Genomic DNA, 57671 nt, shown 5'->3' on the forward strand with positions numbered 1-57671 from the left:
TGTGTAGTGGGGCGGTGAACACCGCGCAATCTATGCACGACGTTATCAAGAGTACAAATCTCTTGGGGACGCCACTTACTAAAAGTGTTGTGTTATTAAAAGCTCGTCTGAATCGAGTTTAACTATTCAGTTGTCCTAGTGACACAGAAACTTTCTGTCTAAGCTAAGGCCATTCGCCTCGCAGGCTCGGTCTCATCTTACGCAGAAATAGCAAATCAGTGATTTGCAAACCAATTTCTGCGTCCCCATCGTCTAGAGGCCTAGGACACCGCCCTTTCACGGCGGTAACAGGGGTTCGAATCCCCTTGGGGACGCCACTTACATTAAGTAAGTTAACGTGTTATCAAGATTATCTTTCATAATCTATCTTCAACGAGAAGATTACTTTTTCAAATTAAAACCTCTCATACTCTAATTTATATTCAGAGCATAACTTTTTACATTCCGAATTTTTTAATTCTTACAGATCACTTTTACAGATCATTTTAATACTTTATAGTATTTAGCAACTCATCAGCTAACCATAAGGAAATTAAAATGTTAGCTAAACGTGTTGTACTCATACTAATTTCTTTAGTCATTACTGCTTGCTCAGACTCAAATGAGGGAGTAGCGCTAGGAACGCTTGAGCGTGAGCGTGTGATCCATCCTGCAACGACTAACGAAATACTGATCGATTTACCCGTTTCAGCAGGGCAGTTGGTCGAAAAAGGGCAGGTGATTGCAAAGTTCGATGCCGAGCTACAACAAGCGATTGTTGCCAAAGCACAAGCTCAACTAGCTCAAGCCACTGCATTTCTTGATAAAACCTTGAATGGTGCTCGCCCCGAAGAAGTTGCTGCCGCATCAGCCAAAGTAGCAGCAGCTAATGCTGCATATACGCAAAGCGAAGCTAATTTTCGCCGTGCAAAAACCTTAGTTAAAGATAAACTCGCAAGCCAAGAAACCTTAGACAGTGCAACCGCTGCACGAGATGAGACTTTCGCTAATTTAGAATCAGCAAAGCAGAACTTAAATGAGTTAACAAATGGTTCTCGCGTTGAAGATATTAATAGTGCGAAAGCGCAAGTTCAGGCGGCAGAAGCAGAACTAAAAGTACAGCAAAAATACCTCTCAGATCTGACAATTAAAGCGATGCGTGCTGGCAGGGTCGATAATTTACCGTGGCACGTAGGTGAGCGAGTTACCAAAGGCAGCCCAGTCGTTATAATTCAAGCAAACAGCGCACCATACGCGCGCGTATATATCCCTGAACCATATCGTGCCAAGCTTAATCAGGGCATGACACTTACGGTTCGTGTCGATGGCATAGATAAAGATATTCAGGGTGAACTGACCTGGATTGCCACAGAGCCAGCGTTCACGCCTTTTTATGCCCTTAATCAGGAAGAGCGTGCGCGATTAATGTATCTTGCAGAGGTAACACTACCGACAAGTGAAAATAATTTACCGACAGGCGTACCTGCTCAAGTGATTATGCCATGACTGAATCGGTGATCCATGCCAAAGGTTTAGTAAAACAATTTGGCGATTTAAAAGCGATTGATAACCTTGATCTAGACATCAAACAAGGGCAAATTTATGGCTTTTTGGGCCCTAATGGCTGTGGTAAAACGACCGCAATCCGTATGCTTACGGGGCTATTGAAGCCAACCTCTGGTGATATCAATGTGCTTGGCTTAAGTCTCCCAAAAGATGCTGAAAAGCTCAGAACACAACTTGGTTATATGACGCAAAAGTTTTCACTTTATAGTGACTTGACCGTGCTTGAAAACCTAAAGTTCATGGCGGCACTTTACCCGTTTAAAAAGCAGCAAAAACAGCAAAGAATTGACGAATTACTCCATACCTATGGTCTTGATCAAAGAGTCGATCAAATGGCCGGAAGTATGAGTGGGGGCCAACGGCAGCGCTTAGCATTGGCTGCTGCAGTGATTAATAAACCGAAAATTTTATTTCTTGATGAACCAACATCGGCAGTTGATCCACAAAATCGCCGTGATTTTTGGGAAACACTGTTTGATTTAAGTAATGCCGGTACCACGATATTAGTCACCACTCATTACATGGATGAAGCTGAGCGTTGTCATCGTTTAGCCATTTTAGAATCTGGTATTAAACGCGCGGATGGCTCTCCAAAGCAATTAATGACAGACATGCACGCTCATGTTGTAGAAATCGCAGGGGCGCAAACCAGAGAATTAAAAAAACAACTCGCAACAATCGACCATGTTATCTCGGCAACTCAGCTAGGTGCACAGCTGCGAGTATTAGTAAAAAAAGATGTTCAAGACCCCGTTGAGTTCATAAAACAGCAATCATTCTGCCAGGATACATGGCAAGTAAATAGTGTGCGTCCAAGCCTTGAAGACGTGTTTGTTACCTGCACAGGGCAGGGCAGACAATGAGTATTGTGACTTCATTAAGCCGGATAAAAGCAATTGTAAGCAAAGAATTATTACAATTACGTCGCGATAGAATGACATTTGCGATGGTGGTGATGATCCCCCTTATCCAATTGATTCTATTTGGTTACGCTATTAACACCAACGTTAAAGATATCCCTGTTGCAGTGGTCGATCATAGTCAAACCGCCCTCAGTCGTATTTTAGTACAAACAGTATCGGCGACAAATGTAGTTAAAGTGACGGATTATTACGACAGTATTGAGCAGGCACAAACAGCAATCGCCAGTTCGAAAGTGCGTGCTGTGCTGTTTATACCCCACGATGTGGCAAACCGACTTGCTCAGCACCCAACTGTTGGTTTTGGTTTACCTGACGGCAGTAATGAGTCGTTGGTCAGGCCAATTGCACATTGGTTAGTGGATGGCTCAGATACAATGGTAGCGTCGAGCATAAAATCGCTGCGCAATATGCCGCTTGCAGAGCTTCTCGATAAGCCTGCGAATAGAACTTACCCAACCTTTGAGACGACCTTATTTTATAATCCAGAGCAACGCTCAGCGGTGAATATTGTGCCAGGTTTAGCTGCTGTCATTTTAACCATGACCATGATTATGTTTACCTCTGCTGCCATTGTTAAAGAACAAGAGCGAGGTAATATGGAGCTTTTAATCACCTTACCGTTAAGCTCACTTGAATTAATGATCGGTAAAGTGGTGCCTTATATCTTCATTGGTTTTATTCAGTTATTTATTATATTAGGTATGGGTAAGCTTTTGTTTCATATTCCTTTTGGAGGTGGTTTAGTCGCGTTGCTTGTCGCAACCTTTGCTTTTATATGTGCCAGTTTAGTGCTTTCAACCATCGCTAAAAACCAGCTTCAAGCAATGCAAATGACAATTTTCATTCTGTTACCCTCGATTTTATTGTCGGGCTTTGTATTTCCTTATGAAGGCATGCCAAAGGTGGCCCAGTGGCTTGCTGAGTGCTTACCTGCAACTCACTATTTAAGGTTAATAAGAGGAATAGTGTTAAAAGATGTCAATTTAATAAGTATGAGCAGCGATTTACTTTGGCTAACAGCTTTCACGTTTTTTGGTTTAGCGGTTGCTGCCTTCCGGTTTAAGAAAACCCTTGATTAAACTAGGCAATTTTTAACAATTGTGCTTAACTAAAGATAATTTTATCTTTTGTAAAGTAGATTTCAGCGTGCAGCAAGTAGTTTGGGGATTGTTATTATTTGCAGTATTTAATAGTCATGCAAAAACCATTAATTTAGCTCATACAATGAAGCATGAAAACTTTAGTCAGTTGTTCGGTAAGCTTGCAGAGCAAAGTGGTTTGACAATTCACTCAGTTTTAGTTGATCAAAAAGCGTTAAAAGTGCGCTTGGTGCAAAATGCACATACTTCTAACATGACAGATGTTATTATTGTACCCGCAGATCACCTAGGGCTTAGTGAGTATGCTAACTTTAGTGAGATCCCTACTTCTTTAATCGCTCAAACAACAGATAAACGAACTTTAGATACAGCAAGGGTGTCAGGAAAGCTAATCGGCATTCCTATAATACAAGGTAACCACCTGCTACTTTTTTATAACTCTAAATTTATAAAATCACCTGTTACCGATTGGCAAGATATTGAAAAATTGAAACCTACATTGCCAAGCCACGTAAAATTAATAACGTGGAGTTTCATGGAAATGTATTGGTTTATTCCATTTTTAAGTGCTTTTGAAGGTAATTTGATAGCTGACGGCCAAGCTCAACTTAACACACCTTCTATGCATGATGCGCTACGTTTTGTTTGGGGTTTAAATGCGCGAGACATTGTTGATAGTCAGTGTGACTATGCGTGTTCTCATCAAGCATTTCAGCAACAAAAAGCCGCGTTTATTGTTAACGGAGCATGGGCACTCAACACTTATCAGCAAGCACTTGGTGAAAATCTGTCAATGCAACCTTTGCCTTCTCTCAATGGGCGAGTGATGCAACCTTACTATTCAACCTTTGTTCTTGCCTTTCCAAACGATAGCCTTAATGGCCCAAATAAAGATAATTTACGTAAGTTTGCTAAGTTGGCTCAAGAAGCATCTTTTCAGCGCTTAATCTGGCAGGAAATTAGTGATATACCTGTAAATATGGAGGTGTTAGAGCATCTTAAAAACGAACAAGGGACTGTATTTGGCACTTTAGTTGATGCTTTAAAAGAAACAAAGCCTATGCCCTCAACGGCAACCATGATAATTGTTTGGGAGGTGCTTAATAAAGGTTTTTCACGTTTTGGCAGCGGAGCGTTAACAGCTGAACAAACGGGGCAATTTATGCAAGGCCTTGCTGAACGTTCAATTGCAAATGATGGGGTGCAATGAAAAACCCTCGTTTTAGTCGGGCACTGTTTTTTAGTGTGTTACTACTTGTTATCACCCCATTACTCATACTTGCTGCTTTGATGATAGGGCGTTTCTATTTAAATTCAATCGAGCAAGCAAACACCAGTTTGCAATGGCAAGCAAGAAATAACGCAGCAAGCTTAGAGCAATTATTTTTTAAACTTGAAAAGAATAGCCAGGTACTTAGCAATACAAAGGCAATTGCGGAACTACCTGACAAAGTAGTTTATTCACAGTTTGCACTCATGCAGTTACAGGAATTTGTGAATACTAACCCGCAAATAAGTGCTGCGATTGTGATAGATAATCAAGGCTTTATAGTCGAAGGTTACCCAATAACATCGCTAACACTTAATTATTCACTGACCAAACAAATTTTAGAAAACAGCCAAATTCTAGATAATCAAAACACGATTCAAGTTTTGGATAACGTACACCTTAATGAACTTTTTACTCAACAAGACACAAAGCATAGTGCCTTGTTAGCGATTACTTCAACACTGTTAAATGAGCAAGACTCACTTAGTGAGCCAATTAAAAAAACAGGTGTTTTAGTATCATTTATTCCTTTGTCAGAGGCCGTTAAGTGGCTTGCGAAACATAATGAACAACCTCTTTATCAAACGGGTAAGCAAGTTCAGTTGAAGGTGAAAGAGCAAGTCTTATACAGCCTAGGGGATGCTTTAGATAAAGCTCAATTGTCATCAGAAGCGACTATTAATCGTGTGATATTTGACAATGCCTTGAGCCCTTTACTTTTTAAGATAAATGAAACTGAATCAGCCTATACAACCGCGGTCAAACAAACCGCTGTGATGGCAGCAGGGTTGATTATCACGTTGTTTATAATCTCATTTCTTCTCGTTCGTTGGTTAACTCTGCGGCTGCATAATCCATTAAATCGCATTGCAGCAATAAGTCGGGAGTTTGCGTTAGGGAATTACAAACAAGTTCAAAATAACTTTCACTATCAAGAGTTTAAAGATATTGCAGATTCCCTCAATAGTATGGCCGAAACTATTGATATACAAATTACGTCATTACAATTAGAGAAAATTAGGGCAGAGCACTCAGAGCAAGTTAAAAGTCAGTTTTTGGCAAACATGAGCCATGAAATTAGAACGCCAATGAATGGGATTGTAGGGTTTTTGCAGTTACTAAATAAAAGTGAGTTAAGCCAAGAGCAAACTGACTTTGTTAGGCAAATTAATAATTGCAGTGATGTTTTACTAACCGTTATTAATGACATTCTTGACTTCTCGAAAATTGAAGCCAATAAAATTGAGCTTGAGCAGCGCCAATGTGATTTAGTCGCTCTGTGCAATGATCTTATTTTATTGTTTAAACCTAGTTGTGATGCCAAAGGGATCGTATGTCGGCTTGATATCGATAAACTTGAAATTTTAACCGTTGAGTGTGATGAGATACGTGTTAAACAAGTGCTGATCAACTTACTCTCCAATGCAGTAAAATTCACAAAGCAAGGAGAAATCACCTTATCACTTAATGTGGTTCATCAAAGCAATGAAAAAACAAGGGTTGAATTTGCTGTAAAAGATACCGGTATAGGTATTGCTGAAGATAAAATTAACGCGTTATTTAACCCCTTTGTTCAATCTCAGAGCAATATAACTAGAGAATATGGCGGTACAGGCCTTGGGCTTGCCATAAGCAAAGGTTTAATCGATTTAATGGAAGGGGAAATAAACATTAATAGTGAGCTTGGTAAGGGCACTATTTTTACAATTCAAGTCGATTTTGAAACAGTTTTAGAAGACCTTAATATACAGCAAGCTGAGCAAACGGCTGATAGGTCAAGGAATGATTTTTCTGTGGTAAAAAAACCACTCCTAATTGCAGAAGACAATCCTATTAACCAAATTGTGATTACAAAATATTTAGCACAATTAGGGCTTAAATATGAACTTGCGGATAACGGACAAGTAGCGTGCGAGAAAGCATCAAATAAAGAGTACGCTTTAATCCTAATGGATATTCAAATGCCTGTAATGGATGGTTTAACGGCAAGTAAGATTTTGCTAAATAAAAAGGGTTTTAATACACCTATTATTGCTGTCAGCGCGAACGCAATGAAAGAGGATATAAATAAAAGCATTGCGATGGGGATCAGTGACCATATTGCTAAACCAATTAACTTTGAGGAATTGGAGCTAGCATTAGCAAAATGGCTATTTCAGCAAAATTAACAGCAGAAATAGCCATTACAATTAAAACGCGTTATTGTCTTTTTTCTGAATAAGCTCAATTGCGTAGCCATCAGGGTCTTTAACAAAAGCAATTTCAGTTGTGCCACCTTTTACAGGGCCTGGCTCACGGCTAACATTACCGCCAGCAGCTTTAATGTCGTCGCATGCTTTATAAATGTCATCAAACTCGATAGCAATATGGCCATATGCATTACCTAGATCATAGCTGTCAGTATCCCAGTTATAAGTAAGCTCAAGCACAGTTGTATCTTTTTCGTCACCATAACCGACAAAAGCAAGGGTGTAGCGGTACTCTTCATTGTCTGCACGGCGCAGTTCTTTCATACCTAATACTTGCGTATAAAATTCAATTGATTTGTCTAAATCAGCAACGCGAAGCATTGTGTGTAATAAGCGCATTTTAAGCATCCTCTTTCTTGTCTTTAGATTCGCACAACTCTAATAACGCAGTAAGGCTGCGTATTAAAACTCTCAAAAATGGATTATAAGTTATTTCGATTGCTTGAACAGTAACATTGAGACAAAGCGTAAAGCGTTTGATATGAAAAGGGTGAAGTTATGCAGCAATGAATAGGTATTGCTGCATAATAATGAGGTATTCGCGGTATAAGCGAAAGCTTAGCTTTTCACTTTACCTTTAAGTACATAAATTTCGCCATCAAAGCTTCCTTGAATTGTCAGACCTTGCCCCGCTAATTCTTTAAGGTATTCGATATGTTCATTAGTGATATGCTGCCCTGGGACTAAAAGTGGGATACCGGGAGGGTAAGGCGTTACTAATCCAGCACAAATTCGGTTGTTACTTTTACTAATAGGCACAGATTCACGTTCGCCATAAAACGCATCACTTGGAATACAGGCTAAGTCTATAGCAGGCAGATTCTCTGGTAAGCGAGCGCGTCTCATTGAGGTGGCTAGCTTCACTTTACCGCTATCCAGTTTCTTAAGCGCGTTATAAAGACGAATGATCTTCGAGCGCGTGCCGCCAAGAGTTAGTAAAACTAAGATGGTGCTGTGCGTGTACTTTTCTATTTCAAGGCCTATTTCATCTAACAGGAATTTATGAATATCTTTTAGTGAATAAGGTAACTCACTAATATCAATAAGAATTTTCAGTGGGTCATGACCCATGTTATCGCCACTAAAATGTGGGAATATTTCCATGAAATCTTGCTTATCGAGCACTTTTATATGTTTTAGTGAAGCCATTTGCTGCTTAAATTCTGCAACGTGATTCAGCAGGGCATTCAGTAATTTATAACCTTCCATCTCTAATTGTTTTTGGCATACATCCAGCGAAGCAATGAGTTGATATTTTGGCGAGGTGCTGGCGTAAATACTGTAGATCTCACGGAAAAAATCGGCATCGAAATCAGGGTCGTTAACATGAATATAAGACGCCTGAGAGAACGCAGAAACCACTTTATGTGCCGAATGAGTAACATAATCAGCGCCAGCATTAATAGCAGAGTAGTGACGTAAACTCGGATGGAAAAGCGAATAAGCAAACCACGCTTCGTCGATAAACACTTTAATACCGTGCTGATGTGCAAACTCAACCACTTGTTTTAAATCGCTAAGCAGGCCATCGTAGGTACAGCCAGTTAAAACCAATAATTTAGCATCGGTGTTTTGTTCAATCGCTTGTTTGATGTCGGCCAGTGAAGGGGGCGCGAAAATACCATATTTAGGATTTAAAATACTAGACAAATAGATAGGTAAACTAGCCGACTGCAAAATTCCGTAATGTACTGATTTATGGCAGTTTCGGTCGATGATCACCTTGTCGCCTTTACGCAGTAAAGTTTGCAAAATAATCTTATTTGAAGTGGATGAGCCATTAGTAACAAAGTACGTATGTTTTACTTCAAAAGTCGCCGCCGCTGATTCTTGAGAGCGGCCTATGGTGTTGGTACTGTCTGATAATGAGCCAAGCGAGTCGACAGAAACCGACAGGTCGCCAACAAATACATTACGACCATAAAACTGATAAAAGTCTTTAATATACGGAGAGTTTCTAAAGCTAGCGCCGCCACTGTGACCAGGTGTGTGCCATGAATCGTTCGATTCACCGACATAACGACGGTAAGCGGTCCAAAATGGGGTTTCTGAACGGTCATCAAAGTCATTGATCATATAGCCCAAGATTGCTTCAGGGTCTGAAATGACCTCGTCTTTAAAAAAGAAAGATTCAATTTCTTCTGACTCGTTGACTATCTCCAAGCCTTTCGTATCGTCACCGATTACATAGACAGGCAGCTCAAGGCGTATGCCTTTTAATTGCTCGATAAAGCGGCTATAAGTACGCTCGCCATTGTTCAGTACATCCCAACTAAGTACCACAGCTTGAATATCGCCATCTTCCTCTACACATTTCAACGCTTGCTTGAGCTCACTGCATTCAATAATGTCGATATCTACATCATTACGCTCAAAATTAGGGATTGTTTTTTCTAGGTTCGTTGAAAGCTCTTGCAAGGTGGCAGGATCTTGCTCAATTAACAAGATACGAAGTAAAGGTAACATAGCAACTCTCATAAAAATTTCACATTACTCAACAGCATAACGAAAGGATTGGAGCTTGTGAAATTAATACTTTGATATTTTTGTTCCGATACAGGTTATGCTTTTTTGTTAGGGCATGTTTTACAAAGTGACCCTTTAAAAAAGCGTTATAAGAATCTACAACTATACTTATAGGCTTTTTCTGCGCGTTAGTCGCAGAGACAGTTGAAATTACATGTTCTTGCTGTAAAAGTAATTGCTTAAGTAAAAGATTAATAAAGCACTGAGTGAATAAAGGGCATTTACTCTGCTAAATAGTAGGATGACTTCCTACTTGAAAAAATGCTCATGTAAAGAGTGAGTGTAAAAGCCACTCAGCCATGTACAGATAAAAATAAAGATAAGCCTGCGAGGGAGAATAAAACATGGCGTATGTTGCCAATTTTAAAACCGTAGTCATCTCTATATTGTTTGCGTTTTGTACAAACGCGGTTATTGCAGATGAAATATCAAAATCAAACAACAGTCAGAAGTCGATAGCCAAAGCGACTGAATTCGTTACCCAGCATAAAGGCACCTTTAATGGTACAAAGCTGAAATACAAAGCTGTAGCCGGTGAAACTTATTTATTAAACAAAAACGAAGAGCCTACTGCAGCTATCTTTTCATTTGATTACATTGCCGCAGACGACAACAAGAACAGACCGATTACATTTATTTGGAATGGTGGCCCTGGCTCATCGTCTAATTGGTTACATATGGGCGCATATGGTCCTAAACGAGTCGTTGTACCAAGTGATGCAACGGATCCTCGGTTGGCTCCTTACGAATTAAAAGATGCGTCAGAGACGATTCTTGATGTGACTGATATGGTGTTTGTGGACCCTGTTGGTACAGGTTACTCGCGCGCATTAGGTGACACTGAAAGCAAAGCTTTTTGGGGCTTAAATCAAGATGCAGCCTCTATTGCTGATTTCATTGCCCAGTGGTTAACAAAAGAAAACCGCTGGAATGCGCCAATATTTTTATTGGGAGAGAGCTATGGTACAACTCGAGCAGCAGCGGTTTCTAAAGTACTGATGGATAAACACCTGATTAATGTAAATGGCATTATTTTTGTGTCACAAGCTTTAGACTATCAAGGTTCAAGCCCTTATGTTGATGACAACATCATTTCTTACATTACTTACATACCCACACTTGCTGCAACTGCTTGGTATCATAAAAAAGTAGACACATCTGGAGATTTTGAAGCTTTTATTGATGCGAGCCGACAATTTGCTGTTGATGAATTATTACCAGCCTTATTTAAGGGGAATGCGCTTAGTACCACTGACAGAACGCGAATAGTTGACGGTCTTCACCGTTATACAGGGTTAAGCAAACAATATATTGAGCAGGTTGATTTACGCATTAACGCCTTTAGATTCGCTAAAGAGTTATTACGTGATGAGGGAGTCGCCATCGGCTTTCTTGATGGACGTTATAAGCTTGATGAACGAGACGATTTAACCGCGGCTCCTAAGCAAGATGCGTCAAAAGTGATAGGGCCAGCATATAAAGCGGCACTGATGAAATACATGCGCACAGATTTAAACATACAGTGGAAAAGAAAATACTTAAACCCAGGCGATCCTGAGTTATCAGATAACTGGCGCTGGCGTACTGCTCCTGATGGACAAGGATGGGAGCCAAGATACGTCAATACAGCGCCAGATTTATCTTATGTGCTTCGCAGCAATCCACAAATGAAAGTGATGGTTGCCTCAGGGTATTACGATATTGTCACGCCATTTTTTGATGCAGAATACACCTTGAACAGACACGGTATATACGCTGATAAAATTGACTATCACTATTATCACGGCGGTCACATGATGTATGTTCACGAACCAGCAAGAGTATCGCTGTTAAATGATACGCGAGAGTTTATTAAAAAGCAGGTGAGCCAAAACCCACGATAATGGCTAGGCGCATTGTGCCAAACCCTGTGTTTGGCACAATGTGTAAAATGAGCTTATGGAGTGATCGAAAAGGTTAAGAATGTTACACATATAGCGCCTAAAAACGATTAACCATTGGTGCTCACCGACCATATTTGTTGTCAATGTTTGCCAATATCTGCCATAATTAATGACTGTAAATATATAGGAATTAACTATGGCAACTTTAAATATCTCTATTCCAGATGAAATGCGCTCATGGATTGATGCTCAAGTTGAGTCAGGTCGATTCTCAAATGCAAGTGATTATATCCGCGATTTGATCCGCCATAATCAGAGTGAAAAAGATGCTATTAAAATGGCATTAGTAGAGGGTGAACTAAGTGGTGAGAGTAAGTTGACGGTTTTAGATATTATATCCAAATCTAAAAACAAAACTTAAAGCGAATGGCTAAATATACCCTATCTAATAAATCTCAGCATGACTTGGAGCGTATTTTTCAGTACACCGAAATTGAATTTGGTGTTTCTCAAGCAGAAAACTATTTGCTCGGAATTCATGAAACGCTAATGGCTTTGTCTACTGAGCCGAGCCTTGCTCAAGATGTTAGCGATATCAAGCCCGGATATTCTCGGTATATATTTTGAAAGCACTACATCTTTTTTAAAAAAAGAGCCAACGATATTTTCATTGTGAGAATTCTGCATCATCAAATGAAGGTTCAACTACACCTAACTAGCTAATGCAGGTCCGCAATAATACTTAATTATTCCATTTTCTCTTTAAACTCACACAAGTCTTCAATAATACAGCTGCCACATTTAGGTTTACGAGCTGTACACACATAGCGGCCATGCAGGATTAACCAGTGGTGCACATCGACTTTAAATTCTTTAGGTACCACTTTTTCTAGCTTTTGTTCGACAGCAACTACATCTTTACCCATGGCGAATTTTGTGCGATTTGATACGCGAAAAATATGAGTGTCGACTGCAATTGTCGGCCAGCCAAAGGCCGTATTTAATACGACATTCGCTGTTTTTCTACCCACACCAGGGAGTGCTTCAAGGGCTTCACGGTTTTCGGGCACTTCTGAGTTATGCTTATTAACCAGAATCTCACACATTTTATAAACGTTGTTGGCTTTTGAGTTAAATAAACCAATCGTTTTAATGTAGTCACGTAGGGCTTCAAGGCCTAAATCTAAAATTGCTTGTGGCGTATTTGCAACAGGAAACAGTTTGCGTGTCGCTTTATTAACACCTACATCCGTTGCTTGTGCTGATAAGGTTACAGCAACTAATAACTCAAATGGGCTTGAGTATTCAAGCTCTGTTTCTGGGTGCGGATTTTGCTCACGAAGACGAGATAAGATCTCATAACGTTTTTCTTTATTCATGGTGAGTGTAAAGCACGCAGTGACGGTGCGTGCTCTCCTTTAGGTTAAACTCGTTACCCGGGCACGAGGGCCTTTTTCTATTTCTGGAGTAACTACTTGCTTTGATTTTATTTGGTTATCAATCACATTCTTTGCAGCAATTAACAAACCAAGACCTAAAAAGGCACCTGGGGGTAAAATTGCCAATAAAAATTGATTGTCGAAACTAAACACTTCAATACGCAGTGCTTGTGCCCATGGGCCGAGCAACAAATCAGCACCATCAAAAAGGGTGCCTTGGCCAATTAACTCTCTTATAGCGCCCAGCACAACAAGTACTAGCATAAAGCCTAAGCCCATCATTAAGCCGTCAAAGGCTGAAAGGGGGACTGTATTTTTTGACGCAAATGCTTCAGCGCGACCTATAATTGCGCAGTTGGTCACAATAAGGGGAATAAAAATACCAAGAGATTGATAAAGCCCAAATGTATAGGCATTCATCATCAGCTGCACAATTGTTACAAAGCCTGCGATGATCATTACAAAAACAGGAATACGAATATCTTTAGGTACCCAGTTACGCACAATCGATACAGTTACATTAGAACCAACAAGTACCAATAAAGTTGCTAAACCAAGACCTAAAGCGTTTGTTACTGTAGAAGTCACTGCTAGCAGAGGGCACAAGCCTAATAACTGCACAAGGGCGGGGTTATTAGCCCACATCCCATCTTTAAATAAGGTTTTTACTTGGCTCATTCCTGACCTCCTTGGCAAGCATTAGCTGCTGCAAATAGGTTATCAAATTCAGCTTGTGCAAATAGCACAGCTTCTTTCACTGAGCCGACTACAGCGCGTGGCGTAATCGTTGCTCCGGTGAATTGATCAAACTGGCCGCCATCTTTTTTAACAGCCCAACGATTGTCATCTTCACCTAACACAGTCTGACCTTTGAATAAGGTGATCCAGTCAGATTTTTTTACTTCGACCTTGTCGCCAAGCCCAGGTGTTTCTTCGTGTTTTGTAACACGAACTCCAGCAATTTCACCATTAGCAAAAACGGCTGTTAGCAAGTTAATATCGCCGCTATAACCGCTTGGCGTAACATGGCGCATTACAAGAGCGTATGGTTTATCGCTTTTATAAGCTCGATAAATAATTTGTTCGGGTCTAGGTCCTAAACGCTCATCTGTAATAATGACACAATCTTTATACAGCTGATTATCGTAATGGTGAGCGTCAAGCACTTGCTGTAGTTGCTCGGCGAGCTGCTTCTTTTCTTGGTCACTTATACGCTGGGCCGTTAGGCTATGAGTGAGCGCTACAGCTCCTGTAGTAAGTAGTGCAAAAGCGGTTAAGATACCACCGTTTTTAGTCATTGAGGAAAGGATCATTATTTCACTCCATGGCCGTAAGTGCGTGGCTGTGTATAGTAGTCAATTAATGGTACTGCCATGTTTAGCAGAAGCACACTAAAAGCGACAGCATCAGGGTAACCACCAAATGTGCGAATTAAGTAAACAAGTAGACCAATTAAGGCACCATAAATTAAGCGGCCTTTATTTGTGGTTGATGCTGACACAGGATCGGTCGCGATGAAAAACGCCCCTAGCATTGTGGCACCACTGAATAAGTGAAATACCACGCCAGGCTCTGTCCCAGGTGATGCTATATAGCCAATAGCACTACATATAGTTAAAGCACCCAGAAAGCTTACAGGAATATGCCAATTAATGATTTTAGCTTTTAATAAATAAAGACCACCGATTAAAAAGCCTAGGTTAACCCAGCCCCAACCAAGACCAAACCAGTCATTAAAAAGAGACTTACTCATGCTCTCAGCTACCGTTAGGTGATGGGCTACATCCGTTTTAACGGTATCAAGCGGCGTTGCCATCGTTGTGCCATCAATGGACACGCGAAGTTGATCTACGCTAAATCCAGCGCTAGTAAAACCATTGAAAATAACAGACAGCTGTTGTGAAAAGCTAATAGGCGATGCAAGTAAATTACTCACAGGTAACCAACTGGTCATTTGCACCGGAAACGATACAAGCAGTAATACATAAGCGGCCATTGCTGGGTTAAATAGGTTGAAGCCAAGTCCACCGTATAGTTGTTTAACAATAACAATAGCAAACAAACAACCTATAACAATAATCCACCAAGGTGCTAAAGGCGGAATGCTCAATGCTAGCAATACTGCAGTTAGCCATGCACTGCCATCGCTGAGAGTTGGCCACACCTTTCGCTTACGTAGCAATAAAACTGCCGCTTCACATACACTAACCGTGATTAAAGCGAGTGTAAGCTGAATTAAAACCGCGGTGCCAAAAAAGTAAACTTGGGCAATTAAGCCAGGAATACACGCAGCAATCACGGTGATCATTAATCGGTTTAATGATTTATGGCTATGATTATGCGGCGAACTCGCCATGGTTAGTTTCATGACTTATCGTTTCCTTCTTGTTGTAACTTTTTCGCTTTAGCTCTTGCAATGGCACGAGCGACCGCTGCTTTTTTCTTATCTTCGCTAGACTCAGGTTCATCAAATTCCGGCTTGGCATCAGCCTCATCATTTGAATCATTTATTTGCTCTGAAGAATCATCACTCTGCACTTGCTCTTTAGCGGCTTTTTTCGCTTTGGCACGTGCGATAGCTGCAGCAACGGCGGCTTTTTTCTTGTCTTCGTTAGATTCAGGAGCGTCAGCTTGTGGCTGGGCATCAATCTCAGCACTTGGATCATTAGTTTGCTCTGAAGAATCGTCACTCTGCGCTTGCTCTTTAGCGGCTTTTTTCGCTTTGGCTCGAGCTATGGCAGCTGCAACGGCGGCTTTTTTCTTATCTTCGTTAGATTCAGGAGCGTCAGCTTGTGGCTGGGCATCAATCTCAGCACTTGAATCATTAGTTTGCTGTGAAGAGTCGTCACTCTGCGCTTGCTCTTTAGCTGCTTTTTTCGCTTTAGCACGAGCAATGGCTGCAGCGACGGCCGCTTTTTTGTCATCTACAGGTGCGCTATTTTCTTCAGCATCGTCTTGATTTTCAGCAGCTTGCGCCGCTTTTTTCGCTTTAGCACGAGCAATGGCAGCAGCGACGGCCGCTTTTTTGTCATCTACAGGTGCGCTACCTTCTTCAGCATCGTCTTGATTTTTAGAAGCTTGCGCTGCTTTTTTCGCTTTAGCACGGGCAATGGCAGCAGCAACAGCCGCTTTTTTGTCATCTTTAGGAGCAGCGTCTGCCTCTATGTGATCTTCAGCAGCCTGTGCGGCTTTTTTCGCTTTAGCGCGGGCAATAGCGGCAGCAACAGCAGACTTTTTATCGTCTTTATCGACGCCTTCTTCACCTTGCTCTAGTGCTTTTTGCTCTTTGTACTTACGTGCTTGTTCTTTACGTGCTGTGCGTTCTTTAGCCACTTCAGAGTTATCAGGCTCAATCTCTGCACCTTGCTTTTTCGCTTTCGCACGGGCAATAGCTGCAGCGACAGCTGACTTACTGTCTTTATCATCAGATTTAGATTTAACACGCGCGAGTGCATCGGCCACTTTTTGTTTTTCGCCATCTGACTTAGCAGCCGGCTTACGTTTATGGCGGTTTTGACGCTCTTCTTGTTCGCGCTCTAAGCGCTCTTTACGTGCTTCAAAACGTTCTTTGGCACGTTCAGCCTTAATTTGCTCAGCTTGTTGCTCTTTAATTTCAGCCTTAGCAACACGGTAATATTGGACCAGTGGGATTTCGCTTGGGCAAACATAAGCACAGGCGCCACATTCAATACAATCGAATAAATTGTGCTCGTTGAGTTTGTCGTATTCTTTAGACTTAGCAAACCATTGTAATTGCTGAGGTAACAATGAAGCAGGGCAGGCGTCAGCACAGGCACTACAACGAATACAGGCTTTTTCATCGCCAGGTTCAGCCAACTCTTGGTGATCAGGCGCTAAAATACAGTTGGTGGTTTTCACTATACCAATACGCACGGTTGGCAAAGTAAAGCCCATCATCGGACCACCCATAACAACACGTTGTTGTGGGACAGCAGAGAAACCTTGGCAATCCAATAAGTGCTTAATTTCAGTGCCCAGTAAAGCCCACACATTACCTGGTTTATGGATTGTATTACCAGTGACTGTGACAACTCGCTCAATCAATGGTTTGCCTTCAAACACCGCTTGATTAATAGCAAAGAGAGTACCGACATTTTGTACCAGCATACCAATATCTGCTGGAATACTGCCATTTGGAACTTCTTTACCTGTCAGTAACTTTATTAGTTGCTTTTCGCCACCTGAAGGATAGACCGTTGGCACTGTTTGCACTATAATATTGTGATTGTGCTGAGCTGCCTTTTTCATAGCAGCAATGGCTTCTGGCTTATTATCTTCAATGCCAATAATTGTTAGCTTAGGGCTTAATAATTGCTGCATTAGCTCAATACCCGCAACAATACCATCCGCATGCTCTCGCATTAACATATCATCAGCCGTAATATAAGGCTCACATTCAACGGCATTAACAATTAAAAAATCGATGTCTTTGCGGCTGTCCGCTTTTACATAGGTTGGAAAGCCTGCTCCGCCCATACCGGCGATACCACTTTGATGAATAATATCGACGAGTTCATCATGAGAGAGGGCGGCAGCATCACTAATCGGTTTCAGTTCACACCAGTTATCCAGCCCATCAGGTTCAATAACTACGCTGAGTTCAGGTAAAGCTGAGGGATGCGCTGATGGCATAGGGGATATTTCACAAATGATACCTGAGGTAGGCGCATGCACAGGTACAGACCAGTTACCACTTGGTTTTGTTAATGCTTGGCCTTTAAGGACCTGCTGGCCTTTTTCGACAATCAGTTTACCGTTTGCGCCAATATGCTGTTTTAATGATACAACCAGCTTTTGTGGCAATGGCAAACGTTGTATTGACTGAGTTGTTGATACGTGTTTTTGACCAGGTGGATGAATCCCACCAGGAAATGGCCACACTTTACCTTGTTTAATTTGTTCGATTAACGTTTCCATTTGTGCTCCTAATCTACTTGAGTCACAGGAATTGCGTTTAATTGCCATTTCCATGTTTGCTTTGTTTCTTTAATTGGCAGCATATCTATACAATCTACAGGGCAAGGTTCTACACATAAATCACAGCCAGTACACTCATCAATAAGCACGGTATGCATTTGACGAGTTGCACCCACAATGGCGTCGACAGGGCAGGCTTGAATACACTTGGTACAGCCAATACACTCATCTTCACGAATATAGGCAACCGTTTTAATAGGGTCTGCTTGTTCGCCACCTGCGAGGGGCTTGGCTTCAACCCCCATTAAATCGGCAAGTTTTTTTACTGTGGCTTCGCCGCCTGGCGGGCATTTATTTATTTCATCCCCATTGGCAATTGCTTCAGCATAAGGGCGGCAACCAGGGTAACCACATTGACCACACTGGGTTTGCGGTAAAATAGTATCTATTTGATCGACAATAGGATTGCTTTCAACACGAAAACGTATCGCTGCAAAGCCTAAAATTAAACCAAAGACGAGCGCTAATGAACCAAGCGCTATTAAGGCATAAAACAAGGTCATATTAAAACTTCACTAATCCTGTAAAACCCATAAACGCCATTGACATAAGGCCTGCTGTTATCATTGCGATTGATGCGCCTTTAAATGGAGTAGGGACGTCAGCTGCCGCTAAACGTTCACGTAGTGCGGCAAAAAGAATTAACACCATAGAGAAACCAACTGCTGCGCCAAAGCCATATACCGCAGATTGCAAAAATGAGTGATCTTCTTTGATGTTGAGTAAGGCGACACCTAGTACAGCGCAGTTAGTGGTGATTAAAGGTAGAAATATACCTAGCAGGCGATACAAGGTTGGGCTTGTTTTTCGTACGACCATCTCTGTAAATTGCACCACTACAGCGATGACCAAAATAAAGCTCATAGTGCGTAAAAATTCAATATCAAGAGGAATCAAAATATATTGATTCACTAAATAGCTTGTTACAGAGGCAAGAGTAAGCACAAAGGTTGTCGCCAAGGACATACCAATTGCGGTATCCAATTTACCCGATACACCCATAAACGGGCATAAACCTAAAAATTGAACTAATACAAAGTTGTTGACTAGCACGGTGCCAATCAATAACAGGACATACTCTGTCATGCGTGCCTCACAAGAATAAAAACCCCTCCATTATCCTTTTTTCTTGGGGTCGACACAACACATGAGAGACGAATAGCTAAAATAAGCAGGGAAGTTGGGTATGAAAGTGTTAAATTGAGGTTAAAGACCTGATAAATAGTAGGTTTATTAGGTCTTTTAAGGTGAGTTAGATGTCTTTCGGCTTCTCTATATAGTAGCCTTGAACGCCATCTAAGCACAGTGTTTCGATAATATGTTTCTCTTCTTGGCTTTCTACACCTTCAGCAAACACACTCACCCCAATGCGGTGTGCAAGGTCAACCATTAAGCGCATGAAATACTGATTATTTTTATCTTCTTCTAAGCCTCGTGTGTAGCTTGCATCCATTTTAATAAAGTCAGGTTTGAGGTCCCTAAAGAATTTAAATGAGGTTAAACCCACACCAAAGCGTTCTACCGTTATACGTGCACCGACACGATGAACCATATCAATAAAGCGTTTACTTGCTTTGATATTTTGCTGTAAGCCGAACTCACTTACCTCAAAAATAAGTTTTGATGCGATATTACTGTCTTTTAACAGCCGACGTTCTAACCAGATCACAAATTGATCATTATGTGCGCTTGATGCTGTAACATTTATACCAAAGAACTTTTGCGAGAAGTTGCGAGTTTTCACTTTTTCTAAGGTGGTGTCGATGATTAACCGATCAATCTCCATTGCCATATCAAGCTTTTCTGCCATAGCAAGGAAAGAAGCGGTTGGGAGCATCTGATTTTCAGCTGTTTTAAAACGCACTTGAATCTCTGCATAGGCTTTCACGCTTTTGCCGATAGGCATAATATTTTGCATCACCAAATGAACGCGTTTCGATTCTATAACTTCGTTAATAACTTTTCGCCAGTTTTGATTTCCAAATCCTGCGCTCACGTTATTAACCAGGTCTGTTTCTCGTTGCACATGCCATGCATTTGTTTGTTTAGATTGAGCCATGCTCATCGCATTATCAACGATTGATAATAGCTCACCAAGCGGTTTACCTTTCTCATAACCGACAATGCCAGTATTGGCGACAGAACTAAGCTCTTGGTTTTGTTGGTATTGAGTAAACCGAGACTGTAGATTATCACCAAAACGTTCTGCTTCTTTAAGTGGTGTATTAGGTAACACAACGGCAAAGTCAGAGCTATTTAAACGAAACACTTGGCTATTCGTGTAAGTGCCGCTTATATGCTTAATAATATCGGCAACACCCTTAACGTACTCATCTCCTTTTTGATAACCACGAGATTGGTTTATTGCCTGTAGTTCACTACACCTGATCATGGCTAGAGAGCCAAATGTACTCTTTTCAGCATTTTCAATGTGTCTTTCATAGTATTCAACGAACATATTTCGGTTGCCTAAATTTGTCACTACATCTTTATAGGCTTCTTTTTTGATACTCATCGCATTTCTTTGAATATCATCATGTTTCGTTTGCAAAAAGTGCGAAAGGCGATTGAAAGAGGGGATTAAATCTTTACTCAGCTTCTTCAATCGCGATGTGTCCATTGCGTTTTCAAGGTCGCCGTCAACTTGGTTTTGATTGATATAGATATCAATAATATCGGCAATAGTGGTGCTTATCTTCCGGTTGAGGCGTTGGAACATGCTTTTCATATAGAAGATAGGGAGTATTGCAATTAAACCCGAAAATAAAATAATGATGAATAGGGACTGTTGAAGTAATTCAGCAAGGTGGTTTACATTTATAGTAAATTCAACTTTGATATCTGAGGTCGGGTTTACAGCAAATTGTGGACGAATAGAATTAAATGTGCTGTTTACAATACTGGCAAATAATGGCAAAGGCTCTGAGTTTCTCACTGCAAATACTTCATTACCATCTGTGTCACGTAAAACGAATTTTGAGAAGGTTGCGCCATCTGTTAGAGCGCGTTTAATTTTTTCAGGAGCTAGTTCTTCAGCAGTTAAACTATTTATATATGTATTTACTGTAAGTTGTGCTTTTTTTTGGGCATCACTTACTGCGTTGTCAAAGCTTAAGGCAATAAAAGAGCCACCCAGCAGTGTAAAAAGCAGCCAAGAGATCAATTGTACAAATATAAGTTTTTTAAAACCAGCCATGTTTTATTATCTTTTAAGAGCCTAAAGGAAGGAATCAATTCCCTGATTGATTTCTTTAAGTACAGTTTATTCTAATTTTATAAGAAATAAAGAGTTAAGCAAAGATAGAGTAGAATATAAGTATTGGAAAGTCTAATACATTTGTTGAGTAAGAATAGGGGAGATAAAGATATTTTTTAGAAATTTGGCTCCCCCTCCCCGACTCGAACGGGGGACCTGCGGATTAACAGTCCGTCGCTCTAACCAACTGAGCTAAGGGGGAACTAATAGAGTAGTGCTTATATGATTTGGCTCCCCCTCCCCGACTCGAACGGGGGACCTGCGGATTAACAGTCCGTCGCTCTAACCAACTGAGCTAAGGGGGAACAATCATATTCATAAACTTGGCTCCCCCTCCCCGACTCGAACGGGGGACCTGCGGATTAACAGTCCGTCGCTCTAACCAACTGAGCTAAGGGGGAAGCGTTTATGGCTGAAAAACTTGGCTCCCCCTCCCCGACTCGAACGGGGGACCTGCGGATTAACAGTCCGTCGCTCTAACCAACTGAGCTAAGGGGGAAGCGTCATGCCTTTCAACGGGGCGAAATATTAATGACAGCTTTGCAAAGTGTCAACATAAAAACTTCATAAATTCAAAAAAGAAGGCTATTCGATGTTTTTATGTTCGATCTGAGCAAAATCTGGCTGAAAATCGCGGCGTATTTACTATGAAATACCAACATTCATCTTTTAACAGTGAATTTTTTGCATGGTTTTTATACCCGACGCGATATTTCAAAATTGCGAAAAGTATTCGTTGTATAGATTTTCATCTTCTAAGAGAGAAAACTATCATTTATCTAAGATTTTTTTATCGTGTGGAAAATTCAATCTAATCGATGACGCAATCGGGCTAGAGTGTGCAGTTAAGGGAGTCATTTTTTCTGTCGCGTGGGAATATGATTTGAAAAATGTTAGTCTTTATGTAGCGAAACGCAAAGTAACAATATCGATTCTTTAATATTTTCTTATTGTTAATCAATTTGTTATGGGGGTTGTAAAAAAGAGATGAATATTCTAATCGCTTATTTAGCAAGCTAGGTAGGTGAGCTAATTATCGCTTTTATCAATTTCAAGACTGAAAGCGTCAAACACTAAACTTGTCTTGTTTTGTTATTTAACTCTGCAACTCTCCTTTAGAAGCCTTGATAAATGCGGCTTCCAGAGAGTTATCCACGGTTTCTGTGGATAACTCTGTTTATTAAACTTTAAGAACAGCTATAGTGCTAGGTTTCTAGGGCGCTACAGCAATTTCAAGTACTAAAATGATTTTTTTTATAGTATTTAAAATCAAATAGTTAGTCTTTTAAACTGAAGTAAGGCTGAATTAGCAGGTAATTTTTTTACAGGCTATTAAATGGTCTATTTTATTGTGTAAAAAAACAGCGTTTACTGCATTTTAAATGTAATAAAGCTATTAATAGTGTTTTTATATTGTTTTTTAATGGGGTTGGTGGTTAATTTTGCACCAAAGTGTCAAAAGTAGCACTTTAATAACCTTTAAGTGACATCCTGAAATAATCTTACTGAAATACTCTTTGCTAATACTAAGCGTATAGCTGTTTTAAAAACTAATTCATCAAATGGTATTTCTTTATAAACGTTGCAAGCGTCTAGCTTTACATTATATAGCAATGGCAGTGAAGCTTTCTTTGAATAAAGCATGGCTTGCAAGGGCAGGATGCTTTAAACTTACAGGTTCAGTAAAAGAGGCTAAAGTATTCCCATGAGCGTGACTTCGCAAAGCAAATCTAAACCTGATCTTTTAAACTCGCCAATCTTACCTACGTTAAAAAAAATGACCATTCCAATGATTTTTGGCATGATCACACTGATGATGTTCAACCTTGTTGATACCTTCTTTATCAGCTTGCTGGGTACAGAACCTCTTGCGGCCGTCAGTTTTACCTTTCCTGTAACATTTACTGTGATTAGCTTAGCAATTGGTTTGGGCATAGGTACTTCAGCCGTAATAGCTAAAGCGTTAGGTAGCGATAAGCTTGAGGAAGCACGCTTTGATGCGAGCATTGCATTATTGATCTCTGTCGTGATGGTGTTTTTTTTATCGCTGCTTGGTTACTTACTCATTGCGTCTATTTTCAAGCTACTCGGGGCAGGGCAGCAAGTATTGCCATTGATACATGACTACATGAGCGTGTGGTTTTTGGGAAGTGTCTTTTTGATCACACCGATGGTGGGAAACTCTGTTTTACGTGCAAGTGGTGATACAAAAACACCGAGTATCGTTATGGGGGGGGCTGGCTTAATCAATGCTATTTTAGACCCTATACTTATTTTTGGTTTCGGCCCCGTTCCGGCTCTTGGTATTCAAGGTGCAGCCATTGCAAGTGTCATTGCATGGTCTGTTGCTGTGGTGATTATTCTCTATATTTTAGCGGTTAAGAATGGCTTATTAAGTTTGCACGCAGGTCAACAAACTGTCATAGGCGCAGTGCGTAAAATTCTGAAAATTGGTTTACCCGCAGCAGGCGCAAATATGTTAACGCCAATTGCTATGGCGGTGATGACAGCCCTTGTGGCTAAGCATGGCCCAGAGGCTGTTGCAGCTTTTGGAGTAGGCAGTCGTATAGAGTCAATAGCGAGTCTTGTTGTATTGGCACTGTCGATGACATTGCCTCCCTTTGTCAGCCAGAACTTTGGCGCTAGAAAATTTGAACGTGTAAAAGAAGCTTACACCACAACGTTAAAGTTTGTGATGATTTGGCAGTTTGCTATTTATTTATTACTAATTGTGGCATCAGGATTTATTGCTGAGGTATTCGGTAAAGAGCAAGCTGTTATTGATGTTATTAAGCTATTTATTTACATTCTCCCTTTAAGTTACGGCTTGCAAGGGGTCATTATTTTATCTAATTCATCTTTTAATGCGTTACATAAACCTATGAATGCATTAATTTTAAGTGTTGTACGTTTATTTATTTTCTATGTTCCTTTTGCCTATGTAGGTAACCTTATGGCAGGACTGACAGGGTTATTTATTGGTGCTGCTGCTGGTAATTTATTTACAGCTGTTGTTGCTTACAAATGGTTTATAAAGGATGTGGATCTTTTAAGCTCTGCATCGATGAAGGAGTGTCATTCATGAGCGATCATTTTCAACTAGTCTCACAGTTTCAGCCCAGTGGCGATCAGCCAACTGCCATAGCGCAGCTAAAGGATGGGTTAGAAGCCGGCCTTGCACACCAGACCTTATTAGGTGCAACGGGAACAGGTAAAACCTTTACTATGGCTAATATTATCCATGATTTAAACCGCCCCACGATAATCATGGCACATAATAAAACGTTAGCAGCACAGCTTTATGGCGAAATGAAAGAGTTTTTCCCACATAATGCGGTTGAGTACTTTGTTTCCTATTATGATTATTATCAGCCCGAAGCCTATGTGGTAGCAAGTGACACCTTTATTGAAAAAGATGCATCTATTAACGAACATATTGAACAAATGCGTTTGAGTGCAACGAAAGCACTATTAGAACGTCGAGATACTATTATTGTTGCCTCAGTATCAGCTATTTATGGTTTGGGTGATCCCGACTCTTACATGAAAATGATGCTGTTACTAAAAGTGGGTGAGACCGTTGACCAGCGAGATATGCTGCGCCGTTTAGCTGAGCTGCAATATACACGCAATGATATAGAGTTTAGCCGTGGTACATACCGTGTGCGTGGTGAAGTGATTGATATTTTCCCCGCTGAGTCTGACACCTATGCAGTACGTGTTGAAATGTTTGATGATGAAATTGAACGTCTCAGTATTTTTGATCCCCTAACAGGGGCTGTAGAAAAGCATATTGTTCGCGCGACAATTTACCCAAAAACGCACTATGTAACACCTCGCGAAAAAATTCTGGACGCCATTGATAAAATTAAAGATGAGCTTAAAGATCGCCGCTCTCAATTGCTCAGTGCTAATAAACTAGTAGAGGAGCAGCGGATAGCCCAACGTACACAGTACGACATCGAAATGATGACTGAACTGGGTTATTGCTCTGGCATCGAAAACTACAGTCGTTATTTATCAGGCCGCACACCTGGCGATCCACCGCCAACATTATTAGATTATTTACCCGACGATGCATTAATGATCATTGATGAATCTCACGTTACTGTATCGCAAATTGGTGCGATGTATAAAGGTGATAGAAGCCGCAAAGAAAACCTTGTTGAATATGGCTTTCGTTTACCATCGGCATTAGACAACCGGCCATTACGGTTTGAAGAGTTTGAGGCTATTGCGCCGCAAACTATTTATGTATCAGCAACGCCGGGTGATTTTGAACTAGCACGTTCAGCAGGAGAAGTAGCGGAACAGGTGATTCGTCCGACAGGGCTTATAGACCCTGAAATTGAAGTGCGACCTGTAAGTACTCAGGTTGATGATTTATTGTCGGAAATTTACAAGCGTGTAGAGGTTAACGAGCGAGTATTGGTTACCACGTTAACTAAGCGTATGGCTGAGGATTTAACTGACTATCTAAATGATCATGATGTAAAAGTTCGCTATTTGCACTCAGATATCGACACCGTTGAACGGGTTGAAATTATCCGCGATTTACGTGCTGGTGTATTTGATGTGTTAGTAGGCATTAACTTATTGCGAGAAGGTCTTGATATGCCAGAAGTCTCTTTGGTGGCGATACTTGATGCAGATAAAGAGGGCTTTTTGCGATCTACACGTTCATTAATCCAAACCATAGGTCGTGCGGCTCGTCACTTAAATGGTAAAGCAATTTTATATGGTGACCGTATAACAAACTCTATGCGTCAAGCCATTGATGAAACAGACCGTCGTCGTGAAAAACAGCAGGCTTACAACCTTGAACACGGTATTGAGCCACAAGCTCTGGTTAAAAGTATCACCGATATTATGGATGTGGGTGAAGAAGCAACGCCAAAAGACAATCTTAAATTAGTACGAAAAGAGTCAAAACAGGTATTAAGCGCGAAACAAATAGCTGAGCAGATTAAAAACCTTGAGGCAAAAATGCATGCTTATGCAAGTGACCTTGAGTTTGAAAAGGCAGCCTCTGTGCGTGATGAAATACATGAGTTACAACAACAATTAATTAACTAAGTGCAATGACAAATAAATTTTCAGCCATTTTAACTGCGTTAGCAGATGCGCCGCTTGCGGCAAATGAGTTATGCCGAGTTTTTCATGGCCGTGGCCACTCAGTGACTGAGCTTAGCCATATTAATCTTGATTTTTATCCACCAGCACTGTTTTTAGTTTCTTATCAAGAAATTGAAAATGATGAACTAACGCAATTAACAGATACAATTTGGCAATGGGCACAAGAGCATGTTCCTGAGCTTGTAAACACGCTGGTTTATCAACAACGTAGTGGAATTAATACACGTAATACTTTGATCTGCGGTGAGTTACCGCAAGAACATGTCGTAACCGAAAACAGTATTAAGTTTAAAGTTGATTTATTAAGCAGACAAAATACTGGTATTTTTCCGGATATGCGTCGTGGTCGTGAGTTTGTTCAAGCCAATAGTAATAACGCAAAGGTGCTTAATCTGTTTTCATACACCTGTGGTTTTTCTGTCGCTGCAATGCAGGGTGGTGCAGATCAAGTTATTAATATGGACATGAACAAAGGTGTGCTGCGAACTGGCAAGCAAAACCATCAACTGAATGGCTTTACACAGGGGGTGAGTTTTTACCCTCATGATATTTTAAAATCGTTTGGTAAGTTGAAAAAGTCAGCACCGTATGAATTAATCATCGTTGATCCACCTAGCTTCCAAAAAGGGAGCTTCATATTGACCAAGGACTATCAAAAAATCCTGCGTCGATTACCTGAGCTGCTAAACGAAAACACCCAGCTTTTATTGTGCGCTAATAGTCCAGAGCTTTCTGAGCAGGCGTTTAAAGATTTAATTACTGAACATACTCAAGGCGCAATTAGTTTTGTTGAACGCTTGGCGCCTACTGATGGGTTTGTTGAAGTGGATAGTGATAGAAGTTTAAAAGCACTCGTTTATAAATCGGCATAAGAATGGCTCTGAGTAAACGTTTATCTGCTATTGCCTCGATGGTCACAACTGAGTACGACGAAATTTGGGACTGTTGTTGCGATCATGGCTTTTTAGGCATTGAATTACTAAAGCAAAATAAGGCGCCGAAGATTCACTTTGTGGATATTGTGCCAGAGCTAATGCAGTCATTGCGTAATATGCTTGAACGCTTTTCGACAGATAGTCAGCGAACAGCTTGGCAGGTTCATTGTCAAGATGTGGCTAGAATTGACCCCAGCCCTAATAAGCGTCATTTGGTCATAATTGCAGGGGTTGGGGGAGATTTACTCGTGCAGTTTTTATCGCAAATAGTATTGCGTAATCCACACTGTCAAATTGATTTTGTTGTTTGTCCCGTTCATCACAGTTATAAAGTGCGAAGCCATATGCAAACATTAAATATGGGCTTAGTCGATGAACAAATGGTTTGTGAAAATAAGCGCTTTTATGAGGTTATTGCTGTTAGTCCACTGTCATCAGAGCCGCTTTCACGGACAGGCAACAAGATGTGGCAATTGAATAGCAAAGAACACAAAGCATATCTACAGCAATTACGTGCTCACTACGGCCGCATGCTGAATCAAGATGCTGAGTATTATCAAGGTGTGCTCGATGAATATAAAGCGCTAGATTGTTAATTACAGCTTATTAATTTCTTGTTTTACGTTATAGCTTGAATCGGTAACAATCGCTTCAAGTGTTTGTACTCGTTGCTTTAATTCAAGTAATTCAGCGGTAACAGCAGCCACTTGTTCATTTGCTTCTTTGCTGTCTTTTAAGGTACGAGATTTAAACTCGAGGTGTTTTTTATACATATCGTAAATAACACCTGAACTGACTGAAATGAGTACAATTAATACCACCATGGTTGTACCTGACATAATTTATTCTCCTTTTATATTTGTACTTTATTCAATAGAGTATAGCTTGCATTATAAAAAGCAAAGGGGTTTCTGTTACAAGGTATTTCCTGTGTCATGCTATAACGGTGGAGATGATAATAAAAATGAGGAGATAAATACGGTTAAAGCAGCACAATAAATAAACTGCTTAGGTTAATCTGAAGCTTGTGTTAACTTTTTTTCAAAATCAGATTTTACAATTTCAAGGGCTGCGAGTACATCTTCTGCTGGCACATTGTTTTGTTCTAATAGCATGATTAAATCGACAGCAAGCTTAATATGATTTGGCGCAGCCTCCAATTCACGACTCATTATTGAGTTCCTTCTTCTTTGAAACTTGAGTGATGGCAACATCGATAGCGGTTTGTACTTGTTGTTCCATTAGCATTCGCTCTGATTGTGGCAGATAAAACTCCATATCTACATCGTAACGAATATAACGCGCAGGTAACTGATTAAGGACTGTACAACACAAGTCAGCCATGATGTCTTCATTGTACACTGATTCAAGATTGCGTTTTGCAATATCATCTACAACGAGCTTTTCAAAATAGTTGTGAATATCATCGTGTAACTTCATACATATCGACCCTGATTAATTAGTATTTTTAGTGTATACCAAGCTTTAGAATAAATCGACAGCGGCTTTAAAAAGCTGTTTATGTACATTAACTAAACGTTCGGTGTTACGTTGATAGCCGCCACCTAATGAAGCAAAAATAGGAATGTTATGTGCCTTGGCTTGGCTTAAAACAAAATGGTCGCGTTGATAAACACCCGATAAACTTACCGAAAAATGGCCTAATTCGTCATCACTAAAAATATCTGCACCTGCGTTGTATAAGATAATATCGGGTTGATGCAGTCTAGTTGTAAGCTCAAAGGCTTGTTGCACGGCTTTTAGGTAGTCACTATCTTTCGTGCCATGCTCAAGAGAGAAGTCGTAATTAGAGCACTGCTTAATGCGAGGGAAATTTTGTTCGCAATGAATAGAGCAACTAATAATCTGCTCGTGTTGATTAATAATCTCGGCAGTGCCGTCACCTTGATGTACATCACAATCAAAAATAACTACGGTGTCGGCTTGTTCAGTTTGTATAAGGTGTGCGGCGGCAATCGCTAAGTCATTAAAAATGCAAAAACCACTGCCATGATCACTAAATGCATGATGATAACCACCACTTAAGTTAAATGCTGCGCCATGCTTTAAAGCATATTCAGCGCCTTGAATCGCTGCTCCCACTGAATATAAACTACGCTCAACAAGTGATTCAGACCAAGGAAAGCCCATTTTTTTAATGGCTTTTGGTGCAAGCGTACCTGCGAGAAATGCATCTATGTAATGCTGATCGTGGCACAGGGCTAAGTGTTCTTTATTTGCTTGCTTGGGTGTTATAAAAAAATCGTCATCAATAAAGTGATTTAGCTGCTCTTTTAACAATTGGTATTTTTGAATCGGAAAGCGGTGTCGCTCTGGTAAATCAAGTGCAGAGTAGCTAGGGTGGTAGTAGTACATTATTTGAGTTGCTGTTTTTCGACTTGCTGTATTTTATCTTCAGTGGCCGAAATGGCTTTTCGGCACCGGCCAAGCCTCGCATGAAGAGCTAATATTTCTTTGTTTATTTCACTCGCTTGGGCAGTATTAGCAGCATCGAGTTTTAATTTTCTTTCTTCAATCATTAACACCAATCTGCGCTCGAACTCATGATTTTGTTTCAGTTCATCATACAGCTCATGCGATGATTGCATAATCTTTTTAACTGCTTGTTTAAAAATATGCTGTTTTGGTTTTGCTTTATAAGTAAATTTATTCTCTTTTGCCCACACAGGCGTTGATTTCATGACATTAAATACCGCCTGCACCTGTTGAGTTATGCGCTCTAGTGCATATTGATAGGCATGACGATGTTCAGCGGGTGGTAAAGTGGCAAGCTCTTCTTCTATCTCAATGACATAATCGACGAGTTTCATGCTCTTTGTCGAAAAGACCCCTTTATCAAACAAACTTGGTTGCGCTTGCATATAACGGTTTTTAGCAAAGAAGTGGCCGTTATCAAATTGTTCAGCTTGGTGCTTAAGCCTAGCAATTTGTTCATGTAGTTTGTTTAAAGCAGGTGAGTTCATTTATAGGTATGCCTCATAAATTAACTTTAAAGCTAAAATGATTACCACAGTATTAAAAACAGGGCGAATCATTTTACTGCCGAATTTTATTGCAGAATGAGCGCCAATCCACGCACCTAACATAAGAAAAAAGCCCATCGTGATACCAAGTAAAAAGTTAACATGGCCCAGTGCGACAAAGGTGATCAACGAGATAAAATTCGAAACAAAGTTCATTGATCGAGCAAGGCCACAGTTTAGCAGCAAGCTCATTTTATAAAGTAAGCTATTTGACGCGGTCCAAAAAGTACCTGTACCTGGGCCTGCTAGGCCATCAAAAAAGCCCAGTCCTAAGCCTTGTATCCATTGTTTAAGTTTTGTTTTTGCATCGAGTTTAGGCAGTTCATTATGCTCGGTCGTGCTTAAACTGCCAAAGAGGCTGTAGCATGCGACTAAGATAATAACGATAGGAAGTAACTTGTTTAAAAAGTCGATACTAAGGTAATCAACGATTAAGGTACCTAACAGCGCACCTATGGCTGTGGCCATAATGGAAGCGGCCCAAAACCTAGGGTTAAATAGCTTTTTGCGAAAGTAAGTGACACTTGCAGTTAATGAGCCAAAACTCGCAGCTAACTTATTGGTACCTAGGGTTAGATGAGGAGGAAGGCCTGCGGTCAAAAGTGCAGGTACTGTTAGCATACCGCCACCACCTGCAATTGCATCAATAAAGCCTGCGGCTAAGGCAACAGCGCAAAGTAGTGCCCATGTGGTTGGATCTAAAGCTAATTCAAACATTAATAATCAATTTGTCTTTTAAAGGGTGGCAAGGTATCAAGCATGGCTTTGCCATACCGCTTGGTCACTAAACGGCGATCAAGTATGGTAATGCGACCTTGATCATTTTCTTTGCGCAGAAGTCTACCACAGCTTTGTACTAATTTCTTCGCTGCATCAGGAACAGTGATCGATAAAAAAGGATTGCCTCCTTTACTTTGTATAAATTCCGCTTGGGCTTCTTCAATTGGTGACGTGGGCACTGCAAATGGGATTTTTGTGATTACTAAGTTTTCGAGGTACTTGCCAGGCAGATCAAGCCCCTCTGAGAGACTTTGTGTGCCAAATAAGTAACTAGCGCGACCAAGATCAACATTCGCTTTGTGTTTTTTGAGTAAGGCTTCACGTGACATCTCGCCTTGTACGAGCACATCAATACCTTTACTGCGTAGCACCTTTACAACGTGATCCATCTGCCAATATGAAGCAAACAGGACTAAGTTAGCTTTTTTATCATCTAGGAATTTGGGTAATTGCTCAGCGAGATGATCACTAAACGATTTATCTGTGGGTTCAATATGGCTGCTTGGAATATGCAACGTCGCCTGTTTTGGGTAGTCAAATGGTGAAGGCACTTTGATGTATTTTACGCCTTCTTCTTTTGCAAGCCCGCATTCGTAAGCAAAATGATCAAATGAACCAAGCGCCGTTAGTGTGGCTGAACAGAGCACTGCACCTGCACATTGGTTCCATAATTTATCTTTTAGGTAATAACCGACTTCAATAGGACAATCGCTGAGTAAATGATCATGATGGTTCTTATACTCTAGGCGTTTTATCCACCGTGCATGGGGAATACCTTCGCCTTTTGTGGCATAACTAAACCATAATTTGTTCAGTAACTCTAAGCGATTAATATACTGACCGCTTTCAGCTAAGATAGGATCGGCTACGTAAGGTTTTATATCACCATCACTGACATCTTGTACCAAGGTGTCATGCATTTTGTTAAGAGCGCGTAGAGCATCTAAAGTGGCATCGCTGATATCTTTTGCTTTGGCATGTAAAGAGGCTGGGATTTCACCGTGCTCAAAACGATAGGTATCGTCACTGTTGTAGTTAAAATCTGCATTATCAAGAATATCACGCACCACTTTTAAATTCTTTGCCGCATCATTGATACTGTCACTGAGCTTGAAGTTTTGTCCAATGGCTTTTTGACCTACCAATACATTTGCCATTTTCCCAGCGAATTTAACCAGCTTATCAAGCCAATCTATAGTGCCTTTAATCGTTGCAGCAGCAGATGAAAAGTCTCGGGTGATGTGGGCTAAGTGATGTGCTTCATCAATAACATAAATAGTGTCATCAGGCTCAGGGAGAATTTTACCGCCGCCAAGGTCTAAATCAGCGAGCAATAAAGAATGGTTAATGACGAGCACGTCCATTTGCATAAGGCGCTGACGTGCCATGTGAAAAGGGCATAATTGATGAGCACGCATCTGCCGTTGGCATGAGTGCTTATCACAAGCAATTAAGTTCCACACTTTATCAGGAATTGTATCAGCCCAGCTATCGCGGTCGCCTTGCCATTGTTTTTTAGAGTAAGCATCATAAAGTTGCTTTAAACACTTGGTTTCCATATCAGATAATGGAGATGACAGTGTCGGCATAAACTCCATTTGTGTCTGGCTATCACCATTGACTGCAGCACTAAGCTTTTGTGCACAAATATAGCGTTGACGACCTTTAACCAAGTCAAATTTTATATCTAGCCCTGAGTGTTCTTTAAAAAATGGCAGTTCTTTATTAATGAGCTGTTCTTGAAGGGCGACTGTTGCGGTTGAAATAACCAGCTTTTTCTTTTTTGCCATTGCCAGAGGGATGGCTCCCAAGCAATAGGCAAGTGATTTACCTGTGCCAGTACCCGCTTCTATAACGCAGATACGTTGCGATTTGTGGTATTCGCCAGCCAAGGTTTTAGCGATTTCTGCTACTAAATAATTTTGACTGCTACGAGGGCGATAATCAGTTAGGTTATCAGCAACATGCTTATGAATTTGCCTAATTGTTTTTTTTAAAGAGTCAGAAAGCATGTCCAGATAACCTAAAGTATGTATATAATTACAGTAATGAATTTTAGAGATTTAACGCGGTAACTACAAGCAACTTGTGGTTAATTTTGTCGCTCAGCGTTTGCTTTACTCTTTTAGGCTAAAAGGTTTTTACATGCAGCTTGCTTCTGGCTTTATTCTTTCTACGCAATGTTTTGATAATGTCAAAGGTATATCTATCGTAGTGTGGATCTTATCAGAGCAAGGGCCTGTTAAACTGATTAGTTCGCCGCAAAAGGCGGTATTTTTTGTTCGTGAGCAGGACCTGAATACTGTCACTCGCCTTTTTAATGAGTACCAAATTCACTGTGAAATTAAACATATATCGTTAAAAACATTTCAACAACACCCTGTTGTAGCCTGTCATTTTTCGTCCTTAAAACATTACTATAAAGCAGCGAAACAACTTAAAGCCCACTTTGTGAATGTCTATGAAGACGATATCAGGCCGGTAGACCGCTTTTTGATGGAGCGTTTTATAAAAGGTGCGGTGTGGGCAAAGGGGCGCGTCGTTCAATCTTCACCGCTTCGCGTGTTAAAGGATGTTCAGTTTAAACAAAATAATGATTTCATACCTCAGTTTACAAGTCTCTCATTAGATATTGAGTGCAGTGGGGACGGGGTCTTATTTTCTGTTGGTTTAGTGGGGAACAATGTCGATACTGTTTTAATGATTGGTGAGCCGCTTGATACATCAGAGCTTGATTTTAATATTCAATGGTGTGTTGATGAAATAGACCTGCTTACTAAGCTATGTGAACAAATTCAAACTGTTGACCCTGATGTTATTATTGGTTGGAATGTTATTGAGTTTGATTTCAGTGTGCTGCATGAGCGTGCTGAGGCGCTAGGTGTTGAACTTCCCCTAGGTCGTAATAATGAAAAAATGCAGTTAAGGGTCGGCAATTTCACGCGTGTCACAGTCCCAGGCAGAGTTGTTATTGATGGTATTGATACGCTCAAAAATGCCACGTATCACTATGATAGTTTTAGCTTAGCTAATGTAGCCAGTATTGAGCTTGGTGAAGAAAAGCTAATTAGTACGGATAACCGGTTAGATGAGATTGTTCGTCAATTTAACGAGGATAAACTTTCTCTTGCGGCATACAATCGACAAGATTGTATTTTAGTACAGCGTCTTTTCAAAAAATTAAAGTTACTCGAATTTGCTGCCGTTCGCAGTCAAATGACAGGTCTTGAACTCGAGAGGATGGGCGGCTCTGTCGCTGCCTTTACCAACCTTTACCTCCCTTTATTACACCGTAGTGGCTATGTGGCACCGAATTTGGGTGATCATGGCTTAAGCTTTGACAGCCCTGGTGGCTATGTTATGAACTCTGAACCAGGGTTATATAAAAATATTGTGGTGCTTGATTATAAAAGTCTTTACCCGTCAATAATGCGTACTTTTTGCATTGACCCTTTAGGTCTAGTCGAGGGACTAAAGCAACCAGAATTAGCGATTGAAGGGTTTAATCAAGCCTTGTTTTCAAGAACGAAGCACCACTTACCTAAATTAATTCGCCAATTAGCCACAACCCGACAAGTTGCTAAAGATAACAATCAACCGATGCTTTCGCAGGCCATTAAAATCATTATGAATAGTTTATATGGCGTATTAGGCTCTAAAGGTTGCCGATTTTACGATCCGCGTTTATCAAGTTCGATTACCTTACGCGGGCATGAGATCATGCAGACAACAAAGCAATGGATTGAGCAGTGGGGCTACCAAGTTATTTATGGTGATACAGATTCGACATTTGTTAAGCTAGATGATGAATTAAATCCTGCCAGTTGTCATGAAATAGGTATTGAACTTGCTACGAAAATTAATGCGCGATGGCACGCAGAGCTTGAAAAAAATTATAATATAACCAGCTACTTAGAAATTGAATATGAAACCCATTATAGCCCATTTTTTATGCCAACAATACGTGGTAAAGCAACGGGCTCAAAAAAGCGCTATGTAGGTAAGATAGATAAAAATGGCGCCACGCATTTAGTGTTCAAAGGAATGGAGACAGTGCGCAGTGATTGGACGGAGTTAGCTCATAAATTTCAAGTTGAGTTGTTTGAAATATTATTTAGCGACTCATACAGTCAAGAGTTAATCATACAAACATTTGATAAGTATGTAAAAAAGCTCTATAACGGCGAATACGATGAGCTGCTTATTTATCGTAAACGTTTAGGTCAACATTTAACTGATTACCAAAAAAATATCCCTCCTCATGTTAAAGCTGCAAAGCAATACCTAGCTGACAACCCTCACCGTGAAATTAAGCGCGGACAAACTATTGAATATGTGTACACCGCACAGGGGGCTGAATTTTATATCGGCAACCATCAATATGATTATTCTGTTTATGTAAATAAGCAATTGTTGCCAATTGCTGAAATGATTGTTGGTAATTTAGTTGCAAAATTTGCGTCAATTGAAGACAAGCAAATACAGCTTTTCTAGTTGTTTTTGGTGAGTGTTTGCTTGCAAGTACCGATTTTTCTGGTTGTTTGTTTTTTGAATGAAAAAGTAAGGTTGTTACAGTATAAATTCACTTTATTAAATAAATGTAAATAAAATGCTGGAAATTTATTTTTATTTGTTTATCATTCTCTGGCCAAACCAAGTTTTGGTAACAAAAAATAAACATAATTATACTAATTATAACCACTATTGGTGGTCCAGGGAGAATCAAATGTTAAATAATCAAGTTTCAAAAGCGGTGCGCCTTGCGCTTGCTTTTGGCGTTGCTTCTACTTCGACAGGTTTTTCTATGGCTGCAAATGCAGCCGATGACGGTGTTGAAAAAGTTGAGCGCATCCAAGTAACAGGTTCACGTATCAAACGTACAGACCTTGAGACGGTTAGTCCTGTTACTGTAATGACTGCTGAAGAGATTAAATTGAGCGGTTTCTCTCGTGTTGAGGATGTATTAAACCAATTACCACAAATTGAAGCTGCGCAAAGTTCATTTCTTGCGAATGGCGCAACGGGTACCGCAACCGTTGACCTTCGTGGCCTTGGCTCAAACAGAACATTGGTATTGATCAATGGTCGCCGTATGCAGGCTGGTAGTATTACATCTCAGGTTCCTGATATTAACCAAATTCCAGCATCATTAGTTAAGCGTGTTGACGTACTAACAGGTGGTGCGGCGGCAGTTTATGGTGCTGATGCTGTTGCGGGTGTTGTTAACTTTGTGATGAACGATGAGTTTGATGGTATCTCATTCAACATGGGAGCATCAGGCTATCAACATAATAATGATAATGGGTATATTCAAGGCCTGATGGATGATCAAGGCTATGATTATGAAACGGGCAATACGGGAATCGATGGTAAGTCATATAGCTTAGATTTAACGGTGGGTAGTGGCTTTGACTCAGGTAAAGGCCATGCAGTTGGTTACGTAACTTACAACCGTCAAACAGAGCTGTTGCAGGGTAGCCGCGACTATTCGTCATGTGCTTTAAATGGTGCGGGTAACGTGTGTGGTGGTTCAGCAAATACACCAAACCCACACTTTGATATCTTCCCTGTGGTTGATGGCGAAGTGGATTATACACAAGAGTTTTGGGGCTATCTAAACCCAAATGGTCAGGGTTTTATTGAAGATGATGGCTATCGTTATAACTATGCGCCTGTGAATCACTTCTTACGCCCAAATGAGCGCTTTACATTAGGTAGCTTCATTGATTATGAAATCAATGAGCACTTTAGACCATACCTAGAGTTCTCATTTATGCACAATAGAACAGCTGGTCAAATCGCTGAATCGGGGACGTTCTTCAACGAAGAGTTTTTAATGGATTATAACAACCCATTATTGTCGGACTTACAAAAACAGCAGTTGCAAGAGCTTTTCGGTCAAACAGGAAGTGACCAATTTGTTGCTTACATCGGTAAACGTAATGTTGAAGGTGGTCCGCGTGCAGATAACCTAGAGCATACTTCATATCGTATCCTAACGGGTATGGAAGGTGAGATTAATGATAACTGGACATATGATGTTAGCTATAACTACTCTGCAACAACATCGAGCTCAGTGTATAAAAATGATTTATTAGCACCAAAAATTGGTCCACGTGTTGGCGCTGTTGGTACATCATGTGAAGAAGCAGATGGTTGTCTTTACTATAATGTATTTGAACTAGATGGCGTAACACCTGAGCAAGCAGCACAGCTGGCAGGTGTTGGTACGCAAACTGGTTTAGTAACACAAACAATTTATAGTGGTTATGTATCAGGTGAGCTTGATTTGACTCTGCCAAGTGCATCTTTACCTATTGCAGCTGTATTTGGTGTGGAACGCCGTGAACAAGAATATGAGCGTACATCAGATACGGTTTATGAAGAAGGTCAGCTATTAGGTCAAGGTGGTCCATCACCAAGCTTATATGGCTCGATTGATGTAAATGAAGTGTACGGTGAGCTGCAAATTCCAGTGCTAGATGAGTTTAATATTTCAACGGCTGCACGTTGGTCTGATTACTCAACAACAGGTTCAGATACAACTTACTCAATTGGTGGTGATTATACACTAGCCGATGCGTATAAGTTCCGTGCAAGCTTTGCAAAAGCGGTTCGTGCTCCTAATGTTGGTGAGCTATTCGCAGCACAAAGCATCAGTCTTTGGAGTGGTAGTGACGGTTGTGCAAGTGACAGCCCTGCATATGATTCAGCGCAGTGTGCTAACACGGGCGTAACTGGTTCACAATATGGTGCCGTTACTGCATCACCTGCAGGTCAATACAATCAATTTGCCGGTGGTAATCCAAACCTAAAACCGGAAGAAGCTGAAACCATTACGATTGGTTTAGTTGCAAACCCATTTGATAACTTCAACTTCTCTGTTGACTATTTCCAAATTGAAATGGAAAAAGTAGTGGGTGTTGTGGGTGCTGAGCGCATCTTAAATAACTGTGCTACAACCGGTGATGCTTTCTTCTGTGATAATATTCAACGAAGTGCATCAGGTAGCCTATGGTTAGGCCAAGATGGTTATGTTGTAAACTTAAGTGACAACATTGGTGGTCGTACGTGGGAAGGTGTTGATTTAACAGCTGCTTACACAATGGAGCTTAACGAAGCAACATTGAAATTTGATATTAATGGTTATTACAGCATCAAAAAAGAAGTAGAGCCAATCCTAGGTGATGAGTCACTGGCTTATGATTGTTCTGGTAATGTAAGTACGGACTGTTTTGCATCACCAAAATGGCGTCACACTGCGAATGTAAATTATATTGCAGATGATTGGCGAGTAGGCCTTAAATGGCGTTACTACGGCGGCGTAGACTACGAAGGTGATGCAGATACATCATTAATTGAAAATGGTGGTATTGATTCTTACAACTTCATCGACCTTTCAGGTAATTACTCAGTCAATGAGCATGTAACGCTGACAGGTGGTATTAATAATATCTTTGATAAAGAGCCACCTATGGTTGGTAACACTATTTCGTCAAACGCGAATACAGTGGCCGGCTACTATGACACTTTAGGTCGTTTTGTACATATGAGTGTTAACCTTAAGTTCTAATGAACTATTAATATTTTTCCCTACTAAGGCCAAGACATTATGTTTTGGCCTTTTTCTTTGTTGCATTAATTGTTTGTTTCGAGCTATTTGACTGGTCTACTTGTGTAACTGCTTGGTTAAATCAATTTTTACACAACATCTAGCCAGTTGTGCGTAAAGTTATTGTTACCGTATTGCTTTTTGGCCTAATCGTTAAATGCAAGAAGTTAATACACAATAGGTCGTTTTATTGTAGGGGATAACTTATTCTCTTATACTTTAATATGTTGAGTGTTAACTCTGAAGGTTTTTTGTTGAAAAGCTATAAATTAATTATATCTCTAGCGCTTTTATTTTTTTGTACTTTTTTTACGCAAGCCGCACAAGAGGATAAACCAAAGCTCAAAGCGGGTATCGTCAATTACAACTTCTTCCCTTACCATACGCGTACAGAGGAGGGGCAATTCTCAGGAGTCATCGTTGGTTACAGTGATGAAATTGCTCGCCTAACCGATTCAAAGCTAGAGTATCAAGTGTTCGATAGTTTAGATCTTCTCCTCGATGCTCTACAAGCTGGAGAAATTGACTTTACGGTTGGTTTAAATAAAACTGAACAGCGTAAAAAGCATTTCTTATTTTCAGCTCCGTTCATGGAAGCACCTCAAGGTATTGTAGCCAACCAATCTATTGCCAATGATGCGTTAAAAAACTTGGCAAGTTTACGCTGGGTTTGTATAACGGGAAGCTCTCATTGTGAATACTTGGCACAAAATGGTGCGTTATTTATCAATCGTTTTATAAAACCCGAAGATGCCTTTGATAAAGTATCAGACGGTACCTTTGATGCTTTTTTGGGCGATTACTCAGTACTTTCCCATTATTTAAAAAAGCGCCCACAAAAGAATTTAAAAATAGTAAGCCCAATTTGGCTTGCCAGTGAAACACTTCATGTCATGTTTAACCAGCAGAAGGTCGTATTGAGAAACCAAGTTAATTCTTTACTTGCTTCTATCTCACCGACAACTAAACAGCTTTGGGAAAACTCGGCAAGTGAGGAATATTTAGCATCAAAAGCCTATAGTCAGTTTAAGCGAGACTTTAACCGAATAGGGGGGGATGAAGAAACAAACCTATTACTGACATTTTCGTTTGTAGATGACTTATTTCCAGTCAATTCGACGAATAATAATGGTGAAGCAACGGGTTATCTAAACGATACTATGATGTTACTGGCACAGCGAAGTGGTATTCAATTTAAATATATTCCTGCTGCCAATAGTGATGAGTTGGCAAAGTTGTTTCTTGCTAATAAAATTGATCTTATTCCTACCATGACACCTGATAAACTTGATCATGGTACTCTGATTGCTCTTCCTTCACATTATAGTTTCGAGATGATCTTGGTTTCTAAACAAAGAAACAATGGTTCTCGCATTGGTTATCTTGACGTATTTGCAGATCCTAAACAGAAATTAATCACAAATAAACCTATCGAAACTGTCTCGTTTAACTCAGTCAAAACACTTTTCTATGCCCTAAGAAACGATACCATTGATGGGGTGATGTTACCGCAAAGTATAGCGGCTTATCAGCTTAACCAATTTTATATTGGTGAGTTTTATATAAACCCCCGATATCAATACACACAGCCTATTTATTTTTTAATTAATCAAAATCTGCCTGATTTTGCTACATTGCTTGATAGCTTATTTAAAACATTAACAAGTAATGATTTCACTCATATTGTAAATCGGCATGGGATTTTTAGTATTGAGAGAGGTTATGACAGGCAAACGGTTAATACGACAGCTATTTTGGTTTTAATATTGATTTTTGTCTCTATTGTGTACTTTATTGGCTGGCGCTACACCATCAATCGCGAAATTGCCAAGCGACAAAAAGCAGAGCAAGTCGCGTTGGAGAAGTTAAATTTCACTCAAAGGTTAATTGATGATTTACCTACAATGGTGGTGATACAAGATAAAGATCAAAAACGCCTAATGTGGAATAAGGCTTACCGCGAGAACTTTGCGCATTTATGGGATGAGCAAAAGCAATTCTTGCGCGATGATTTACCTGTTGTTAAAGACTTGATTGCACAAAACAAATATAGTTTAGACTCAGGAAAAGCCATTAATCAGCAAATTAAATATACCAACCGACAAGGAAAGCAGCTTGATTTGCTCTATACAAAGAAGCCTTATTTCGGAACTGATGAGCAATTGGCTGGAATTTTGACAGTTATAACGGATGTAACAGAGCACCACAATTTACAACGAGAGACACAATCCGCGCAGCGTTTGTTACAAACGATAACAGATACGATTCCGGGCGGTGTATTTCAGTATGAGTATTATGATAATGGAGAGGGCTGCTATACCTATATAAGTAAAGGCGCACAAAGTTTACTCGGGATTACCTCCCGTACAGTTAATCAGCGTGGCATGACCGGTTGTATTTCACCGTATATTGATGATGTTGATCGTATCAAAATAGCCAAAGTATTTAAGTCAGCCAGCAAGTTAAATAAAATAATCGACATAGAATTTCGGGTAAATAACTTAGGTCAACAAATTTGGTGTCGTTACATTGCCAACGCTGAAAGTATGACTACTTCGACAAATGAAGGGATTCGTTGGAATGGAATTTTACTCGATATTAGCTTATTAAAAAGACAGCAAGCCGATTTAAGTAAAGCAAATCAATTAGCGCATCAGGCTGAGCTCGCAAAAAGCCGCTTTATAGCCACAATGAGCCATGAATTACGTACGCCAATATCAGGGGTTAATGGCTTTATTGAACTACTAAAGTCATCTACTTTAACAGACGAACAATTCTATTTATTAGAGCACATCGATAGCTCTATTTCTAAGCTACTAAGCTTAGTGAATGATATCTTGTATTTTGCCAATACCAACTCAGGTAACATTGAATTAAATTATCAAGATGTAGATCTTGAATCACACTTGTGTCGTGTTTTTCGTGCTCATGAATACTTAGCAAAAGAAAAAGGTTTAGACTTTACGCTTTCTTGGCGAACAGCAGCTTATACATCTGCACAAATTGATGTAACTCACTTAATGCAAGTGCTTTCAAATGTTCTTAATAATGCGGTTAAATTTACTGAATCAGGTAGCATTAATTGTGACGTATTATTCGATAAACATAAATTAAAAATTGAGGTGTCGGATACGGGCACAGGAATGACTGCACAGCAACTTGCAGATATTTATACCCCTTTCGAGCAAGCTGATGGCTCCACACAAAGGCGTTATGGCGGGGCAGGGCTTGGACTTACATTGGCTAAGCAATTAATTGAAGCAATGAAAGGGGAAATTACGATTTCCAGCACTTTCTCAAAAGGGACAAATGTATATATTTCGGTTCCATTAACTAATGTATTCAAAGATAAAAGCCCATTACCATCCCTGTATTGGTCAGTATATAGTAATAACCGTCAATTACTTGATAACTTATCGACTATGGGTATTAACTATAATCAGCTATCTTGGCCGATTGATAAAAATACATTTATCAATACGCAGAACATCCTCATTGATGAGCAGTATATGCAGCAGTTATGGGGGGATGATTGGCAACAAGCTATACCGCACTCAAGCAACAGTTATATTATTGTCGCTATCTCTGGTGAGACAAAACCACAGGTAAAATGCTGTTGTCATACTTTGGGGGTTAGCCCTATATACCCAGATCTATTACGTGAACTGTTCAATAATGTTCATGCCAATACTCAATTTATTTCCTCAAAAGGCACGGGTAGTTTACATGGAAAGATTCTGATAGCTGAGGATAATAAAACTAATCAATTACTATTAGAAAAACAGTGCCAGAAGCTGGGCATTAAAGCTGTGATGGTCGAAGATGGTATTGCAGCATTAAATACTCTGCGTAATGGTCATTTTGATTTGTTATTGACCGATTGCCATATGCCACACCTAGATGGCTTTAAATTAACTGAGCAGCTTCGTGGCATGCCTGAGTTTAAATCCTTACCAATTATAGGGTTTACTGCTGATGACTCTCAAGAGTGTCTTGATAAAGCTATGAAAGTAGGAATGAATTGTGTGTTATTTAAGCCATACAAACTTAACGAGTTATATAACAGGCTAGTAGAGTTTATTGATCTACAAAAAGGCAAAAACCAGGTACAAGAAACGAATATAGAGTCATCGTTAACAGGAATAAAAAGCAAACAGCATTGGTTAAATGTTTTTGGGAATGAGGCAGATGCAAAAATGTTGGCAGATGTCTTTGTAAATAGCCTGCACATTGATTTAAGTACGTTAAACGAACAACTCGAAAATAGCGAATATAGTAAGATTTCTTCAACTATTCATAAGCTTAAAGGAGCTATCGTAATGCTTCAGTATCCAGCACTCTCTGAGCTTATAGTGAATACAGAGCAAGAATTTAGCAAAAACCAAGACCCAGAAATTGTTCGAATGCTTATTGTACAGTTGAATGATATCGTGGATAAAATAAAAGAATGGTCTGAATAAAATAGATAAAGTTAGGGTATATAATAGATTATTTTATATTTTCCTCATATACTGGTTGAGGTTCTATATGTAACTTAACTTTTATAATAAAGAGAGCTTTCAATGAAAGAAATTCGATCTTTTGTAAAAACTGCGTCTTTAAGTGAGCTAGAAAAAGCAAAGCAACTTATTGATACAGCTATCGAGAAAAATACTCAACAGCAAGAAGCTAAAAAAGAAGTACTCGATCTTTTAAAAGAAAAAGGACTTACATTAGAAGATCTACAAGATGTGGTAGGCACTGATAAGCGCACAAAAGTAAAACCTAAATACCGCATTGAGTATAATGGTGAAATCGTTGAGTGGACTGGCCGTGGTAAACGACCTAAAGCATTCCAAGGTGTTGATTTAACTAAACACCTAGCATAATTTCACTTTAAAGATTGAAAAGGGAAGCGTATGCTTCCCTTTTTTGTCGCCATCATACTAGTATGAAATACACACTAAGACCTTATCAGCAAGAAGCTGTAGATAGAACCGTTGCGCATTTTCGAAAGACAAATGATGCCGCGTTGATTGTGTTGCCCACAGGAGCGGGTAAAAGCTTAGTCATTGCGGAACTTGCAAGAATAGCTAGGCAAAAAATTTTAGTGCTCGCCCATGTTAAAGAGCTGGTGGAGCAAAATGCGCAAAAATATGCCAGCTTTGGTTTTAAGGCGAGTATCTTCTCGGCAGGTTTAAAGCAAAAATCACTGAGCGAACAAGTGACCTTTGCCAGCGTCCAGTCACTTGCTAGAAATACTGCACAGCTTGATGAAGCCTACTCATTGTTAATTATTGATGAGTGTCACCGTGTAAGTGGCGATGATAAAAGCCAATATGGACAGGTGATCAGTGCCTTAAAAAAACAAAACCCAAAACTCAAAGTGTTAGGGTTGACTGCGACACCATTTAGAATGGGTATGGGTTGGGTTTATCATCATCATTACCATGGATTTGTTCGAGGGGAGCAAACAGCACCATTCAAAAAGTGTATTTTTGAATTACCACTGCGCTATATGATTAAACATGGCTATTTAACACCTCCTCATGAAATTGATGCTGCAATTAATCATTATGACTTTGCTTCATTACCCAGTGACTCTTTTGGTCGCTACAGTGTTGAAAACATGAATGCATTGCTCAAGGACAGTACCCGGGCAACCAAAGCCATTATTAAACAAGTGATTGATTACAGCGAAAATCGCCATGGAGTGATGATTTTTGCAGCCACTGTTATGCATGCAAAAGAAATTGTTGGCTATTTACCTGCTGAGCAAACTGCGTTGATTACAGGGGAGACCGATAACAACGAACGCGACCAAATTATTACTCAATTTAAACAAAAACAGTTAAAGTTTTTGGTCAATGTGTCGGTGTTAACTACAGGGTTTGATGCTCCTCATGTCGACTATATTGCTATTTTACGTCCTACAGAATCAGTGAGTCTATACCAGCAAATAGTGGGTCGTGGACTGCGTTTAAGTGAAGGGAAAAAAGATTGCTTAGTCATTGATTATGCAGGGAATGGTTTTGATCTCTTTTACCCAGAAGTAGGCAGTAAAAAGGGACAAAGTGATAATGAACCAGTGCAGGTACTGTGTCCTGGTTGCGGTTTTGCTAATATTTTTTGGGGCAAAACAGACGATAGCGGTAAAGTGATAGAACATTTTGGGCGACGCTGCCAAGGGTTACTTGACGATGGAGACACACAAGAACAATGTGATTATCGCTTTCGCTTCAAAGAGTGTGAGCAATGTGGTGAGCAAAATGATATTGCTGCTAGACAATGTCAGTCATGCGGCGCAATGATGGCTGACCCTGATGATAAACTACGAGAAGCCCTTAATTTAAAAGATGCCTTAGTGCTTCGTTGTAGCGGGCTGTTAGCGAAGGCACTGCCTAATGGGCTTTTAAAAATAAGTTACTTTGATGAAGATGGCGCCAGCTGCGATGAGGTTTTTAATCTAGCGAATGATACTGGGCGATTTATTTTTAATAAACAATTTAAGAGACATAAAGAGGGAGCAGGCAGCAAAAAGTGGCAAACTGCTGAACAAGTTGAATCAGCGCAGCATCTATTAGTTGCCCCCGATTTTGTTATAGCGCGTAAAAATAAGAAGTATGGTTGGAAGGTAGCTGAGAAATTGTTTGATTATGAAGGCAGCTTCAGAAAAGCAAATCAATTGTCACATTAGGGCTTTGCGCGATATTGCATCGCGCAACAAACTAAATTAATTAATCTTCAGCCATCAAACCCCAACCATCACCATAGCCATTATGACCGTTGGCAATGCTTTCAAGGTATTGTTCTGTCTGAGAAAGCAAGGTGTGATCTGGCACCATTTTAACGCGAGTAATCACTTCCCATACGCCAGTATCAGGGCATTTATTGAGTTCTGTACTCGGCGCTAACTCGTCACTTTCAATGGCCGTTGCAAACTTTTCTGCATCTGGCTTTTGCTCAAACAAAATATAAAAGTCGACTTCTTGTAAACAGTTTAAATCGACACCGGCAGCCGCAATTTCAGCTAATAATTGACCATTTTCATCGTCTGGGAAATGCATTTAATCGCTCATTCATTTTAAATCTAGTTATTGTTCGCTATTGTAGCGAAAATAATAGCGTTACGTGTACTAATTTTACTATTTCCATTATGTCAGTCATTATTTCACTGTGTTAAAATTAGTTTGTACTCATTTTCGCTTCAGGCATTTCAAAAAGGTAAGGATATTTTTTGTTCTCTCGGCATTTCTTTTTTGTCTTTTTACTTTTGTGCGCCGCTTTTAGCCACCCAGCTTTTAGTGCAGCAACAATCATAAAAGAATATAAAATTCAGGGACTCAGTGGTGAACTTGAAAAAAACGTTGAACTTTACGTTAACCAGTTAATCGATGAAAAAGCGTCAAAAGCACTTAAACGCCATGCAAAAAGTCAAGTTGAAACAAGTCTAAAAGCACTTGGCTACTATAAACCCGTCATTAAAATTAATTTCGACCAAGAAAAACAGCTTATTATTGTTGATGTGGAGCGAGGACCAGTCACTCGTATTGCAAATATCAATGTAACCGTTAGCGGTGCGGGAAAAAGCGACCCCGAGTTTATGGTGGCAGTTAATAGCATTAAATTAAAGCAAGGTGATTTTCTAAATCATGGTAACTACGAAGCGGCTAGAAAGCGAATTGAAGGCCAGCTCCTTGAACTTGGTTACTTTGATGCCAAGTGGCACCAACATACATTAGCAGTGTCTTTGAAAAAAAACAGTGCAGATATCACATTTAACGTAGACACAGGTCCTCGTTATCAATTTGGTGAAATTATTATTGGTAATGAGACTCCCGCTGAGAAATATATTCGCTCGCTAGCGAGTTTTAAAAATGGCCAACCTTATAAATCTACAGACGTGTCTGATTATAACCTAGCGTTATCGAGTACGCCGTATTTTGCCAGCGTTAGGGTTTATGCTGATATCGCCAATCGTAAAGATGAACATGTGCCTGTAAAAGTAGATGTTCTTCATAAACCAGCAAATAGCTATGAAGTGGGTGGTGGCTATAGTACTGACCTTGGGCCAAAAGTGCGTTTTAAATGGACAAAGCCTTGGATCACAAGTGATGGTCACTACTTAGAAAGTAATCTGAATGTGTCACAAAGACAACAGGATATTTCACTCGGTTATACCGTGCCTGTTGATGACCCTAATGACGACTTATGGCGCTTTTCTGTGGGTTATAAGTTAGAAGATGAGCTGACAAATGATGTTTACAGTAAAATTTTAACAGGCCAAATACAACGTCAATGGTTGACTGACGATGATTGGGTGCGTACCGCCTTTATTCGTCGTGATCGTGAAACTTATCGTATTGGTGATGAAGAGCAAAGCTCAAAAATGCTGATGCCAGGCATTAGTTACGCAAAAAAAGAAACCGAGGGTGGCACAACACCTTATGAAGGCTATCAATGGCTGATCTCCGCAGAGTTTGGTTTAAAGGATATGTTTTCGACCACCAATATTTTGCGTTTACAGTTGCAAAATGCATGGTTAACGACAGTGGCTGATCGCCATTTATTTTTCGTACGTGCTAATTTGGGGGCCATGTTAGTTGATGACATTGACGATGTGCCTTTTTCACTTCGGTTTTATGCGGGTGGTGATCAAAGCGTGCGCGGCTTTGCGTATCAGTCAATTTCACCTGAAGATGAAAATGGGCGTTTGATTGGCGGTAAATATTTAATGTCTGGGACCATGGAGTATAACTATCAGTTTGCCAAAAACTGGCGTGCAGCTTTGTTTGTTGATAGCGGTACAGCAACCAATGATTTTAGTGATCGAGTAGAAGTGGGGGCTGGTTTTGGTTTGCGGTATTTAACGCCAGTCGGACCGATTCGTATAGACCATGCATGGGGAGTAACAAAAGAGAGTAAAAGCACGCGTTTAAGTATTACCATAGGGCCTGAAATTTAATGACGAAGTTTAAAAAAATAACCTCAGTACTCACGGTAACGCTTTTAAGCATTGGCGTTTTACTTTTTTGTTTACTATTCACAGCACCTGGTAATCACTTTATTGCATACTCAGCCAATAAGTTGGTGGATGGCTTAGAGATTAAGTTACCTTCAGGCCGTTTTTTATATAATGACCCATTTGATGTGCGCTATGAAAACCAGGCTATAAAGCTAGATGCTAAACAGCTCAAAGTTGATCTTTTTTGGTGGGGATGTAATGGCATCTGCCTTGATAATATTAGTGCGCAGAACATTGATGTAAATGTTAAAAGTCAACAAGCGGTAGCAGATCAACAACCACAACCCGCTCAAGAGCAATTACAACAAGATACCGCCCCCAGCGGTGAGCAAATCACATTGCCGCTGAAAGTAACCGTTAAGCGTGTCGCAATTAATCAATTAACTTTAACGTATCCAAGTGCTGATGTTACTGTTGAAAAGCTAAACCTTTCTGCTGTTGCTGAGCTATCTGATATTCTCGTTGATGCGCTGAAAATTAATACTGTTACAGTGCAACTTCATGACGTTAAAGAACAGCCCAAAAGCCAGCCATTAACGGTACTGCCTGCATTACCAACTCTAGACTTAACTTTACCCCTTAATATACAGCTAAATACTTTAAATATCAGTAAAGTAGCGGTGACACCAGTAGCAGCCGAACGTGCTGAGGTTATTAACAATATTGCCCTTTCAGCGACCGCAAAAGGTCATGAAGTGAGAGTTGAAAAGCTTGACGCACAATACAATGATTGGCAGTTAAATACTGATTTATTTGCTGAACTTAATGCGCATAACTCAGTGCAAGGTCATGTTGCTCTCACTCACCCTAATCATCAGTTAAAACTTGATCTAACAGGGACGTTAGCTGATTTAAATGTGACGTTGCTAACACAAGGACAGTACCCTTTAAACGTGGATGCGCAAGTCAACCTGCAAAAAGATAACTTTCCATTTAGTTTAACGGGTCGTGTGGATAAGTGGTCACTGGACGCAGGCGCTGAACAACTAAATCTTTCAAAGCTTGATTTACATGGGCAAGGGCATGCAAACGATTATAAAGTTAAAGTTGATTTAATTAGCCAACTTGGCGCATATCCTCAGGTGTCAGTTAGTAGCCAATTGCAAGGAAGTTTAACAGGGGCAAAGCTTGAGCAACTAAAGTTAAATGCTAATGAAAGCCAAGCAATTATTCACGCATCGGTTGATTGGTCAAAAGGTGTAAATACTGAATTTAACGGCAAACTTGAACACTTAAAAGCACAGTATTTAACTGATGCTATGAGTAGTGATTTATCAGGTGGCTTCAAAGGATCATTTGGTTTAACAGGTACTGACTGGCAGTTGGCAGTCGAGAATACCACAATTAATGGTACCGTAAACGATGTACCTGTAAGTCTAGAATCAGACTTTAAACTTGATAGCAGCCTGCATGCGAGCTTCGATAAACTGCAACTAAAAAGTGGCAGTAATGAACTCGCTCTGTCTGGTCAAGTTGATGAAAGTTGGCGTGTTGATGGCAAGCTACGCTTAGATGTCGCCGAGCAAGAAATTTTACCCATGCAAGGCAAAGGGAATGCAGACCTTGTTATTCGTGGCGAGCGCTTAGCCCCTGTGGTTGATTTGAATTTAGCTCTTAATACCTTGAGCTATCAAGATCTTCAAATTGATGGATTAACACTTAAAGGTCAGTTCGACTATGCTGCCGACTGGCAAACAGATATATCGCTTATTCTAGATTCTGCAAACATCGCAGATAATAAGATTAATCAGGTAGAGCTTAATGTGACTGGTGATAAGGTTGATCATCATTTGAGGCTGCTTTTAGATGCGGACCAAGGAAAAGCATCTCTGGATATCAATGGGCAACTTAAAAAAGATAAATGGCAAGGTAGTTTAAGTAATATTTTAATTACCGATAATCATATACGTTTAACCACAGATAAAGCGATTAAAGCAAATGTCGATATAAATACGCTCGACTTTCATATTGCTGATCATTGTTGGCAAAGTGCAAGCTCAAAGCTTTGTATTAATACACTTCAGCAGACTAAGCAGCTTGGTCAGCTAAATGCGCAGTTAGCAGCGTTATCACTCCCAGAGTTTAACCGATTTATACCTGAGAATATTAAAGTCAGCGGTTCAGCAAACGGCGAGTTTGTGGCTAATTGGGCTGATGGCGCGCTTAAAACATTGCGTGCCAATATGAGTACTAGCGAACTTGCAGCTACACTGATAGATGACGCAAGTGTCTATAAACTGCCTATTGAAGAGCTTAACTTGTCGGCGATGAGTGATGCCAGTATTGGCAAATTAGAGGCCACGCTTGACTCTTCGGTACTTGGTAAAGTGACGTCACACATTAATATCGACGATATACAAGCTAATCAAAATTTATCTGGTGAGCTAGAAATTGAAAAGATCTTGCTGACAAATATTCAGCCGTTTATTGGTTCGCTAGAGCAACTAACCGGAGAAATTAAAGGTAAGTTGAACGTTGCAGGCACACTGAAAGAGCCTTTGCTAAATGGTGAGTTAAATATCGAGCAAGTTAACTTAGATGGTGCGACTTTACCCGTTTCATTGCAAGATTCGCACGTTGATATTGCATTTAATAACCAAAGCGCAGAGATCACAGGCAAGCTGAAAGACGCAGAAGGTGGCTCTCTCAATTTGTCGGGTGATATTGATTGGCAAGCTGAGTTGCCAGATGTGAATGTGAAACTAGAGGGGAATGAGTTTTTCGTTCGTGCGCAACAAGATGTCACATTTAAGGTCTCGCCAGAAATTACTATGTCATTAAAAAATCGTGCATTTAACTTAGATGGTCAGGTTGTCGTGCCATGGGGCAGAATTGAAATAGAAGAGCTTCCCGAAGGTGCTGTGCAAGTGAGTGATGATGAAGTCATCGTAGATATAGAGCAGCAACAAACTGAAAAAGCCCCGTTTGATTACGCTATTAATTTGAAGCTTTTAGTGGAGAATGATGTACGTATCGATTCATTTGGCCTCAAATCAAAAGTAGCAGGTGATATAAATATTAGTATGGATCAAACCACTCCTATGATCGCAACGGGTGAGTTAAATCTAATCGAAGGTACTTATCGTGCATTTGGTCAAGACTTGCAAATTCGTACAGGGCAGGTTGGTTTCAGTGGTTCGATTGATAAACCTTATCTCAATATTAAAGCAATTAGAAATCCAGAAAACACTTCAAATGGGGTTATTGCGGGGATCACTTTAACGGGGAATGTTGAGCAGCCCTCCTTGAAAGTTTATTCAGAGCCTGCCATGGACCAAGCACAAGCACTGGCGTATCTTTTGAATGGTCAACCGCTAGACGAAGGGGATAGTTCAACGGATGCAATGCTAACGCAACTTTTGCTAGCTCAAGGGGTGAACCGTAGTGAAGGGGTCGTTTCTAAAATAGGAGAAAGCTTTGGTTTATCTGATGTCAGCTTGAGCTCAAAAGGCAGTGGCGATGATACTAAAGTAGAAATTTCGGGCTATCTAACCCCAGGTATACAAGTAAAATACAGTGTGGGAATTTTTGACTCGTTAAGTGAAGTGGCTGTGCGTTACCAACTGTTGTCGCAACTGTACATCGAAGTAACCAGTGGGCTCTATCAAAACGTTGATATTCTCTATAAGTTTGACTGGGACTAGTCCCTCTTAGCATTTTCGTACACTTTTACTTGCGTAATAAAGCAGAAGTTAATAGGCTGAGTTGTCAACAACTTAAAAGATAATAACAATGAAGCTAACTCTATTAACGGTGTGTTTTAGCACACTTTTATCTGTCTCTTTACACGCTGCTGAGAAAATTGAAAAACGCTCGGCAGCAGATATCATTAAAACGGCTGATAAGTCACAGTGGCGAACGGTATCAGCAAACAACATTCTCAAACTCACCTTACCGACTGGGGCGGCGTATATAGAGTTAAATGAAATGCTCGCCCCGAAGCACGCAGAAAATATGAAGCTGCTCGCCAGAGAAGGTTTTTACAAAGGCTTGAATGTCTACCGCTTTGTTGAAGGTTTTGTCGCGCAAGGGGGGGATTCAAGTGAAACAAAAACACCCAAAACAGCAAAAACAGCTCTTCCCGCCGAATTTTATTACCAAACAAAAAAACCGTTATCCATTACTCAGCTTCAAGACCCTGACGGCTATGCCAAAAGAACAGGCTTTTTAAATGGTTTTGCTGTTGCTCAGAATGAAGCGCAAACACAAACTTGGCAGGCTCATTGTCCTGGTATTTTTGCGATGGCACGCGATAATGATATCAATAGCGGCGGAACCGAATTTTATGTGACGATAGGTAACGCGCAGCGTTATTTAGACCGAAACACAACGGTGTTTGGCCGTGTTCTGGAGGGGATGGAGCATTTTAACTTGTTGAGTCGAACGCCCACAAAAGGTGAAGTATTTAACCCAATCACTGACATGCAAGTGTTAGCTGATATTAGTGAGGAAGATACAAGCCAATTTAGAGTAATGAAAACTGACTCATCGTCATTTGTGGAACTAATTGAGGCGCGTAAAAACCGGATGGGCGAATGGTTTGTGCAAAGTGCTAATTATATTGATGTATGTGCTATGCCTATTCCTACAGAGCGAGTTAAATAACCCGCTATGCAAATTCTCTTGAGTGCGTTTAATTCTCGCGCACTCAAGTAGTTTGGCTATAAATTGTTTGTTACAATACTCAGTCTACAAGTAGATAAATATAAGGGTATCGGGTGGTTAACCTAGGTCCGCTGTTCGGCGAATTAAAAACATGCTTACGCAAAGATCAATTCATCCTCAAAAAACGCCTGCATGGCATCAAAAAAATCAACGATGAAACAAAGCAAGCGAACATAGCGCAAAAAATCGCAGAAGATATTGCCCGCTCGCAGCAATTACGTGTTCAGCGTGTAGCAGCCTTACCAACAGTAACTTACCCTGAACAGCTGCCTGTTAGCCAAAAGAAAGAGGATATTAAACAGGCAATTGCCAATAACCAAGTGGTGATCATTGCAGGTGAAACCGGTTCAGGTAAAACGACACAAATACCAAAAATGTGCTTAGAGCTAGGCCGTGGGGTTGAGGGTTATATTGGCCATACACAGCCACGGCGTTTGGCCGCTCGTAGCGTTGCAAACCGTATCGCAGAAGAGATGCAATGTGAGCTTGGTCAGCAGGTCGGTTTTAAAATTCGTTTTAGTGATCAGGTTTCAGACAACAGTTATATCAAGTTGATGACCGATGGTATTTTACTGGCTGAAATCCAACAAGATCGTTATTTAAATCAATATGACACGATTATTATCGATGAGGCGCACGAGCGTAGCCTTAATATTGATTTTATTTTGGGTTATTTAAAGAACTTATTACCAAAACGCCCCGACCTCAAAGTCATTATTACCTCGGCAACTATCGATCCTGAACGATTCTCGAAACATTTTGATGACGCGCCGATAATTGAAGTATCGGGACGTACTTTCCCTGTAGAAGTGCGTTATCGCCCAACCACAGATATTAATAAAGACGAGATGGAAGCCGATGGCGACCAGTTGCAAGGTATTTTTGATGCCGTTGATGAGCTGTGTGAAGAAGGCCCTGGTGACATCCTAATTTTTATGAATGGTGAGCGAGAAATTCGCGATACAGCTGATGCGTTATCAAAGCGTAACTTAAAGGGCACCGACGTATTGCCTTTATATTCGCGACTCTCGAACGCCGAGCAAAACCGTATATTTGCTCCTCATTCTCGCCGCCACATTATTTTAGCGACAAATGTAGCCGAAACATCACTGACTGTACCTGGTATTCGTTATGTTATTGACCCAGGTACTGCACGAATTAGTCGTTACAGCTACCGTACTAAAGTACAACGCTTACCAATAGAGGCAATCTCACAAGCCAGTGCCAACCAGCGTAAGGGCCGTTGTGGTCGTATTGAAGCGGGTATTTGTATTCGCTTATACAGCGAAGATGATTTTAATTCACGACCAGAATTCACTGACCCAGAAATTTTACGTACTAATCTAGCCTCAGTTATTTTGCAAATGCTTGGTCTTGGGCTAGGGGACATGCAGCAGTTTCCGTTTGTACAAGCGCCAGACAGTCGTAACATCAATGATGGTTTAACCTTACTTGAAGAACTTGAAGCAGTTAAACCCGCTAAGCGCCACAAACAAACAGAATTAACTAAATCAGGACGTAGTTTAAGTCGATTACCTGTTGATCCCCGTTTAGCAAAAATGGTGCTTACAGCGGATGGGCTTGGCGCTCTTCGCGAAGTAATTATTATTGTCGCGGCACTGTCAATTCAAGACCCGCGTGAGCGACCGCAAGAAAAGCGTGGCGCAGCCGATGAAAAACATGGCCGTTTTGATGATCCTGATTCAGACTTTATTGCGTTTTTAAATCTGTGGAATTACCTAGAAGAGCAGCAAAGTGAGTTAAGCAATAGTCAATTCAGAAAGCTGTGTCAAAAAGATTTTTTAGCTTATATGCGAATTCGTGAGTGGCAAGATATTGTTTATCAGCTTTCTACTGTGTGTAACGAAATGGGTATGAAAGCCACGACGAACGTAGCTGACAGCGATCGTATTCATCAGTCGCTTTTAAGCGGTATGCTAAGTCATATTGGCTTTAAAGACGAAAAACAAGTGTACAAAGGTGCACGTAATAGTCAGTTCCATATTTTTCCAGGTTCAGCGCTATTTAAAAAGAGTCCTAAATGGATCATGGCTGCAGAGCTGGTGGAAACAAGTAAGCTGTACGCTCGTATCAATGCCCGTATCGACCTGAAGTGGGTTGAGGGCTTTGCGCAGCATTTAGTCAAACGCAGCTACAGTGAGCCACATTGGGAGAAAAAACCAGGTGCTGTTATCGCCTTTGAGCAGCAAACATTATATGGTCTACTCATTGTTAATAAACGTCGTTGTGTATACAGCAATATTGATCCTAAAGTAAGCAGAGAGCTGTTTATTCGCAGCGCTTTGGTTGAACAAGAACTTGGTCAAAATGAAGGCTTTTTACAGTACAACCAAGAGCTTATTGACGATATTCAGGTACTAGAGAATAAGTCTCGTCGTCGCGATATCCTCGTTGATGAGCAAACACTGTATGAGTTTTACGACAAAAAGATTCCTGCGGATGTAAATAATCGTGCCGCGTTTAATAAATGGTGGAAGGGACAAAAGCAAAAAGATAAACGCTTTTTGCATATGTCACGCGATGAGCTAATGCAGCATGGCGCTGATCATGTCACCGAATTTGATTACCCTGATACATGGCAACAAGGTAATTTATTATTGCCGTTGACCTATCATTTTGATCCAGGGCAAGCGGTTGATGGTGTGGCGGTTCAAATTCCTGTTGCGTTACTTAACCAAGTTCAAGAAACCGGCTTTGATTGGCATATCCCTGCGTTTAGACATGAACTTATTTGCGCATTAATTAAGTCATTGCCAAAAACACTACGCCGTAATTTTGTACCAGCCCCAAACTATGCTGATGCTGTACTTGCGGCAATTGAGCCAATGCAGGGCAACTTACTTGATGCCATAAGTACGCGTTTATTACGTATGACAGGGGTACGCGTTGACCCTGATGCTTGGGACTTAACAACGCTCGCGCCACATTTACGTTTACAGTTTGAAGTACGTGATGAACACGATAAGTTACTTGCTCGTGGGCTAAATTTAGAGAAGCTGAAAGCGCAATTACAAGGTAAAGTAACCGATACCTTATCGAAAGTAGCTGATAAAGGCATAGAGAAGACGGACTTAACACAGTGGAGCTTTGGTGAATTACCTTCTTCCTATGTTAAAAAGCAAGGTCAATATGAAATCAAGGCGTTTCCTGCTTTGGTTGACAAAAAAGACTCCGCAGCCGTTGAGCTATTCGATAACGAACAAAAAGCGCAACAAGCCCATCAACAGGGCTTGCGTCGTTTAGTGCTTTTAAATGTGCCATCTCCGATTAAATACTTACAACAAAACTTACCAAATAAGTCGAAACTTGGTTTGTACTTTAATCCGTTTGGTAAGGTCAATGACTTAATTGATGACTGTATTGCGGCCGCTGTTGATAGCTTACTAATTAAGTACGGCAATATTCGTACTGAGCAGGCGTTTGAACAAGCCAAAGAGAAAATTCGTGGTGAGCTTGGCGATACGGTTGTAGAAATTGCCACGCAGGTTGAACAAGTGTTAAGTATTGCTCATGGACTTAATAAGCGCATGAAAGGGCGTGTTGATTTAACCATGATCACAGCTCATGGTGATATTAAAGCACAACTGCAAAGTTTAGTTTTTAAGGGATTTGTTAGTCAACATGGCGCAGCTAAAATGACTGACTTAATTCGATATTTGAAAGCAATAGAGCGACGTTTAGAGAAGTTGCCTGTTGATCCTAATCGTGATCGTTTATGTGTTCTTGAGCTTGAAAAAGTGGCTGAGCAATATCAAAAACTTGCTAATAAAATTCCAAAGGGGATGCCAATACCACAAGAGATTGTAACGCTTTTTTGGATGCAACAAGAATTACGCGTTTCTTTATTTGCACAAACATTAGGGACGCCTTATCCTGTATCTGCAAAGCGAGTTTTAAACGCAATTAAAGAATCTGAGTTATAATTCATTATAGGCGTGTATGTGCAATAAAGTTTGCGTTGTTGCGCATATAAACCACAGACATTAACTAAGGAGGTCATGTGGGCATTGAAAAGGAAAAACCGATTGCTGTTCCCGAGCGCTCACAAAGAAAGCAACAGCTTGAAATTTTAGTTGTGGATGATGAGTATTTTAATTTCGAAATGCTCAAAGCATCACTGGGCCTCGAGTTTTCTTTAAGCTATGCAAACTCAGGCACGACCTGTTTATCGTCTGCTATTGCTGATCCGCCAGATGCAATTCTACTAGATGTTTGTATGCCAGGGCTGGATGGCTATGATACATGTCGGCTATTAAAAAACACACCAGAAACTGAGCAAATTCCAGTGGTTATGGTGTCGGGTTTAGAGTCAGAGCTTGAGCAAAAAGCTGGCTTTGAGGCTGGTTGCGACGCTTATGTGGTAAAACCTTTCTCTGTGAAAACACTCATTGAGAAAATAAAAACAGTGGTTTAGGAAGGATTATTTATGTTTCATGATGAAAAACGCGATTTTAGACGTATGCAAATCCACACACCTGCAAAACTCATCCCTTTAGAAAGTGGGAATGAAATAGAGGCAACATGTACAGATTTAAGTGCCACAGGACTTGCAGTCAACCTTGATGACGTAGTGGAAGTAGGTAGCATGTTCCGCGTGCTTATTGCTTCAACGAGCACGTCAATCACATCATTTGATGCAACAGCAAAAGTTATTAGAGCAACGAAGGAGCCAGATGGCTCCTTAAGTGCAGGGCTTGAAATTATCAGTTTTAACTAGCGCCTAGTAAACTTTACATATCAAGCCTTTTAGATAAAAACCTTCTGGGTAGCTGCCAGCAATAGGGTGGTCAGCTGCTTGGTTTAATCGCTCCATGATGAGCAGCTCTTTTCCTGCATCGAGGGCTGCATCAGCTACGACTTTTTGAAATAAATTCTGTTCCATTAAACCAGAGCACGAGAAAGTGAGTAATGTTCCACCTGGCTTTAGAATTTGCATCGCAATCATATTGATATCTTTATAACCACGACATGCACCGGTGAGCTGTGCTTTATTATCGGCGAATTTAGGTGGATCCATTACAATGGTATCAAATAGTTTACCTTCATCACGGTATTGGCGTAGTAACTTAAATACATCTTGTTTAACAAAGTCGACTTTATTTAGGTCAAGGTTGTTATGCTCTACATTACGCTTAGCTGTATCAAGTGCAGGTTGTGATACATCAACATTGGTTACATGTTTACAACCGCCTCGTAAGGCATAGAGCGAAAATGTGCCCGTGTAGCTAAAGCAGTTGAGAACGGTTTTATCTTTAGAAAAGCGTTCAAGGGCTGCACGGCTATCA

42 protein-coding genes and 5 tRNA genes (1 of these 47 only partly in view) are annotated in these 57671 nt (G+C 40.3%); 24 read left to right on the top strand and 23 right to left on the bottom strand.

The annotated features are described in order from the left end of the window. The first annotated feature begins 241 nt into the window (after positions 1–241). The 6 genes from NYF15_RS14010 to NYF15_RS14035 all read left to right on the top strand — a co-directional run bounded on the left by NYF15_RS14010 (position 242) and on the right by NYF15_RS14035 (position 7006). A tRNA-Glu gene (locus NYF15_RS14010) sits at positions 242–317 on the top strand. A 220-nt stretch (positions 318–537) separates the two neighbouring features. Next, positions 538–1485 (top strand): HlyD family efflux transporter periplasmic adaptor subunit, encoded by a 948-nt coding sequence (locus NYF15_RS14015; protein ID WP_237118268.1) that lies wholly within the window; start codon positions 538–540, stop codon positions 1483–1485. After that, positions 1482–2408, top strand: coding sequence for an ABC transporter ATP-binding protein (locus tag NYF15_RS14020; protein WP_371353867.1), 927 nt, complete (start codon positions 1482–1484; stop codon positions 2406–2408). Before NYF15_RS14015 ends, NYF15_RS14020 begins: the two co-directional genes overlap by 4 nt. Positions 2409–2410: 2 nt before the next feature. Further along, the gene (locus tag NYF15_RS14025; RefSeq protein ID WP_371353913.1) at positions 2411–3547 is read left to right on the top strand and encodes an ABC transporter permease; all 1137 of its coding nucleotides are present in this window, start codon (positions 2411–2413) and stop codon (positions 3545–3547) included. Between the two features lie 67 nt (positions 3548–3614). Beyond that, on the top strand, positions 3615–4778 hold the full coding sequence (locus NYF15_RS14030) for an extracellular solute-binding protein (protein ID WP_371353868.1): 1164 nt from the start codon (positions 3615–3617) through the stop codon (positions 4776–4778). Then, on the top strand, positions 4775–7006 hold the full coding sequence (locus NYF15_RS14035) for an ATP-binding protein (protein WP_371353869.1): 2232 nt from the start codon (positions 4775–4777) through the stop codon (positions 7004–7006). The genes NYF15_RS14030 and NYF15_RS14035 overlap by 4 nt, the downstream gene beginning before the upstream one ends. Positions 7007–7027: 21 nt before the next feature. Here NYF15_RS14035 and gloA read toward each other — a convergent pair whose 3' ends face one another. Both gloA and NYF15_RS14045 read right to left on the bottom strand, forming a co-directional pair. Further along, entirely contained in the window at positions 7028–7426 is a 399-nt protein-coding gene (gene gloA, locus NYF15_RS14040; protein WP_130150690.1) for a lactoylglutathione lyase, read from the bottom strand. 219 nt (positions 7427–7645) lie between these two features. After that, positions 7646–9553 carry an aminotransferase class V-fold PLP-dependent enzyme gene (locus tag NYF15_RS14045; RefSeq protein WP_371353870.1) on the bottom strand — a complete coding sequence of 636 codons (1908 nt, stop codon included), beginning with the start codon at positions 9551–9553 and terminating at the stop codon, positions 7646–7648. Between the two features lie 404 nt (positions 9554–9957). On the opposite strand from NYF15_RS14045, the gene NYF15_RS14050 reads away from it, so the two are divergent. The 3 genes from NYF15_RS14050 to NYF15_RS14060 all read left to right on the top strand — a co-directional run bounded on the left by NYF15_RS14050 (position 9958) and on the right by NYF15_RS14060 (position 12123). Next, positions 9958–11496, top strand: a complete 1539-nt coding sequence (locus tag NYF15_RS14050; protein ID WP_371353871.1) for a S10 family peptidase — start codon at positions 9958–9960, stop codon at positions 11494–11496. 196 nt (positions 11497–11692) lie between these two features. Then, a complete protein-coding gene (locus tag NYF15_RS14055) occupies positions 11693–11917 on the top strand; it encodes a type II toxin-antitoxin system ParD family antitoxin (RefSeq protein WP_237114231.1) in 225 nt (74 codons plus the stop codon). Positions 11918–11922: 5 nt separating this feature from the next. After that, on the top strand, positions 11923–12123 hold the full coding sequence (locus NYF15_RS14060; protein ID WP_371353872.1) for a type II toxin-antitoxin system RelE/ParE family toxin: 201 nt from the start codon (positions 11923–11925) through the stop codon (positions 12121–12123). 119 nt (positions 12124–12242) lie between these two features. Here NYF15_RS14060 and nth read toward each other — a convergent pair whose 3' ends face one another. The 12 genes from nth to NYF15_RS14120 all read right to left on the bottom strand — a co-directional run bounded on the left by nth (position 12243) and on the right by NYF15_RS14120 (position 21688). After that, positions 12243–12875 (bottom strand): endonuclease III, encoded by a 633-nt coding sequence (gene nth, locus NYF15_RS14065; RefSeq protein ID WP_237114230.1) that lies wholly within the window; start codon positions 12873–12875, stop codon positions 12243–12245. A gap of 39 nt (positions 12876–12914) precedes the next feature. Then, positions 12915–13613 (bottom strand): electron transport complex subunit E, encoded by a 699-nt coding sequence (locus NYF15_RS14070; protein ID WP_371353873.1) that lies wholly within the window; start codon positions 13611–13613, stop codon positions 12915–12917. Then, positions 13610–14248, bottom strand: coding sequence for an electron transport complex subunit RsxG (rsxG, locus tag NYF15_RS14075; protein ID WP_130150695.1), 639 nt, complete (start codon positions 14246–14248; stop codon positions 13610–13612). Before rsxG ends, NYF15_RS14070 begins: the two co-directional genes overlap by 4 nt. After that, positions 14248–15303, bottom strand: coding sequence for an electron transport complex subunit RsxD (gene rsxD / locus NYF15_RS14080; RefSeq protein ID WP_371353874.1), 1056 nt, complete (start codon positions 15301–15303; stop codon positions 14248–14250). The genes rsxG and rsxD overlap by 1 nt, the downstream gene beginning before the upstream one ends. After that, a complete protein-coding gene (gene rsxC / locus NYF15_RS14085) occupies positions 15300–17873 on the bottom strand; it encodes an electron transport complex subunit RsxC (protein ID WP_371353875.1) in 2574 nt (857 codons plus the stop codon). The genes rsxD and rsxC overlap by 4 nt, the downstream gene beginning before the upstream one ends. 8 nt (positions 17874–17881) lie before the next feature. Further along, positions 17882–18436, bottom strand: a complete 555-nt coding sequence (gene rsxB, locus NYF15_RS14090) for an electron transport complex subunit RsxB (RefSeq protein ID WP_062569984.1) — start codon at positions 18434–18436, stop codon at positions 17882–17884. Position 18437: 1 nt separating this feature from the next. After that, positions 18438–19019, bottom strand: coding sequence for an electron transport complex subunit RsxA (gene rsxA, locus NYF15_RS14095; protein WP_062569985.1), 582 nt, complete (start codon positions 19017–19019; stop codon positions 18438–18440). 166 nt (positions 19020–19185) lie between these two features. Beyond that, complete coding sequence (locus tag NYF15_RS14100) at positions 19186–21129, bottom strand: GGDEF domain-containing protein (protein ID WP_237118279.1); 1944 nt, start codon at positions 21127–21129, stop codon at positions 19186–19188. 185 nt (positions 21130–21314) lie between these two features. Continuing rightward, a tRNA-Asn gene (locus NYF15_RS14105) sits at positions 21315–21391 on the bottom strand. A 26-nt stretch (positions 21392–21417) separates the two neighbouring features. Next, a tRNA-Asn gene (locus tag NYF15_RS14110) sits at positions 21418–21494 on the bottom strand. 19 nt (positions 21495–21513) lie between these two features. Then, a tRNA-Asn gene (locus tag NYF15_RS14115) sits at positions 21514–21590 on the bottom strand. A gap of 21 nt (positions 21591–21611) precedes the next feature. Continuing rightward, positions 21612–21688, bottom strand: a tRNA-Asn gene (locus NYF15_RS14120). A 1206-nt stretch (positions 21689–22894) separates the two neighbouring features. Here NYF15_RS14120 and NYF15_RS14125 point away from each other — a divergent pair. Genes NYF15_RS14125 through NYF15_RS14140 form a run of 4 tightly spaced genes read left to right on the top strand, consistent with a single transcriptional unit; the run spans position 22895 to position 27856 of the window. Next, a complete protein-coding gene (locus NYF15_RS14125) occupies positions 22895–24274 on the top strand; it encodes an MATE family efflux transporter (RefSeq protein ID WP_371353876.1) in 1380 nt (459 codons plus the stop codon). Next, positions 24271–26265: an excinuclease ABC subunit UvrB gene (gene uvrB / locus NYF15_RS14130; protein ID WP_130150223.1), complete on the top strand. Its 1995-nt coding sequence runs from the start codon at positions 24271–24273 to the stop codon at positions 26263–26265. The genes NYF15_RS14125 and uvrB overlap by 4 nt, the downstream gene beginning before the upstream one ends. A gap of 5 nt (positions 26266–26270) precedes the next feature. Next, complete coding sequence (locus NYF15_RS14135) at positions 26271–27197, top strand: class I SAM-dependent methyltransferase (protein WP_130150222.1); 927 nt, start codon at positions 26271–26273, stop codon at positions 27195–27197. A gap of 2 nt (positions 27198–27199) precedes the next feature. Next, positions 27200–27856 (top strand): tRNA (adenine(22)-N(1))-methyltransferase TrmK, encoded by a 657-nt coding sequence (locus NYF15_RS14140; RefSeq protein WP_237118283.1) that lies wholly within the window; start codon positions 27200–27202, stop codon positions 27854–27856. Here NYF15_RS14140 and NYF15_RS14145 read toward each other — a convergent pair whose 3' ends face one another. From NYF15_RS14145 to dinG, 7 genes are all read right to left on the bottom strand, one after another. Beyond that, a complete protein-coding gene (locus tag NYF15_RS14145; RefSeq protein ID WP_062569991.1) occupies positions 27857–28099 on the bottom strand; it encodes a hypothetical protein in 243 nt (80 codons plus the stop codon). A gap of 174 nt (positions 28100–28273) precedes the next feature. Then, positions 28274–28432 (bottom strand): YbaM family protein, encoded by a 159-nt coding sequence (locus tag NYF15_RS14150; RefSeq protein WP_341802952.1) that lies wholly within the window; start codon positions 28430–28432, stop codon positions 28274–28276. Next, entirely contained in the window at positions 28422–28700 is a 279-nt protein-coding gene (locus tag NYF15_RS14155; RefSeq protein ID WP_062569992.1) for a late competence development ComFB family protein, read from the bottom strand. Before NYF15_RS14155 ends, NYF15_RS14150 begins: the two co-directional genes overlap by 11 nt. Before the next feature lie 45 nt (positions 28701–28745). After that, positions 28746–29639, bottom strand: a complete 894-nt coding sequence (locus tag NYF15_RS14160; RefSeq protein ID WP_371353914.1) for a histone deacetylase — start codon at positions 29637–29639, stop codon at positions 28746–28748. Next, positions 29636–30244, bottom strand: coding sequence for a primosomal replication protein (locus NYF15_RS14165; RefSeq protein WP_237118284.1), 609 nt, complete (start codon positions 30242–30244; stop codon positions 29636–29638). The genes NYF15_RS14160 and NYF15_RS14165 overlap by 4 nt, the downstream gene beginning before the upstream one ends. After that, positions 30245–31021 carry a TSUP family transporter gene (locus NYF15_RS14170; protein WP_062569995.1) on the bottom strand — a complete coding sequence of 259 codons (777 nt, stop codon included), beginning with the start codon at positions 31019–31021 and terminating at the stop codon, positions 30245–30247. Further along, a complete protein-coding gene (gene dinG, locus NYF15_RS14175) occupies positions 31021–33096 on the bottom strand; it encodes an ATP-dependent DNA helicase DinG (protein WP_371353877.1) in 2076 nt (691 codons plus the stop codon). The genes NYF15_RS14170 and dinG overlap by 1 nt, the downstream gene beginning before the upstream one ends. Before the next feature lie 133 nt (positions 33097–33229). Between dinG and NYF15_RS14180 the strand changes: the two genes are divergently transcribed. The 5 genes from NYF15_RS14180 to NYF15_RS14200 all read left to right on the top strand — a co-directional run bounded on the left by NYF15_RS14180 (position 33230) and on the right by NYF15_RS14200 (position 45372). After that, on the top strand, positions 33230–35578 hold the full coding sequence (locus NYF15_RS14180; protein WP_371353878.1) for a DNA polymerase II: 2349 nt from the start codon (positions 33230–33232) through the stop codon (positions 35576–35578). A gap of 232 nt (positions 35579–35810) precedes the next feature. Continuing rightward, positions 35811–38657 (top strand): TonB-dependent receptor, encoded by a 2847-nt coding sequence (locus tag NYF15_RS14185; RefSeq protein ID WP_237118287.1) that lies wholly within the window; start codon positions 35811–35813, stop codon positions 38655–38657. Between the two features lie 293 nt (positions 38658–38950). Continuing rightward, on the top strand, positions 38951–43156 hold the full coding sequence (locus NYF15_RS14190; RefSeq protein WP_371353879.1) for an ATP-binding protein: 4206 nt from the start codon (positions 38951–38953) through the stop codon (positions 43154–43156). A gap of 102 nt (positions 43157–43258) precedes the next feature. Continuing rightward, on the top strand, positions 43259–43564 hold the full coding sequence (locus NYF15_RS14195) for an H-NS family nucleoid-associated regulatory protein (protein ID WP_062570000.1): 306 nt from the start codon (positions 43259–43261) through the stop codon (positions 43562–43564). A gap of 62 nt (positions 43565–43626) precedes the next feature. Further along, entirely contained in the window at positions 43627–45372 is a 1746-nt protein-coding gene (locus tag NYF15_RS14200; protein ID WP_371353880.1) for a DEAD/DEAH box helicase family protein, read from the top strand. Between the two features lie 40 nt (positions 45373–45412). On the opposite strand, the gene NYF15_RS14205 is transcribed toward NYF15_RS14200, so the two are convergent. Beyond that, positions 45413–45742 carry a ribonuclease E inhibitor RraB gene (locus tag NYF15_RS14205; RefSeq protein ID WP_062570001.1) on the bottom strand — a complete coding sequence of 110 codons (330 nt, stop codon included), beginning with the start codon at positions 45740–45742 and terminating at the stop codon, positions 45413–45415. 170 nt (positions 45743–45912) lie between these two features. Here NYF15_RS14205 and NYF15_RS14210 point away from each other — a divergent pair, with 170 nt between their 5' ends. From NYF15_RS14210 to NYF15_RS14235, 6 genes are all read left to right on the top strand, one after another. After that, positions 45913–47640 carry an autotransporter assembly complex family protein gene (locus NYF15_RS14210; protein ID WP_371353881.1) on the top strand — a complete coding sequence of 576 codons (1728 nt, stop codon included), beginning with the start codon at positions 45913–45915 and terminating at the stop codon, positions 47638–47640. Beyond that, on the top strand, positions 47640–51344 hold the full coding sequence (locus NYF15_RS14215; protein WP_371353882.1) for a translocation/assembly module TamB domain-containing protein: 3705 nt from the start codon (positions 47640–47642) through the stop codon (positions 51342–51344). The genes NYF15_RS14210 and NYF15_RS14215 overlap by 1 nt, the downstream gene beginning before the upstream one ends. 88 nt (positions 51345–51432) lie before the next feature. Further along, positions 51433–52305, top strand: coding sequence for a peptidylprolyl isomerase (locus NYF15_RS14220; protein WP_371353883.1), 873 nt, complete (start codon positions 51433–51435; stop codon positions 52303–52305). Between the two features lie 113 nt (positions 52306–52418). Then, positions 52419–56309: an ATP-dependent RNA helicase HrpA gene (hrpA, locus tag NYF15_RS14225; protein ID WP_371353884.1), complete on the top strand. Its 3891-nt coding sequence runs from the start codon at positions 52419–52421 to the stop codon at positions 56307–56309. 83 nt (positions 56310–56392) lie between these two features. Continuing rightward, complete coding sequence (locus tag NYF15_RS14230; protein WP_267145289.1) at positions 56393–56800, top strand: PleD family two-component system response regulator; 408 nt, start codon at positions 56393–56395, stop codon at positions 56798–56800. 12 nt (positions 56801–56812) lie between these two features. Then, the gene (locus tag NYF15_RS14235) at positions 56813–57103 is read left to right on the top strand and encodes a PilZ domain-containing protein (RefSeq protein ID WP_130150197.1); all 291 of its coding nucleotides are present in this window, start codon (positions 56813–56815) and stop codon (positions 57101–57103) included. 3 nt (positions 57104–57106) lie between these two features. Here the strand turns inward: NYF15_RS14235 and NYF15_RS14240 are convergent, their stop codons facing one another. After that, positions 57107–57671: the final stretch of a class I SAM-dependent methyltransferase gene (locus NYF15_RS14240; RefSeq protein ID WP_237118294.1), read on the bottom strand. 626 nt of this gene lie beyond the right edge of the window; the window shows 565 of its 1191 coding nt (coding positions 627–1191); its start codon lies off the right edge, out of view; the stop codon is at positions 57107–57109.

Source organism: Pseudoalteromonas sp. 68 DY56-GL68 (genome assembly GCF_041414825.1).
In the GTDB taxonomy this organism is placed as follows: domain Bacteria; phylum Pseudomonadota; class Gammaproteobacteria; order Enterobacterales; family Alteromonadaceae; genus Pseudoalteromonas.

Excerpts from the sequence above, each read along its gene's own strand:
- NYF15_RS14015 (WP_237118268.1), top strand. The coding sequence starts at position 538 with ATGTTAGCTAAACGTGTTGTACTCATACTAATTTCTTTAGTCATTACT.
- NYF15_RS14020 (WP_371353867.1), top strand. The coding sequence starts at position 1,482 with ATGACTGAATCGGTGATCCATGCCAAAGGTTTAGTAAAACAATTTGGC.
- NYF15_RS14035 (WP_371353869.1), top strand. The coding sequence starts at position 4,775 with ATGAAAAACCCTCGTTTTAGTCGGGCACTGTTTTTTAGTGTGTTACTA.
- gloA (WP_130150690.1), bottom strand. The coding sequence starts at position 7,426 with ATGCGCTTATTACACACAATGCTTCGCGTTGCTGATTTAGACAAATCA.
- NYF15_RS14045 (WP_371353870.1), bottom strand. The coding sequence starts at position 9,553 with ATGTTACCTTTACTTCGTATCTTGTTAATTGAGCAAGATCCTGCCACC.
- NYF15_RS14050 (WP_371353871.1), top strand. The coding sequence starts at position 9,958 with ATGGCGTATGTTGCCAATTTTAAAACCGTAGTCATCTCTATATTGTTT.
- NYF15_RS14055 (WP_237114231.1), top strand. The coding sequence starts at position 11,693 with ATGGCAACTTTAAATATCTCTATTCCAGATGAAATGCGCTCATGGATT.
- NYF15_RS14060 (WP_371353872.1), top strand. The coding sequence starts at position 11,923 with ATGGCTAAATATACCCTATCTAATAAATCTCAGCATGACTTGGAGCGT.
- nth (WP_237114230.1), bottom strand. The coding sequence starts at position 12,875 with ATGAATAAAGAAAAACGTTATGAGATCTTATCTCGTCTTCGTGAGCAA.
- NYF15_RS14070 (WP_371353873.1), bottom strand. The coding sequence starts at position 13,613 with ATGAGCCAAGTAAAAACCTTATTTAAAGATGGGATGTGGGCTAATAAC.
- rsxG (WP_130150695.1), bottom strand. The coding sequence starts at position 14,248 with ATGATCCTTTCCTCAATGACTAAAAACGGTGGTATCTTAACCGCTTTT.
- rsxD (WP_371353874.1), bottom strand. The coding sequence starts at position 15,303 with ATGAAACTAACCATGGCGAGTTCGCCGCATAATCATAGCCATAAATCA.
- rsxC (WP_371353875.1), bottom strand. The coding sequence starts at position 17,873 with ATGGAAACGTTAATCGAACAAATTAAACAAGGTAAAGTGTGGCCATTT.
- rsxB (WP_062569984.1), bottom strand. The coding sequence starts at position 18,436 with ATGACCTTGTTTTATGCCTTAATAGCGCTTGGTTCATTAGCGCTCGTC.
- rsxA (WP_062569985.1), bottom strand. The coding sequence starts at position 19,019 with ATGACAGAGTATGTCCTGTTATTGATTGGCACCGTGCTAGTCAACAAC.
- NYF15_RS14100 (WP_237118279.1), bottom strand. The coding sequence starts at position 21,129 with ATGGCTGGTTTTAAAAAACTTATATTTGTACAATTGATCTCTTGGCTG.
- NYF15_RS14125 (WP_371353876.1), top strand. The coding sequence starts at position 22,895 with ATGAGCGTGACTTCGCAAAGCAAATCTAAACCTGATCTTTTAAACTCG.
- uvrB (WP_130150223.1), top strand. The coding sequence starts at position 24,271 with ATGAGCGATCATTTTCAACTAGTCTCACAGTTTCAGCCCAGTGGCGAT.
- NYF15_RS14135 (WP_130150222.1), top strand. The coding sequence starts at position 26,271 with ATGACAAATAAATTTTCAGCCATTTTAACTGCGTTAGCAGATGCGCCG.
- NYF15_RS14140 (WP_237118283.1), top strand. The coding sequence starts at position 27,200 with ATGGCTCTGAGTAAACGTTTATCTGCTATTGCCTCGATGGTCACAACT.
- NYF15_RS14145 (WP_062569991.1), bottom strand. The coding sequence starts at position 28,099 with ATGTCAGGTACAACCATGGTGGTATTAATTGTACTCATTTCAGTCAGT.
- NYF15_RS14150 (WP_341802952.1), bottom strand. The coding sequence starts at position 28,432 with ATGAGTCGTGAATTGGAGGCTGCGCCAAATCATATTAAGCTTGCTGTC.
- NYF15_RS14155 (WP_062569992.1), bottom strand. The coding sequence starts at position 28,700 with ATGAAGTTACACGATGATATTCACAACTATTTTGAAAAGCTCGTTGTA.
- NYF15_RS14165 (WP_237118284.1), bottom strand. The coding sequence starts at position 30,244 with ATGAACTCACCTGCTTTAAACAAACTACATGAACAAATTGCTAGGCTT.
- NYF15_RS14170 (WP_062569995.1), bottom strand. The coding sequence starts at position 31,021 with ATGTTTGAATTAGCTTTAGATCCAACCACATGGGCACTACTTTGCGCT.
- dinG (WP_371353877.1), bottom strand. The coding sequence starts at position 33,096 with ATGCTTTCTGACTCTTTAAAAAAAACAATTAGGCAAATTCATAAGCAT.
- NYF15_RS14180 (WP_371353878.1), top strand. The coding sequence starts at position 33,230 with ATGCAGCTTGCTTCTGGCTTTATTCTTTCTACGCAATGTTTTGATAAT.
- NYF15_RS14185 (WP_237118287.1), top strand. The coding sequence starts at position 35,811 with ATGTTAAATAATCAAGTTTCAAAAGCGGTGCGCCTTGCGCTTGCTTTT.
- NYF15_RS14195 (WP_062570000.1), top strand. The coding sequence starts at position 43,259 with ATGAAAGAAATTCGATCTTTTGTAAAAACTGCGTCTTTAAGTGAGCTA.
- NYF15_RS14200 (WP_371353880.1), top strand. The coding sequence starts at position 43,627 with ATGAAATACACACTAAGACCTTATCAGCAAGAAGCTGTAGATAGAACC.
- NYF15_RS14205 (WP_062570001.1), bottom strand. The coding sequence starts at position 45,742 with ATGCATTTCCCAGACGATGAAAATGGTCAATTATTAGCTGAAATTGCG.
- NYF15_RS14215 (WP_371353882.1), top strand. The coding sequence starts at position 47,640 with ATGACGAAGTTTAAAAAAATAACCTCAGTACTCACGGTAACGCTTTTA.
- NYF15_RS14220 (WP_371353883.1), top strand. The coding sequence starts at position 51,433 with ATGAAGCTAACTCTATTAACGGTGTGTTTTAGCACACTTTTATCTGTC.
- NYF15_RS14235 (WP_130150197.1), top strand. The coding sequence starts at position 56,813 with ATGTTTCATGATGAAAAACGCGATTTTAGACGTATGCAAATCCACACA.